The sequence below is a fragment of the Kitasatospora sp. NPDC094015 genome (assembly GCF_040304075.1).
GTDB lineage: Bacteria > Actinomycetota > Actinomycetes > Streptomycetales > Streptomycetaceae > Kitasatospora.
In genome coordinates this window covers 194858-251884 of sequence record NZ_JBEOUL010000001.1, presented here as the reverse complement: position 1 = coordinate 251884, position 57027 = coordinate 194858, and the positions used below count along the sequence as shown (strand labels likewise).

At 75.5% G+C, this 57027-nt stretch carries 48 protein-coding genes (2 of these 48 only partly in view); 31 read left to right on the top strand and 17 right to left on the bottom strand.

All coding sequences use genetic code 11. From position 1 onward, the window contains the following. Positions 1 to 77, bottom strand: the 5' portion of a protein-coding gene (gene modA / locus ABT014_RS01110) for a molybdate ABC transporter substrate-binding protein (protein ID WP_350635458.1). The gene continues 739 nt to the left of window position 1, outside the view; the window shows 77 of its 816 coding nt (coding positions 1–77); its start codon is at positions 75 to 77; its stop codon lies off the left edge, out of view. Positions 78 to 321: 244 nt separating this feature from the next. On the opposite strand from modA, the gene ABT014_RS01105 reads away from it, so the two are divergent. From ABT014_RS01105 to ABT014_RS01065, 9 genes are all read left to right on the top strand, one after another. Then, positions 322 to 1389 carry an RNA ligase (ATP) gene (locus tag ABT014_RS01105; protein ID WP_350635456.1) on the top strand — a complete coding sequence of 356 codons (1068 nt, stop codon included), beginning with the start codon at positions 322 to 324 and terminating at the stop codon, positions 1387 to 1389. A 107-nt stretch (positions 1390 to 1496) separates the two neighbouring features. Next, positions 1497 to 2846: a cytochrome P450 gene (locus ABT014_RS01100; RefSeq protein ID WP_350635454.1), complete on the top strand. Its 1350-nt coding sequence runs from the start codon at positions 1497 to 1499 to the stop codon at positions 2844 to 2846. Positions 2847 to 3098: 252 nt separating this feature from the next. After that, positions 3099 to 3896: an MHYT domain-containing protein gene (locus ABT014_RS01095; RefSeq protein WP_350635453.1), complete on the top strand. Its 798-nt coding sequence runs from the start codon at positions 3099 to 3101 to the stop codon at positions 3894 to 3896. A 39-nt stretch (positions 3897 to 3935) separates the two neighbouring features. Beyond that, on the top strand, positions 3936 to 6560 hold the full coding sequence (locus tag ABT014_RS01090; RefSeq protein WP_350635451.1) for a nitrate- and nitrite sensing domain-containing protein: 2625 nt from the start codon (positions 3936 to 3938) through the stop codon (positions 6558 to 6560). Continuing rightward, positions 6557 to 6967 (top strand): roadblock/LC7 domain-containing protein, encoded by a 411-nt coding sequence (locus ABT014_RS01085; protein WP_350635449.1) that lies wholly within the window; start codon positions 6557 to 6559, stop codon positions 6965 to 6967. Before ABT014_RS01090 ends, ABT014_RS01085 begins: the two co-directional genes overlap by 4 nt. A 101-nt stretch (positions 6968 to 7068) precedes the next feature. After that, complete coding sequence (locus ABT014_RS01080) at positions 7069 to 7398, top strand: DUF742 domain-containing protein (RefSeq protein WP_350635983.1); 330 nt, start codon at positions 7069 to 7071, stop codon at positions 7396 to 7398. After that, on the top strand, positions 7379 to 7987 hold the full coding sequence (locus tag ABT014_RS01075; RefSeq protein WP_350635447.1) for a GTP-binding protein: 609 nt from the start codon (positions 7379 to 7381) through the stop codon (positions 7985 to 7987). Before ABT014_RS01080 ends, ABT014_RS01075 begins: the two co-directional genes overlap by 20 nt. Before the next feature lie 192 nt (positions 7988 to 8179). Continuing rightward, the gene (locus tag ABT014_RS01070; protein WP_350635445.1) at positions 8180 to 9496 is read left to right on the top strand and encodes an ABC transporter substrate-binding protein; all 1317 of its coding nucleotides are present in this window, start codon (positions 8180 to 8182) and stop codon (positions 9494 to 9496) included. An 82-nt stretch (positions 9497 to 9578) separates the two neighbouring features. After that, the gene (locus ABT014_RS01065; protein ID WP_350635443.1) at positions 9579 to 10535 is read left to right on the top strand and encodes a hypothetical protein; all 957 of its coding nucleotides are present in this window, start codon (positions 9579 to 9581) and stop codon (positions 10533 to 10535) included. A gap of 258 nt (positions 10536 to 10793) precedes the next feature. Here ABT014_RS01065 and ABT014_RS01060 read toward each other — a convergent pair whose 3' ends face one another. Further along, complete coding sequence (locus ABT014_RS01060) at positions 10794 to 11393, bottom strand: class I SAM-dependent methyltransferase (protein WP_350635442.1); 600 nt, start codon at positions 11391 to 11393, stop codon at positions 10794 to 10796. 406 nt (positions 11394 to 11799) lie between these two features. Here ABT014_RS01060 and ABT014_RS01055 point away from each other — a divergent pair, with 406 nt between their 5' ends. The 4 genes from ABT014_RS01055 (at position 11800) to ABT014_RS01040 (ending at position 17219) form a co-directional block, all read left to right on the top strand. Further along, positions 11800 to 13158, top strand: a complete 1359-nt coding sequence (locus tag ABT014_RS01055) for a diaminobutyrate--2-oxoglutarate transaminase family protein (RefSeq protein WP_350635440.1) — start codon at positions 11800 to 11802, stop codon at positions 13156 to 13158. After that, the gene (locus ABT014_RS01050; RefSeq protein ID WP_350635438.1) at positions 13155 to 14636 is read left to right on the top strand and encodes a pyridoxal phosphate-dependent decarboxylase family protein; all 1482 of its coding nucleotides are present in this window, start codon (positions 13155 to 13157) and stop codon (positions 14634 to 14636) included. Before ABT014_RS01055 ends, ABT014_RS01050 begins: the two co-directional genes overlap by 4 nt. A gap of 561 nt (positions 14637 to 15197) precedes the next feature. After that, a complete protein-coding gene (locus ABT014_RS01045) occupies positions 15198 to 15917 on the top strand; it encodes a tRNA-dependent cyclodipeptide synthase (protein ID WP_350635436.1) in 720 nt (239 codons plus the stop codon). A gap of 99 nt (positions 15918 to 16016) precedes the next feature. Further along, entirely contained in the window at positions 16017 to 17219 is a 1203-nt protein-coding gene (locus ABT014_RS01040) for a cytochrome P450 (protein WP_350635434.1), read from the top strand. Positions 17220 to 17232: 13 nt separating this feature from the next. Here the strand turns inward: ABT014_RS01040 and ABT014_RS01035 are convergent, their stop codons facing one another. The 6 genes from ABT014_RS01035 to ABT014_RS01010 form a co-directional block, all read right to left on the bottom strand. Next, on the bottom strand, positions 17233 to 17979 hold the full coding sequence (locus tag ABT014_RS01035) for a hypothetical protein (protein ID WP_350635432.1): 747 nt from the start codon (positions 17977 to 17979) through the stop codon (positions 17233 to 17235). 187 nt (positions 17980 to 18166) lie between these two features. Further along, positions 18167 to 18970: an inositol monophosphatase family protein gene (locus ABT014_RS01030; RefSeq protein WP_350635980.1), complete on the bottom strand. Its 804-nt coding sequence runs from the start codon at positions 18968 to 18970 to the stop codon at positions 18167 to 18169. A gap of 128 nt (positions 18971 to 19098) precedes the next feature. Continuing rightward, entirely contained in the window at positions 19099 to 20289 is a 1191-nt protein-coding gene (locus tag ABT014_RS01025) for a type III PLP-dependent enzyme (RefSeq protein ID WP_350635430.1), read from the bottom strand. Next, positions 20286 to 22055, bottom strand: a complete 1770-nt coding sequence (locus ABT014_RS01020; RefSeq protein WP_350635977.1) for an IucA/IucC family protein — start codon at positions 22053 to 22055, stop codon at positions 20286 to 20288. Before ABT014_RS01020 ends, ABT014_RS01025 begins: the two co-directional genes overlap by 4 nt. A 56-nt stretch (positions 22056 to 22111) precedes the next feature. Further along, positions 22112 to 23788, bottom strand: a complete 1677-nt coding sequence (locus tag ABT014_RS01015; RefSeq protein ID WP_350635428.1) for an IucA/IucC family protein — start codon at positions 23786 to 23788, stop codon at positions 22112 to 22114. Further along, the gene (locus ABT014_RS01010) at positions 23785 to 24981 is read right to left on the bottom strand and encodes an ATP-grasp domain-containing protein (RefSeq protein WP_350635426.1); all 1197 of its coding nucleotides are present in this window, start codon (positions 24979 to 24981) and stop codon (positions 23785 to 23787) included. The genes ABT014_RS01015 and ABT014_RS01010 overlap by 4 nt, the downstream gene beginning before the upstream one ends. Before the next feature lie 312 nt (positions 24982 to 25293). On the opposite strand from ABT014_RS01010, the gene ABT014_RS01005 reads away from it, so the two are divergent. Further along, complete coding sequence (locus ABT014_RS01005; RefSeq protein WP_350635424.1) at positions 25294 to 26064, top strand: (2Fe-2S)-binding protein; 771 nt, start codon at positions 25294 to 25296, stop codon at positions 26062 to 26064. A 28-nt stretch (positions 26065 to 26092) separates the two neighbouring features. On the opposite strand, the gene ABT014_RS01000 is transcribed toward ABT014_RS01005, so the two are convergent. The 3 genes from ABT014_RS01000 to ABT014_RS00990 all read right to left on the bottom strand — a co-directional run bounded on the left by ABT014_RS01000 (position 26093) and on the right by ABT014_RS00990 (position 29560). Continuing rightward, positions 26093 to 26938, bottom strand: a complete 846-nt coding sequence (locus tag ABT014_RS01000; protein ID WP_350635974.1) for a DMT family transporter — start codon at positions 26936 to 26938, stop codon at positions 26093 to 26095. A gap of 173 nt (positions 26939 to 27111) precedes the next feature. Next, complete coding sequence (locus ABT014_RS00995; RefSeq protein WP_350635422.1) at positions 27112 to 28344, bottom strand: MFS transporter; 1233 nt, start codon at positions 28342 to 28344, stop codon at positions 27112 to 27114. 460 nt (positions 28345 to 28804) lie between these two features. Beyond that, positions 28805 to 29560, bottom strand: coding sequence for a MerR family transcriptional regulator (locus ABT014_RS00990; RefSeq protein ID WP_350635420.1), 756 nt, complete (start codon positions 29558 to 29560; stop codon positions 28805 to 28807). Positions 29561 to 29715: 155 nt separating this feature from the next. On the opposite strand from ABT014_RS00990, the gene ABT014_RS00985 reads away from it, so the two are divergent. The 6 genes from ABT014_RS00985 (at position 29716) to ABT014_RS00960 (ending at position 37130) form a co-directional block, all read left to right on the top strand. Continuing rightward, complete coding sequence (locus ABT014_RS00985) at positions 29716 to 31248, top strand: flavin-containing monooxygenase (protein WP_350635418.1); 1533 nt, start codon at positions 29716 to 29718, stop codon at positions 31246 to 31248. Then, positions 31245 to 32174: an alpha/beta fold hydrolase gene (locus ABT014_RS00980; protein ID WP_350635416.1), complete on the top strand. Its 930-nt coding sequence runs from the start codon at positions 31245 to 31247 to the stop codon at positions 32172 to 32174. Before ABT014_RS00985 ends, ABT014_RS00980 begins: the two co-directional genes overlap by 4 nt. Then, positions 32171 to 33055, top strand: a complete 885-nt coding sequence (locus ABT014_RS00975) for an SDR family oxidoreductase (protein ID WP_350635414.1) — start codon at positions 32171 to 32173, stop codon at positions 33053 to 33055. Before ABT014_RS00980 ends, ABT014_RS00975 begins: the two co-directional genes overlap by 4 nt. A gap of 275 nt (positions 33056 to 33330) precedes the next feature. Beyond that, positions 33331 to 34317: a zinc metalloprotease gene (locus tag ABT014_RS00970; protein WP_350635413.1), complete on the top strand. Its 987-nt coding sequence runs from the start codon at positions 33331 to 33333 to the stop codon at positions 34315 to 34317. A gap of 107 nt (positions 34318 to 34424) precedes the next feature. Further along, entirely contained in the window at positions 34425 to 35198 is a 774-nt protein-coding gene (locus ABT014_RS00965) for an SDR family NAD(P)-dependent oxidoreductase (protein ID WP_350635411.1), read from the top strand. 120 nt (positions 35199 to 35318) lie between these two features. Continuing rightward, entirely contained in the window at positions 35319 to 37130 is a 1812-nt protein-coding gene (locus tag ABT014_RS00960; protein WP_350635409.1) for an ABC transporter ATP-binding protein, read from the top strand. A gap of 64 nt (positions 37131 to 37194) precedes the next feature. Here ABT014_RS00960 and ABT014_RS00955 read toward each other — a convergent pair whose 3' ends face one another. Further along, positions 37195 to 37866 carry a lysophospholipid acyltransferase family protein gene (locus ABT014_RS00955; protein ID WP_350635407.1) on the bottom strand — a complete coding sequence of 224 codons (672 nt, stop codon included), beginning with the start codon at positions 37864 to 37866 and terminating at the stop codon, positions 37195 to 37197. A gap of 292 nt (positions 37867 to 38158) precedes the next feature. Between ABT014_RS00955 and ABT014_RS00950 the strand changes: the two genes are divergently transcribed. Further along, complete coding sequence (locus tag ABT014_RS00950; protein ID WP_350635405.1) at positions 38159 to 38545, top strand: VOC family protein; 387 nt, start codon at positions 38159 to 38161, stop codon at positions 38543 to 38545. A gap of 7 nt (positions 38546 to 38552) precedes the next feature. Here ABT014_RS00950 and ABT014_RS00945 read toward each other — a convergent pair whose 3' ends face one another. Then, on the bottom strand, positions 38553 to 40736 hold the full coding sequence (locus ABT014_RS00945) for a bifunctional glycosyltransferase/CDP-glycerol:glycerophosphate glycerophosphotransferase (protein WP_350635404.1): 2184 nt from the start codon (positions 40734 to 40736) through the stop codon (positions 38553 to 38555). Between the two features lie 505 nt (positions 40737 to 41241). On the opposite strand from ABT014_RS00945, the gene ABT014_RS00940 reads away from it, so the two are divergent. The 4 genes from ABT014_RS00940 to ABT014_RS00925 all read left to right on the top strand — a co-directional run bounded on the left by ABT014_RS00940 (position 41242) and on the right by ABT014_RS00925 (position 43507). After that, positions 41242 to 42150 (top strand): hypothetical protein, encoded by a 909-nt coding sequence (locus ABT014_RS00940; RefSeq protein WP_350635402.1) that lies wholly within the window; start codon positions 41242 to 41244, stop codon positions 42148 to 42150. Between the two features lie 188 nt (positions 42151 to 42338). Further along, positions 42339 to 42605, top strand: a complete 267-nt coding sequence (locus ABT014_RS00935) for a hypothetical protein (RefSeq protein WP_350635400.1) — start codon at positions 42339 to 42341, stop codon at positions 42603 to 42605. A 140-nt stretch (positions 42606 to 42745) separates the two neighbouring features. Then, entirely contained in the window at positions 42746 to 43168 is a 423-nt protein-coding gene (locus tag ABT014_RS00930; protein WP_350635398.1) for a YjbQ family protein, read from the top strand. A 120-nt stretch (positions 43169 to 43288) separates the two neighbouring features. Continuing rightward, positions 43289 to 43507: a hypothetical protein gene (locus ABT014_RS00925; protein WP_350635396.1), complete on the top strand. Its 219-nt coding sequence runs from the start codon at positions 43289 to 43291 to the stop codon at positions 43505 to 43507. Between the two features lie 42 nt (positions 43508 to 43549). Here ABT014_RS00925 and ABT014_RS00920 read toward each other — a convergent pair whose 3' ends face one another. Both ABT014_RS00920 and ABT014_RS00915 read right to left on the bottom strand, forming a co-directional pair. After that, positions 43550 to 46585 (bottom strand): AAA family ATPase, encoded by a 3036-nt coding sequence (locus ABT014_RS00920; RefSeq protein ID WP_350635394.1) that lies wholly within the window; start codon positions 46583 to 46585, stop codon positions 43550 to 43552. Beyond that, positions 46582 to 47751 carry an exonuclease SbcCD subunit D gene (locus ABT014_RS00915; protein ID WP_350635392.1) on the bottom strand — a complete coding sequence of 390 codons (1170 nt, stop codon included), beginning with the start codon at positions 47749 to 47751 and terminating at the stop codon, positions 46582 to 46584. Before ABT014_RS00915 ends, ABT014_RS00920 begins: the two co-directional genes overlap by 4 nt. A 325-nt stretch (positions 47752 to 48076) precedes the next feature. Between ABT014_RS00915 and ABT014_RS00910 the strand changes: the two genes are divergently transcribed. The 3 genes from ABT014_RS00910 (at position 48077) to ABT014_RS00900 (ending at position 50130) form a co-directional block, all read left to right on the top strand. Then, a complete protein-coding gene (locus ABT014_RS00910) occupies positions 48077 to 48688 on the top strand; it encodes a hypothetical protein (RefSeq protein ID WP_350635391.1) in 612 nt (203 codons plus the stop codon). Between the two features lie 95 nt (positions 48689 to 48783). Next, positions 48784 to 49152 carry a VOC family protein gene (locus tag ABT014_RS00905; RefSeq protein ID WP_350635389.1) on the top strand — a complete coding sequence of 123 codons (369 nt, stop codon included), beginning with the start codon at positions 48784 to 48786 and terminating at the stop codon, positions 49150 to 49152. A 174-nt stretch (positions 49153 to 49326) separates the two neighbouring features. After that, positions 49327 to 50130: an SGNH/GDSL hydrolase family protein gene (locus ABT014_RS00900; RefSeq protein WP_350635386.1), complete on the top strand. Its 804-nt coding sequence runs from the start codon at positions 49327 to 49329 to the stop codon at positions 50128 to 50130. A gap of 51 nt (positions 50131 to 50181) precedes the next feature. Here the strand turns inward: ABT014_RS00900 and ABT014_RS00895 are convergent, their stop codons facing one another. Next, positions 50182 to 51315 carry a polysaccharide deacetylase family protein gene (locus ABT014_RS00895; RefSeq protein WP_350635384.1) on the bottom strand — a complete coding sequence of 378 codons (1134 nt, stop codon included), beginning with the start codon at positions 51313 to 51315 and terminating at the stop codon, positions 50182 to 50184. A gap of 122 nt (positions 51316 to 51437) precedes the next feature. Continuing rightward, positions 51438 to 53258, bottom strand: coding sequence for an AMP-dependent synthetase/ligase (locus ABT014_RS00890; protein ID WP_350635382.1), 1821 nt, complete (start codon positions 53256 to 53258; stop codon positions 51438 to 51440). Between the two features lie 384 nt (positions 53259 to 53642). On the opposite strand from ABT014_RS00890, the gene ABT014_RS00885 reads away from it, so the two are divergent. The 3 genes in view from ABT014_RS00885 to ABT014_RS00875 are tightly spaced (at most 7 nt apart) and all read left to right on the top strand, a layout consistent with a single transcriptional unit that may run on beyond the window. Next, on the top strand, positions 53643 to 56279 hold the full coding sequence (locus ABT014_RS00885) for a sensor histidine kinase (protein ID WP_350635380.1): 2637 nt from the start codon (positions 53643 to 53645) through the stop codon (positions 56277 to 56279). Further along, positions 56276 to 56695 (top strand): roadblock/LC7 domain-containing protein, encoded by a 420-nt coding sequence (locus ABT014_RS00880; RefSeq protein WP_350635379.1) that lies wholly within the window; start codon positions 56276 to 56278, stop codon positions 56693 to 56695. Before ABT014_RS00885 ends, ABT014_RS00880 begins: the two co-directional genes overlap by 4 nt. Before the next feature lie 7 nt (positions 56696 to 56702). After that, positions 56703 to 57027 carry the 5' portion of a DUF742 domain-containing protein gene (locus ABT014_RS00875; protein ID WP_350635378.1) on the top strand. The gene runs 116 nt beyond the window's last position, so only the first 325 of its 441 coding nucleotides appear in the window; it begins with the start codon at positions 56703 to 56705; its stop codon lies off the right edge, out of view.

Here is a 57027-nt window from a genome sequence, read left to right as displayed (position 1 = left end):
CCGCAGGCGGTGAGCCCGGCGGCCAGGGCCAGCACGGAGGCGGCGGCGAGTGCGGTGCGACGTCTGATGGAGCTCATCGGATTTCCCCTTCTGCCGCGCCGACGGGTACGGCGCGGGGATGTGGCGGCAACGCTGATCATACTGTCGCAAATACGGCTGAAAAATCCGCTGTTTCATCGCACAGGCCAGCCACCGGCCGCCCGGACGATCGCATGTGCGATAGCTCAAGCGGAAAATCCCTGGCCGCGCCCGGCCGCCGGCGGCGAGAGTGTCCGCACGAAGCGGGCACCGGCCCGCGCGCACGGGGGAGGAGCACCCGAGATGTCGACCCTGCGGGTCACCGCCGAACGGCTGACCATCCATGAGCACCCGAACGCCGACGCCCTGGAGCTCGCCCAGATCGGGCTCTACCGCGCCGTCGTCGCCAAGGGCGCCTTCCGGACCGGCGACCTGGCCGTGTACATCCCGGAGCAGGCGGTGCTGCCCGCCGCGCTGATCGAGGAGCTCGGCCTGACCGGACGGCTGGCCGGCAGCGGGGCCGACCGGGTCAAGGCGGTACGGCTGCGCGGCGAGCTCTCCCAGGGCATCGTCTGCCGCCCGCGCGCGCTGGCCGGGACCGACCTGGCGCGGGCCGCCGAGGCGGGCCACGACTTCGCCGGGCAGCTCGGCGTGACCAAGTGGACGCCGCCGATCCCGACCGCGATGAGCGGCGAGGTCGAGCACGCGCCGGACCTGGTGCGCTGGGTGGACATCGAGAACCTCAAGCGCTTCCCCGGCATCTTCGAGCCGGGCGAGCAGGTGGTGGTCACCGAGAAGCTGCACGGCAGCTGCTGCCTGCTCACCTTCCACGCCGACACCGGCCGGGTGCAGGTGTCCTCCAAGGGCATCGGCGCCCAGGGCCTGGCGCTCAAGGAGGACGGGCGCAACCTCTACTGGCGGGCGGTGCGCGCGCACGGCGTGGAGCGGGTCGCGGCCCGGCTGGCCGAGCGGCTCGGCGCGAGCCGGGTGGGAGTCTTCGGCGAGGTGTACGGCTCGGGGGTGCAGGACCTCGGCTACGGCGCGGCCGGCGCGAGCGAACTGCCCGGCTACGCGGCCTTCGACGTCTGCGCGCTGGTCGACGGGCAGCCGGTCTGGCTGGACGCGGCCGAACTGCTGGCGGGCGAACTGCCGTTGGTGCCCCGGCTGTGGAGCGGCCCGTACGACGCCGAACGGGTGCTGGCGCTGGCCGAGGGACGGGAGACCGTCTCCGGGCGGGACCTGCACATCCGGGAGGGCGTGGTGGTGCGCCCGGCCGTCGAGCGGTACAGCCCGGTGCTGGGCGGCCGGGCGATCGCCAAGGTGGTCGGCGGGGCGTACCTGACCCGCAAGGGCGGGACCGAGTTCGAGTAGGCCCGCCGGGTCCGGGCGGGCCGTGCGGCCGCGCGCCCTTCTGTGGTGACGACCCGTCAGTTAGCGTGGTGCGGATACGTACGTCCTTTCCCACCACGGAGGTTGTCATGCCGGCCACCCGGACCCCGGGCCCCAGCGGCCTCCCGCTGCTCGGGTCGATGCTCGACCTGAAGCGGGACCCGCTGGGGACGTACCTGGACGCCCAGCGGGAGCACGGGGACGTGGTCCGCTTCTCGGCCGGCCCGCCGGGGCTGCGGACCCAGTTCTACATGGTCTTCTCCCCGGAGGGTGCCCAGCAGGTGCTGGCCACCCAGGCGGCCAACTTCCGCAAGGAGAACCTCTTCTACGAGGAGATCCGGCACACCTTCGGCAACGGCCTGCTGACCTCGCAGGACACCGACTACCAGCGCCAGCGCCGGCTGGTGCAGCCGCTGTTCACCCGGCGCCGGGTGGACGGCTACGCGGCGGCGATCGACCTGGAGGCGGCGTCCCTGGTCGAACGCTGGGCGGCGGTGCCCGGCGGGGTGGTGGACGCGGTCGACGAGATGTCCCGGTTCGCCCTGCGGGCGGTCGCCCGGATCCTGTTCGGCGCCGACGTGGAGGCCGCGATCGCGGTCGTCCGGGAGCAGTTCCCGGTGCTCGGCCGCTACGTCCGCAATCGGAGCTTCTCCCCGCTGCGCCCGCCCCGCAGCTGGCCGACGCCGGGCAACCGGGAGGCCGCCGCCGCCGAACGGGCGCTCTACGCCGTCTGTGACGAGATCATCGCCCGGCGCGCCGGGAGCAGCTCGGACGACCTGCTCGGGCTGCTCGCGGACGCCCGCGGCGAGGACGGCGAGGCGCTGGACGCCACCGAGCTGCGCGAGCAGGTGCTGATCTTCCTGCTGGCCGGCCACGAGACCACCGCCACCTCGCTCACCTTCGCCCTGCACCTGCTGGCGCTCCACCCCGAACTGCAGGCCGAGGCCCGCGCCGAGGTCCGCTCGGTGCTCGGCGACGGCCGCCCGGTCCGGGCCGAGGACCTGGCGGAGCTGCCCTACCTGACCCGGGTGCTCAAGGAGGCGATGCGGCTCTACCCGGCGGCCCCGGCGATCGGCCGGCGCTCGGTCGCGGCCTGCGTGGTGGACGGGGTGCCGATACCCGCGGGCGCCGACGTGCTGGTGGCGCCGTACGTGACCCAGCGGCACCCGAAGCACTGGGAGGACCCGGAGCGCTTCGACCCGGACCGCTTCACCCCGGAGCGGGAGGCGCAGCGGCACCGCTACGCCTGGTTCCCGTTCGGCGGCGGCCCGCGGGCCTGCATCGGGCAGCACTTCTCGATGCTGGAGTCGGTGCTCGGCCTGGCCGCCCTGCTGCGGGCCTTCGAGGTGGCGCCGGTGGACACCGAGGTCCGGCTGACCCACGGGATCACCATGGGCGTCGAGGGCACCCTGCGGATCGCGCTGACCGAGGCGCAGTAACACGGTGTCGGGGGAGTCGGGGCGTACGGGAGGCCGGCTGTGCGCCCCGATCGCCTCCGTGCGCCCTGGACATGACGGTGCATCAGGTGCTTGTGGCCGCACGGGTGCACCATTCGAGCACAGCGGGCCCGAGGCGTGGGCTGCTTTGCGCATCTTCGCGTGACCCTTCGCGGACCCTCGGTAGCGTCCAGCGCATCCGAGATCCCGAGCGCACATGCGGCAGGCATATGACCCGTCGCGCGGAGGCCACGAATGGGAACCATCGACCACCTGAGTTTCGGCTGGCTCACCCCGACCCTCTCCTACCTGATGGCCTGCACCGGCGCCGCGCTCGGCCTGCGCTGCACCCTGCGGGCGCTGGCCGCGACCGGCACCTCCCGGCGGAACTGGCTGCTCACCGCCGCCGCCGCGATCGGCACCGGCATCTGGACCATGCACTTCGTCGCCATGTTCGGCTTCACCGTCGACGGCACCGAACTGCGGTACCAGGTGCCGCTCACCCTGCTCAGCCTGCTGGTCGCGGTCCTGGTGGTCGGCGTCGGCGTCTTCATCGTCGGCCACGGCACCCACCGCGGCCGCAGCCTGCTGCTGGGAGGTACCGCCACCGGCCTCGGTGTCGCCGCCATGCACTACCTCGGGATGGCCGCCGTCCGGATGCACGGCACCCTCTCCTACCGCCCCGGCGCCGTCGCGCTCTCGGTGCTGATCGCCGTCGCGGCCGCCACCGCCGCGCTCTGGGCCACCGTCACCATCCGCACCCTGCCGGCGGCCGGCGGCGCCGCCCTGGTCATGGGCGTCGCGGTGAGCTGCATGCACTACACCGGCATGGCCGCCGTCCAGGTCCACCTGCACCCGGCCCGCACCGAACTCGGTGGCGCCACCCCGATGGAGTTCATCTTCCCGCTCGCGGTCGGCCTCGGCTCCTTCCTCTTCCTCACCTCGGCCTTCGTCGCGCTCTCCCCGACCGCCCGGGAGCGGGCCGCCTACCAGGAGGCCGGCGAGATCGCCGTCGAGGACCTGCGCGGCCCCGCCCTCGACCGGGCGGCCTGACCGCACCCGCCGCACCTTCGACCTGAAAGGCAGTCACCCATGCGCGGTAGCCGCGGCACCTCCCGCAGCGCGCCGACGGCCTCGCCGGGCGCCGCCCGCGGCCCCGTCCGGCCGGGCGCCGGCGGGCAGCGCCGGGGTGCCCACGCCGGGCCGCCCGCCCGCGAGGAGGCGCTTCCCGCCCCGCCGGCCCCCCGGCCGCCGCTGCGCGGCCGGCTGCGCCCCCGAACCGTCCGGGCCAAGATCCTCGCGCTGCTGATGGTGCCGGTGGTGTCGGTGATCGCGCTGTGGTCCTTCGCCACCGTCACCACCGCCCGCGACCTCGCCGACCTGCGCCGCACCCAGGCCGTCGACCGCGAGCTGCGCACCCCGGTGGAGGCCGTCGTCACCGCGCTGCAGGCCGAACGGGCAGCCGCCACCGACCTGTTGGCGCAGCCCGGCGCGGCCCGCGAGGCCGCGCTGCGGGAGGCCGGCACCGCCACCGACCGGGCGGTGGCCCCGCTCGCGCTCGCCCCCGGCTACAACCGGGCCGACGCGCTGGGGCTCGGCGCCGACGCGGCCGCCCGGATCGACGCGCTCACCCGGGCCGTCACGGGCCTGGCCGACCTGCGCACCGGGCTGCTCGCCCGCACCGTCACGTTCCCCGACGGGTACGCCGCGTACGGCGCCGCCGTCGACCGGGCGCTGGAGGTCACCGGTGCGGTGGCCGCCCAGCAGGACCACCGCACCGGTTCGGACGCCCGGGTGCTGCTGGAACTCGCCCGCTCCCGCGAACTGCTGGCCCGCGAGGACGTGGTGCTGCGCGCCGGGCAGGCCGCCGGCCGGCTCACCGACGACCAGGTCCGCGAGTTCGGCGCCGCCGCGTACGCCCGCCGGCTGCTGGAGCAGGGTGTCGCCCCCGACCTGCGGCCCACCGACCGGGCCGCGCTGCAGGCCGTCCTGGACGGTGTCGACCACCACGACCTGGTCCGCTCCGAGGACGCCGTCCGCACCGCCGCCGACGGCCGCGCGGGCGCCGCTGCGGTCGGCCCGGAACGGTGGGCGGTCGCCGCGGACGGCGTGGCCCGGGCGCTGCGCGTGGTGCAGAGCATGGCCGGCGCCGCCGCCGCCGAACGCTCCGACCCGTACGAGGACGGCCTGTTCACCCCCGCCGGGGCGGCCGTGCTGTTCGGCCTGCTGGCCGTGGTCGCCTCGCTGCTGATTTCGGTGCGGATCGGGCGCGACCTGGTGACCGAGCTGATCGGACTGCGCAACTCCGCCCTGGAGCTGGCCGGCCGGCAACTGCCCGCCACCATGCGGCGGTTGCGGGCGGGTGAGGAGATCGACGTGGCGGCCGAGGCGCCGCTGGGCCCGCACGCCGAGGACGAGATCGGCCAGGTGCACGGCGCCCTCGGCAGCGTCCGCCGGGCCGCGGTCACCGCCGCCGTCGAGCGGGCCGAGGTGCTCTCCGGGGTCTCCGGGGTCTTCGTCAACCTGGCCCGCCGCAGCCAGGTCCTGGTGCACCGCCAGCTCACCCTGCTGGACGCGATGGAGCGCCGCACCGAGGACCCGGCCGAGCTGGACGACCTGTTCCGGCTGGACCACCTGACCACCCGGATGCGCCGCCACGCCGAAGGCCTGATCATCCTCTCCGGGGCCGCCCCCGGCCGGGCCTGGCGCAAGCCCGTCCCGCTGATGGACGTGGTGCGGGCCGCGGTCGCCGAGGTCGAGGAGTACGTCCGGGTCGACGTCCACCGGCTGCCGTTCGCGGCCGTGGCCGGCCCCGCGGTCGCCGACCTCACCCACCTGGTGGCTGAACTGGTCGAGAACGCCACCGGCTTCTCGCCGCCGCACACCAAGGTGCACATCCGCGGCGAGCAGGTCGGCAACGGCTACGCGCTGGAGATCGAGGACCGCGGCCTGGGGATGGGGCCGGAGGCGCTCGCGGACGCCAACCGGCGGATCGCGGCCACCGAGCAGGTCGACCTGTTCGACAGCGACCGGCTCGGCCTGTTCGTGGTCAGCCGGCTCGCCAAGCGCCACGAGGTCCGGGTCGCCCTGCGGCCCTCCGCGTACGGCGGCACCACCGCCGTGGTGCTGCTGCCCACCGCGCTGCTGGCCGGGAGCGACACCGATCCCGACGCCGACCGCGGGCCCGGGCCGCAGCTCCGCGCGGACCGCGCCCCGCGCGCCCTGGCCGGCGGCCGGGCGGCCCCGGCGACCGCACCGCCCGTCCCGCCGCCGGTCCCGCCACCGCCGGTGCTGCCGCCCGCACCCGCCCGGCCGCCCGCCACCGTCGCGCCGTTCGGCGCCCGGGACGGCGAGCCGGGGCTGCTGCGGCCCACGCCGTTCCGGACCGCCGGCGCGGGCCCGGGATCCGCACCCCCGCAGCCGCGGCCCCCGGCGCCCGCGCCGGCCGGGGCGGACGGGGCGGACGAGGCTGACGAGGCGGCCCCCGAGGAGGTGGACGCCGAACTGCCCCGCCGGGTCCGCCAGGCCAGCCTCGCCCCGCAACTGCGCGAGGCGCCCCGACCCCGCGAGACCACCCGGATCCCCGCCCCCGCCCCCGCCGCGCGCGCACCGGAGGAGGCCCGCGCCGCACTCTCCGCCTACCAGCGCGGCTGGGCCCGCGGCTCCGCCCCGCACCGCCCGGACCCCGGGCCCGCCCAGCAAGGAGAGAGCCGATGACCGGCACCACCCACCACTCCGGCGAGCTCAACTGGCTGCTCGACGAGCTGGTCTCCCGGGTCGCCCGGGTCAGATTCGCCGTGATGCTCTCCTCCGACGGCCTGGCGATGGGCACCTCCGCCGGCATCGCCCGCGAGGACGGCGAGCACCTGGCCGCGGTCGCCTCCGGCTTCCACAGCCTCGCCAAGGGCGCGGGACGCCACTTCGACGCCGGTGAAGTCCGCCAGACCATGGTCGAGTTGGAGCACGGCCTGCTCCTGGTGGCCGCCGCCGGCGAGGGCAGCTGCCTGGCGGTCCTCGCCGGCGCGGACGCCGATCTCGGCCTGATCGCCTACGAGATGGCCCGGCTGGTCCGCCGGGTCGGCGAGCACCTGTACACGCCCGCCCGCGGCTCGGCGGGGGGCTGAGCCAGGTGCCGTACCCGCCGCGCTCCTACCCGCCCGGCTCCCCGTTCGGCCTGCCCACCAGCCGCACCCCCGAGCGCTGGTACGACGACGCGGCCGGCCCGATGGTGCGCCCGTACGCCGTGACCCGGGGGCGGACCAGACCCAGCGGCCAGGAGTTCGACCTGATCGCCCTGGTGGTGAGCAACCTGCCGCCCGGCGCCGACCCACCGGTCGGACCGGAACAGGCCGCGATCCTCGAGCGCTGCCAGGGCGACGCGCTCTCCGTCGCCGAGATCGCCGCCGAGGTCGACCTCCCGCTCGGCGTGGTCCGGGTGCTGCTGGGCGACCTGCTGGAGGCCCAGCACATCCGGGTCAGCCGCCCCGTCCCACCGGCCCTGCTCCCCGACGAGCACATCCTCCAGGAGATCATCGATGGCCTCCGCGCCCTCTGACCCGCTGTCACCGGACACCCCGGTGCTGGCCCTGAAGATCCTGGTCGCCGGCGGCTTCGGGGTCGGCAAGACCACCCTGGTCGGCGCGGTCAGCGAGATCCGCCCGCTGCGCACCGAGGAACAGCTCACCGCCGCCGGGCGCGGGGTGGACGACCTCGACGGCGTGGAACGCAAGACCACCACCACGGTCGCGATGGACTTCGGCCGGATCACCATCCGGCAGGGGCTGTCGGTCTACCTGTTCGGCACCCCCGGGCAGGACCGCTTCTGGTTCCTCTGGGACGAGTTGGCGCAGGGCGCGCTCGGCGCCGTGGTGCTGGCCGACACCCGCCGGCTGACCGACTGCTTCCCCGCCGTCGACTTCTTCGAGCACCGCGGCATCCCGTTCGTGGTCGCGGTCAACCAGTTCGCCGGCAGCCGGACGTTCCGGCCGCAGGAGGTCTCCCGCGCCCTCGACCTGGACGGCGCCACCCCGGTGGTGCTCTGCGACGCCCGCGAGCGCGGCTCCGGCAAGGACGTGCTGATCAACCTGGTCGAGCACGCCGGCCGGGTGCACGCCGCCCGGCTGCTCGCCGAGGTCAGCGGGTAGACCCGGGCGCCGAACTGAGGGCTCGTCGGGATCCGTTGCCAGGGTGGAAAGCTGTACGGACAACCCTGTTTGTTCCGGAGCCGTCCGCCCGGTGTTCGCGCGCCGTCCCCCTGCCCGTGCGGCGCTGCCGTTTGGCTGGCGGCCGAGCGAGCGCGGTCCCGCGCCGCGATGGGTCCGACGAGGGCGGGAAGCATGAGCGTGGGCACCGTTGCGCCCGGAGGCGACACCGCCGGGAGACCGCGGGCGGCGCACGGCCCGCGACGCCGGGCGGCGGCCGCGGCCGCGCTGCTCCCGCTGGTGCTGGCGACCACGGCCTGCGGCGGGTCGGCCGGCGCGTCGAGCGACGACGCCGGACCGCTGACCGTGATGACCTGGGCCCCGGACGGCACCGGGTCCGTGGACCGGCCCGGGGTGACGGCGCTGGCCGAACAGCTCGGCCGCGAGGTCAACGCCAAGGGCGGCCGGGCCGGCCGGCAGCTGAAGGTGCTCACCTGCAACGAGCACAACACCGCCGCGGGCGTCACCGACTGCGCCCATCAGGCGGTCGACGCGCACGCCATCGCGGTGGTCGGCTCCTACAGCCAGTTCGGCGACACCTTCATGCCGGTGCTGGAAGCCGCCGGCATCCCGTACCTGGGCGGATTCGGCGTCTCCGGCGCCGAGTTCAGCAGCCCGCTGTCCTACCCGGTGGCCGGTGGCACGCCCACCCTGATCGCCGGCAGCGGCCGCCAGCTGGTCGCCGCGGGCTGCAGGTCCATCGCGCTGATCCGCCCGGACAACGGCAACGGCGACACCCTCACCCGCTACCTGTCCGGCGCCGTCGCCCAGTCCGGGGTGAAGGTGACCGACGTCAAGGTGCCGGAGAAGGGCCTCGACGCCGCCGGGCTCGCCCCGCTGGCCCAGAAGGCCGTCGGCGACGACCGCACCGGCGGCTGCGTCACCATGGCACTCGGCCCAGAACAGACCATGCAGCTGCTGGACGCCTACCGCGGTCTGGCCCCCAAGCACACCCAGCTCGCCTCGGTGGTCGGCAGCGTCCAGCAGGCCGCGATCGACGCCACCGGCGGCGCCAAGAGCCCGCTCAACGGCTCCTACGCGACCGGCTGGTTCCCGCCCGCCTCGGCCAAGGTCTGGGACGACCTGCGCACCACCGCGGGCGACGCGGCCGGCAGCGGCAGCAAGCCGATCGACACCTCGGACCTGGCCGTGCAGACCACCTGGGTCGCCTACCAGACCTTCCTGCAGGCGATCGATCGGGTCTCCTCCGCCGGGCAGCCGCTCAACGCCAAGGGCCTGCGGGCCCAGCTCGACAGCGGCGACACCATCGACACCGGCGCCACGCCCCCGCTCAGCTGGGGCCAGAGCGACATGCTGCCGAGCGCCGAGTCCCCGCGGCTGACCAACACCTGGGTGACCTTCCAGCAGGTGAAGGCCGGCAAGCTGACCGAGCAGCAGAGCGGCTTCATCGACGTCCGGTGGGTGCTGACCGGCGGCAAGCCGCCGCAGTGAGACCGGCCGGGCGCTCCGTGGACGACGCACCGAACCGGCTCGCTGTCGACCGATGCGGTCGGCGGCGTCGTACGCTCAAAATGTGATCACCTATCAGCACCGCAGGCTGGCCGCGCTCGCCGACGAGGGCCGCTGGACGGAGCTGCTCGTCGCCTACCGGCGGACCCGGGCCGCCGCCGTGGCACTGCACGGGCCGGCGGTCGGGATCGCCGAGGCGGCGCCGTTCGGGCACCTGATCGCGTACGGGGCGCCGCCCGAGCTGGCCGCCCGGCTGTTCGACCCGGACGGCGGGCCCGACACCGCCGCCGGCCCGGGCGACCACGACGCCGGCCCGCTCTGGGAGGTGCTGGCGACCCGGCACTCCTGGCGGCGGCTGGCGCCGCTGCTCGACCCGGAACCGGTCCGCCGGCTGGTCGCGCACACCCGGGTGCTGCTCGGCGAGGACCTCACCGCCGAGGCCGCCCCCGACCCCGAGGGCGTCCCGCTCGTGCTGGCCGGCTGGGAGGCGGCCGGGCGCCAGGAAGGCGGACTGGTGCCGGAGTACCTGCGGGACGGCGGCGCGCTCCGGGTGCCGGTCGCGATGCCCGCCACCCGCGAGGGGCTCGGCCCGCTCGAACTCCCCGCCCCCGGCGAGCTGGTCCCCGGCCTGCTGGCCAGCCGCCTGCTGGCCGGGCTGGCGCCCTGGGCCACCGTCTCCTGCGTGCGCGGCACCGGGCCGGACGCGGCCGCTCGGACGGCGCCGCCGGGGCGGGTGGTGGGGGGTCACCTGCCGTTCGGCGCGGCCTATCCGGTGCTGGTGCGGGCCGGCTCCGAGCATCCGGCCCAGGGGGCGGCGCAGGGGCGGCTCGCGCTGTGGCGGGTGCTCGCCGCGATGGCCGGGGCCGACCGGCCGATCCTCACCGAGATCGAGGCCCTGGTCGCCCGCCTGCGCTGCTTCACCTGGCGCGAGCCCGCCGACGAACTCCGCTACCTCCACCTCACCCTCGAAGACCCCGCCACCGGCCTCGCCTGGTCCGTCAGCGGCCAGGCCGACCTCTGACCCACTTCATGGACGGGCCACCCCTCAGGGGCGCGGGGAACTGCGCGACCTAGCCAGGTACGGCGCCGCACCCGATTCCTGTCCTGAGCCACCCACCCACCCAGGGGCGCGGGGAACTGCGCGATTCGGGAGGTACCACGCCGTCACTTCCGTTTCGCGCAGTTCCCCGCGCCCCTGAGGGGTTGGCCGCGTGCCGGTTGTGCTTTCGCGCAGTTCCCCGCGCCCCTGAGGGTTGGCCGTGTGCCCTGGGGGTGGGCGTCAGGTGCGGGTGGCTGTGGCGAGGTAGCGGGTGTCGGTGTCGGTGTAGGACGTCAGGTGCCAGCCGGTGGTGGTGAGGAGGGGGCGGAGGTTGGGTTCGGCGCGGAGGTCGTCCGGGGTGATCGGGCGGCCGTGGCGGGCGGCGAGGGCGGTGCGGCCGATCGGGTGGTAGAGGGCGAGGCGGCCGCCGGGGCGGGTGACCCGGGCGAGTTCGCGCAGGCCCGCCGCGGGGCCGGGCAGGTGCGAGATCAGCCCCGCGCCGAAGACCAGGTCGACGGTGGCGTCGGGCAGCGGTAGTCGTCCGCAGTCGGCCACCAGCAGGGCGGCGTCGGCCGCGTGCGCCCGGGCCAGGTCGATCATCTCGGGGGTGAGGTCGACCCCGAGCACGGTGCCGTCCGGCCCGACGGCGGCCCGCAGCAGCGGCAGCGCCCGCCCGGTGCCGCACCCCGCATCGACCACGAACTCCCCTCCTCGCAGCCCGAGTTCGCCGATCGCCTCGGCGTACCGCGGCCCGTCGTCGGGGAACTTCGCGTCCCACCCCGCCGCGCGGGCGGCGAAGAACGCGCGGGTGCGGGCCTGCTCTGCTGCTGCGTCGGACATGGTGCTGCTCTCCCTCGGCCGGTCTCGGGGCAGCCTAGGGCTTGTCTGACAATTCGCGTCGGATGAGCGCGCGGCGGTGGGCGCCCGGCTGGGCGTGCCGGCGAAGCGTCCTCGTGCAGGACGTACTTGGCGTTTCGCCGGTGCGTCCAGGCGGAGGAGGATGCCTGGGGGTACCTCCCGGCCGAAGGCTGGGGGAGCGTCGCGCGCCCGGCGGGAATTGTCAGACAAGCCCTAGCGATCCGGCCGGGGAACCGGGCCGTGTCCGGGGCGGGGCTCGGTCGTTGTGCGGGTGGCGGGGCCCGAGGGCGTCGCCGTCACTCGGTCGGGTGGAGTTCGGGTGGCGGTGTGCGGAGCCGGATGGAGGCTCCGTTAAGTTAGGCTTACCTAACCTCAAGGAGTCCCCGCCGTGACCCTCACCGTCGACAGCGCCGCCCCCGCCGGCGAGTCGATCCTGCGCCGCCAGCGGATCCGCGAGTCGGCCGCCCGTACCTACGCGCGGTCGTTCCCGATCGTCCCGGTGCGCGCCAACGGGATGACCGTCGAGGGCGCGGACGGCCGCCGCTACCTGGACTGCCTGTCCGGGGCCGGCACGCTGGCGCTCGGCCACAACCACCCGGTGGTGCTGGAGGCGATCCGCCGCACCCTGGACAGCGGCGCGCCCCTGCACCTGCTGGACCTCGCCACGGCGGAGAAGGACGACTTCACCACGGCCCTGTTCGCCAGCCTGCCGCCGGCGTTCGCGGCCGGCGCCCGGGTGCACTTCTGCGGCCCGGCCGGCACCGACGCGGTGGAGGCGGCGCTCAAGCTGATGCAGACCGCGACCGGCCGCCGCGGCGCGCTCGCCTTCACCGGCGCGTACCACGGCATGACGGCCGGCGCGCTGGCGGTCACCGGCAGCGTCGCCGTCAAGTCGCCGCTGCCCGCGGGCGGTGAGGTCACCCGGCTGCCGTACCCGTACCCGTACCGGTGCCCGTTCGGGGTCGGGGAGCGCGGGGCGGAGCTGTCTGCCGCGTACATCGAACGGCTGCTGGACGACCCCTCGGGCGGGGTGGTGCCGCCGGCCGCGATGATCCTGGAGGCGGTCCAGGGCGAGGGCGGGGTGGTGCCGGCCCCGGACGGCTGGCTGCGCGAGATGCGCCGGATCACCGCCGAGCGCGGCATCCCGCTGATCGTCGACGAGGTGCAGACCGGGGTCGGCCGGACGGGCGCGATGTGGGCCGTCGAGCACAGCGGGGTGCTGCCGGACGCGATGGTGCTGTCGAAGGCGATCGGCGGCAGCCTGCCGCTGGCGGTGGTGGTCTACCGCGAGCAGTACGACGACTGGCGCCCCGGCGCGCACACCGGCACCTTCCGCGGCAACACGCTGGCGATGGCGGCGGGCGCGGCCACCCTGCGGTACGTGGCGGCGCACGGCCTGGTCGCCCGGGCCGAGCTGGTCGGCGCCCGGATGATCGCCCGGCTGGACGGACTGAAGAGCCGGGTGGCGTCCGTCGGTGACGTCCGCGGCCGTGGCCTGATGATCGGGGTCGAGCTGGTCGACCCGGCCGGGGCGCCGGACAGCTGCGGGGCGCTGCCGCCGGATCCGGCGCTGGCCGTCCGGGTCCGCCAGGCCTGCCTGGAGCGCGGCCTGATCGTCGAACTCGGCGGCCGGCACGACGCGGTGCTGCGGCTGCTGCCCCCGCTGACCATCAGCGACGAGCAGACCGAGGCGGTGCTCGACCGGCTCTGCGACGCGATCGAGACGGCCGCCGGGCCCGGCCGGTGACCCTGCCGCCGGGCGCCGAGCTCTCCGGCGGCGTCGCGGGCCCCGCGGCACTGCGCCCGCTGCTGGACCTGGTGCTCACCGCGCTGGAGTCCGGCGCCGAGCAGCGGTCGGGTCCGATCCCGGCCGGGCTGCCCGGCCTGCTGGCCGAGCAGTTCGCCGGGGTGCTCCGGTACGGGCGGGAGGAGCCGGAGGGGGACGCCCTGCTGCGGCTGGCGGTCCACCTGGCGCAGGGCAGCGCCGACCCGGCCGACCCGGCCTGCGCCGCCCACCTGCACTGCCCGCCGCTCGCGGTGGCGGTGGCCGCGGACCTCGCGGTCGCCGCGCTCAACCCCTCCCAGGACTCCTGGGACCAGGCGCCGGCGGCCACCGCGTTCGAGACCGGGCTGCTGGCCGAACTCGCCGCGCTGGTCGGGTTCCCGGCCGGCGCGGCCGGGGTGGTCACCTCCGGCGGCACCGAGTCCAACCTGCTGGGCCTGATGCTCGCCCGGGACCGTACGCTCGGCGGCGAGGTCGAAGTGAACGGCCTGCCGGCCGGCGTCCGCCCGGTGATCGTGGCCTCGCTGGCCGCCCACTTCTCGGTGCAGCGCGCCGCCGCCCTGCTCGGCCTGGGGGAGCGGGCGGTGCTGGCGGTGCCGGTCGACCGGGAGCTGCGGATGGACCCGGCCGCGCTGGCCGACACCCTCGCCGGGGCGGCTCGCGCCGGCCTGACCCCGGTCGCGGTGGTCGCCACCGCCGGCACCACCGACACCGGCGCGGTCGACCCGCTGCACCGGGCCGCCGACCTGGCCGCCCGGTACGGGGCCCGGCTGCACGTCGACGCCGCCTACGGGGGCGGCGCCCTGCTCTCCGACCGGCTCGCCCCGCTGCTCGACGGCATCGCCCGCGCCGACTCGGTGTCGCTGGACTGGCACAAGCTTGGCTGGCAGCCGGCCGCCGCCGGCGTGTTCCTGGCCCGGGACGCGGAGAGCTACGCCTCGCTGGCCCGGCGCGCGGTGTACCTCAATCCGGCCGACGACGAGCAGGCCGGCTACCCGAGCCTGCTCGGCCGCTCGCTGCGCACCACCCGCCGCCCGGACGGCTTCAAGATGGCGGTCACGCTGCGCACCCTGGGCCGGGAGGGCCTCGGCCGGCTGGTCGACGCCTGCCACGACCTGGCCCGGGCGACGGCCGCCGCGGTGCGTGCCGAGCCGGCGCTGGAACTGCACTGCGAGCCGATCCTGACCACCGTGGTCTTCCGCTTCCTGCCGGGCGGCGACGACCCCGCGGTGGCGGACCGGGTCAACGCCGAACTGCGCCGCACCCTGCTGCGCGAGGGTCGGGCGGTGATCGGCCGGACCGAGCTGCCGGGCACCGGCCCGGGCCGGGTGCGGCTGAAACTCACACTGCTCAATCCGCACGCCACGGTGGCCGACACCGCGCGCCTGCTGGCCGAAGTCCTCCGGGCCGGGCGGCTCGCGGAAACTGGCCGAGACTCCTAACCGGCGGTCCGGAACCGGCTCCGAGCTGGAGGAACACCCACTGGTACGGCTCGCGGCGGCCGTGTTCCGGGGCGATTCCCGGCCTGCTCATCAGAGCCTCTGTGGACATACTTTCCGGCAATCTGTCCAGCTGCTTTTGGCCGTACCAGGTCGGTTTCCCGCCAACCAGCGCCCGCCGCTTGCGGGGGAGCGGAACCACGGCGGTAACTTCGGGTAGCCGCCGCCACACCGGGAGCACACGGCTCCCAGGGACTAGCGGCGCAAGGGGGATCCACCGTCCGCCGCCGCCTCGTCGCGGCCGCGCCGGCCCGCCGCCCCGGTACGTCACCGGGGCCCGACGGCCGGACCGCCAGGCACGTCCCCGGCTGACCCGCCGGTCCTGGTCCCCCACCCCTCCCGCCCGGCCCGGCGCGGCACCCTGCCCCGGCCCGGCGGTCACCCCCACGCTGCACCGCCCCCACGCTGCACCGCCCCCCACCTTTGCACCGCCCAGACCCTCTCCCCACCGTGCCCGGCCACGCCCGGACGGTGGTTCCAGCCCTGCGACGCGGAGGCCGCGGTATGAGCGACACACTTCTGACCACCAGCTCCGACACCTTCGAGGCATTCCCGTTCTCCGACCGCTGCCGCGCGGTCTTCGACCGGGGCGAGCACCTGCTGATCGGCGTCAGCCCCGGGAACAGCTACTTCAGCCATCAGCGCCTCACCGAACTCATCCGCTGGGCCCGGGAGTTCTTCGAATCGGTGGACGTGGTCCACGCCGACCTGCACGTCGACGCGCAGTATCGGGCAGCGGGCGGCCCGGTCGACCAGGCCGAGCGGCGCGCCGCCAAGGAGGTCAAGGCCACCCGGCGGCGGATCCAGCGGGCGCTGGCCGAGGCCGGCGTGGACGGCGTCCGGGCCCACGCGCTCTCCGACTTCCGTGCCGAGCCCGTCTACCGGCGGCTGCACGGCCGCGTGCTGGACGCGCTCGCCACCGACCCGGTGCTGCGGTCCGCCACCGAGGGGATGGCCCGCGGCTTCCTGCGGGCCCGGCTGCCCGACGGCGTCGAGCCGGCACCCGCCCAACTGGCCGCCGGGGTCGAGTACATAGCCGCCGAGCTGCCGTTCTTCCTGGACACCCCAGCGCTGCTCCGGGTGGGCTCCTCGATCTCCTGCTACCACCTCGAACTCCCGCTCACCCCCGTGCTGTTCGGCGGCGGCGAGGGGCTGCGCGCGGTGCCCGCCCAGGGCTACGCCGTGGTCCGCCCGCTCACCGCGGCCCGGCCGGTCGCGGCCTGAGCCCGAGTCCGAGCCCGAGTCCGAGTCCGACGAGAACCCCCGATCCCGACGAGACCCCCGATCCCCGACCAGACCCCCCGATCCGAGGAGCGCATCCGCATGACCAGCACCACCGAGCCCCGCTTCACCTTCCCGCTCTCCCGGCGCGGCGACGTCCTGCCCGAGGAGGCGGGCCTGCTGCGGGACCAGCACCCCGTCACCAGGGTCTGCACCATGACGGGCGACCAGGCCTGGCTGGTGAGCAACCACGCCCTCGCCAAGCAGGTCCTCGAGGACGAGCGCTTCAGCCTCAAGGACACCGCCAACCCCGGCGTGCCCCGCCAGTACGCGCTGACCATCCCGCCCGAGGTGGTCAACAACATGGGCAACATCAACAGCGCCGGGCTGCGGAACGCCGTGATGAAGACCCTCAGCCCGCGCGCCGACCGCGAGCTGGCCGGCTGGCTCGAGGCCGAGGCGCACCGGCTGCTCGACGTCCTGGTCGAGCAGGGCCCGCCGGCCGATCTGCGGGACGGCTTCACCGAGCCCTACTCCGCGGCCCTGCACTGCCGGCTGCTCGGCCTGCCCGCGGTGGACTGGCGGCGGCTGATGGCCGGCATCGACCTGGCCTTCGTCACCAGCCCGGCGCCGTTCGAGGGCTCTGCGTTCAACTGGTACAAGGACCTCGGCTACGTGGTCGACCGGCTGAACGCCGACCCGGAGCCGACCGAGGGCCTGCTCGGCCGGTTCGCCGAGCTGCGGCGCTCGCCGGACGTGTCGGACCAGGTCGGCGACGAGCTGCTGGCCACCGTCGCGCTCTCGCTGTTCGGCGCCGGCGCCGTCTCCACCTCGGCCTTCCTGCTGCACGCGATCATCGCCCTGGCACAGCGCCCGGAACTGGCCGACCGGCTGCGCAAGGAGCCGGAGGTGATCGAGCGGGCGGTGGACGAGCTGCTGCGGTACAACCTGTCGATCGGCGACGCGCTGCCGCGCCTCGCCCTGGCGGACGTCGAGGTCGGCGGCGAGCTGGTGCGGGCGGGCGAGCTGGTGCTGGTGCTGATCGAGGGCGCCAACTACGACCCGGCGGTCTTCCCGGAGCCGGAGCGGATCGACTTCGACCGCCCGGCCAACCCGCACCTGGCCTTCGGCGCCGGCCGGCACTTCTGCCCGGCCTCCGCGCTCGGCCGCACCCACGCCGAGATCGCGCTCACCGCCCTGGTCGAGCGGCTGCCCGAGCTGCGGCTGGCGCTGCCGGCCGATCAGCTCGCCTGGCGCCCGGGGTTCATCAAGCGCCTCCCGGAGCGGCTCCCGGTGCTCTGGTGACCTGCGCCGGGGCTCAGCGGATGGGCAGGGCCTTGACGCCCGACAGCAGCGGGATGAGCTGGTACCGGCCGTCCCCGGGACCGCAGGAGGGCTTGGTGTCGGGGGTGTCGGAGATGTTCGTCCCGGCCTTGAACCGCCCGTCCCCGCTCGCGGCGACGGTCGTGAAGTGGTCCCGGCGGCCGTCGAACCAGTACATGCACTGGTGCAGGTTCAGGTAGCGGCCGGCGGTCAGGTCCAGGGGCGTGGCGCTCGACAGCAGCGGGAGGAGGTCGGCGGTGCCGGCCCCGTCGCTGCACCTGGGCGCGGTGTCGCGGGTGTCGGAGACATGGGTGCCGGCCGTGAACTTGAAGTCGGTGGTGGAGACCGTGGTGGTGAGGTGGCTCTGGTCGAAGTCGCTGTAGTACACGCACTGGTGCAGGTTCAGGTAGCGTCCGGCGGCCAGGTCGTAGCCCTCGGCGGCCCGGTAGACGTTGAGCTCGTACGTCCCGTCCCCGCTCCCGCACACGGGGGCGGGGTCGGGGCTGCCGGAGACGTTCGTCCCGGCCTTGAACCGCCCGTCGCCGCTCGGGACCACGGTGGTCATCAGGTCGAAGCTGTTCGGCAGGAACGGGCCGTTCCAGACGCACTGGTGCAGGTTGAGGTACCGGGCCGCCGGGGGCTGCGGTGCCGGGTCGGCGAGCGCGGCGGGGGCCGGGGCGACCAGGGCGGCGACGGACAGGGCGGCGCAGGCGAGCGCGGCGGAGCGGGACGAAGGGCGCATGGGGGACTCCGTGATCCGGTGCGGCCGCTCCCGACGAGCGGCCGTCACGCAGCAGGCTCCCCCGGCGCGTCGATCCCGCCGGGCCGCCGCGCGGGAACGTCACCCGAACGACCGGCCGCGCCGAGGCCTGGCGCCGCAAGGGTGCTTCGTGTCCGGATCGACGGCGCGCCCGCCTCCCGGAACAGTCCTAGCCGGCCTGGCCGAGCAGGATGTCGCGGGCCCGCTCCCACATCGCCGGGTCGGCGGCCACCAGCAGGCCGTCCTCGCAGCCCGGCGGCTCGGGCCGGTAGGGGGTGCCGTCGAGCCGGGCCGAGACGCCGCCGGCCTCGCTGACCAGCAGCGAGCCAGGGGCGTGGTCCCAGGGCAGGGTGCGCCAGTAGAGGATGAAGTCCAGCCCGCCGTCCGCCAGCAGCGGGTACTCCATGCCCGCCGAGCGCAGGCCCTCCTCCAGCCGGCCGAAGGCCCGCGCCCTGGCCTGCAGCTGGTGGTGGGTGGCCGGGTCGAGGAAGCGGCTCTTCAGCAGGCCGTGCCACTTCTCCGGGAGGTCGGCGGAGGCCTCCCGGTGCAGCCGCTGGCCGTCCCGCCAGGCGCCGGAGCCGAGTTCCGCCGCGTACGCGGTGCCGCTCACGGGCTGCCAGATCCACGCGGCGACCGTCCGGCCGTCCCGGACGAGCGCGGCCATCACGGCGAACTCGGGGCGCCCGGCCACGAAGTTCCCGGTGCCGTCGATCGGGTCGACCAGCCAGACGGCCGGCTCGGAGCCGAGCGCCCGGGCGAGGTCCGGGTCGGCCGAGACCGCCTCCTCGCCGACCACCGGTACGGGCAGCAGCTCGCGCAGCCGCCGGGTGATCAGCTGCTCGGCCTCGCGGTCGGCCACCGTGACCAGCTCGCCCGGCGCCTTCTCCATCACCTCGCCGGTCGCCAGCGCCCGGAACCGGGGCTCCACCGCCGCGGCTGACGCCTCGACGAGGATCTCCGCCACCTTCTCCATCAGCACCAGACCGCTCCTTTCGCCTGGTACCACTCTTGCACGCCCCCGTGGCGCGGACCTGCGGCGGGACCCGTCCGGCCGGGCGCCGGGCGGCCCCGGAGCGCCCGGCCGGACGGCCGGCGGCGCCCTCAGTCCCCGTCCGGGTCGAGGAAGTGGAAGCCGGGCCGAGGGTGCATCAGGAACTCGTGGTGCGAGATGTTCCAGGCGTACGCCCCGGCCATCGCGAAGACCACCCGGTCGGCCGCACGCAGCGCGCCCACCGGCGCCCGGTGCGCCAGGACGTCCTTCGGGGTGCAGAGCTGGCCGCACAGGGTGGCCCGGCCGGTGGTGGCCGCGGGGCGCGGCCACGGGTGCGGCCAGCCGGCGACCGGGCGCACGGTGAACGGCTGGTCGTGGCCGCGGGTGGCCGGGGTGCGCAGGTGGTGGGTGCCGCCGCGGAGCACCGCGAAGTCCTCGCCGTGACTGTGCTTCACGTCCAGCACCTCGGTCGCGTACCAGCCGCAGTAGGCGGTCAGCGACCGGCCGGGCTCGATCCGCAGGGTGAGGCCGGGATGCTCCGCCAGCAGGGCGGCGAGGCCGGCGCCGAAGGCCGGCCAGTCGAACCGGGCGGCCGGGTCGGCGTAGTCCACGGCCATCCCGCCGCCGAGGTTGACCTCCGCCAGGGGTACGCCGTGCCGGGCGGCCAGCGCGGCCGACCAGTCGACCACCCGGCGGGCCACCGCCAGCTGCTCGGCGGCCGGCAGCCCGCTGGCCAGGTGGGCGTGCACGCCGCGCAGCCGCAGCCGGGCGTACTCCGGGCGGGCGAGCAGCCGCAGGCAGGCCTCGACCCGCTCCGGGTCCAGGCCGAACGGGCTGGGCCGCCCGCCCATGGCCAGCGCGACCGAGTCCAGGGTGCCGGCGGGCACCGGCAGGTTGACCCGCAGCAGCAGGTCGACCGGGCCGGGCGCGGTCTCGGCCAGCAGATGCAGGTCGCGCTCGCTCTCCACGTGCCAGCGCTGCACCCCGGCCGCCAGCGCCGCCGCGATCTCGTCCTTGGTCCGGCCGGGGCCGCCGAAGGCCAGCACGGCGCCCGGTACGGCCGCCCGGACGTGCGCCGACTCACCCCCGGAGGAGACCTCGTAGCCGTCCACCAGCCCGTGCAGCGCGCGCAGCAGCTCGGCCGCGGGATTCGCCTTCGCCGCGTAGTACAGCTCGACCCGGGGCGGCAGCGCGGCCCGGACCGCCGCCGCGTGCGTGCGCAGGGCGGACAGGTCGTAGAGGTAGGCGGGCAGCTGCTCGGGGTCGAGCGAGTCGGCCAGCCGTAGGACGTCGGCGCTCACCGCAGCGCCTCCCGCCGGCCGTGGGCGGGCTGGGCGGGCAGCGGCAGGGCCGGCACGGAGCCGGCCAGCACCGATGGGGCCAGCGGCGAGGGCAGCCGGATGTACCCGGCCTCCCGGTCGGCCCGGCGTTCCCAGCGGGTCAGCAGGTTGGCCTTGGCGGGCAGCGGGACGCCGTCCAGCAGGGCCGCCAGCCGGGGCGGCGCGCCGAGCGCGGCCGAGCACTCGGCGAGCACCGCGCGGACCTCCGCCCAGAGCGCGGCCTCCGCCTCGGGGTGCCGGTCGGCGATCGCGGCCAGCAGCTCGGCGAGGTGGTTGACCAGCAGGCAGTAGACCACCCGGTCCCAGCCGCGCCCGGCGTCGTAGCGGATCGGCCCGGCGACCTCCGGCGGGAGCGCGGCCAGCAGCGCGGCGTTCCGGCCGGGCAGCAGCTTGGTGCCCTCCAGGTCGCGCAGGAGCACCTGGCCCGGGTGCCCGGAGCCGTCCACGCAGATCAGCACGTTCTGCAGGTGCGGCTCCAGCACCACCCCGTGGTCGAAGTAGGCGGCGAGCACCGGCGGCACCAGCAGGCGCAGGTACGCGGCCCACCACTGCCGCGCCTGCCGCGGTCCGGCGCCGTCCAGCAGCACCGAGATGTGCGCCGAGCTGGTCGGGTACTCGTCCGCCACGGCGGCGGCGAGCAGCGGGGTGAGTCCGGGGAGCAGCGGCCCGGCCGCCCCCTCGCGGACGATCACGCCGAGGCCCTCGAACAGCGCGGTGTCGGGGGAGCCGTCCGGGCCGGGCAGCGCGACGGTGCGGAAGGCGGGCTCGCGCAGCATCGCCGCGCCGGGGAAGCGCCGGCCCAGGTCGGCCAGCGGTCCGGCCAGCAGCCGGGTCAGCGCGACGGCGCCGCTGAGCTCGTACGCGGCGTTCTTGCGCAGGCAGTTGGTGATCCGCACGTTCAGGCTGAACTTGAGGAACCCCCCGGCGCCGGCCAGCGTGCGCACCGAGGCGGTCGGGGTGAACGGCTCGCCGCCGGGGCCGAGGTCGAGCAGCTCGCCGCGGGCGAGCGCGGCCCGCAGCCGCGGGTGCTCGCCGAGCAGTTGGTACTGCCAGGGGTGCGCCGGCAGCAGCCGGTAGCCGGCCGGTACCGGGCGCAGCCCGTCCAGCAGTGCGGTGGCGGCCGGGTCGCAGCTGTCCTCGGCGACCAGGTCGGTGCGGACGGCGAGGTGGTGCAGCGGGAAGGCGGCGCGGGTCTCGGGGGCGTAGTCCGTCCAGGTACCGCGTTCGGCCGACCGGGACTTGGGCGAGGGGTGGAAGCGGTGGCCGAACAGCAGGGCCTGCTCGGACTCCAGGTAGCGGTCCGCCCCGGGGGCCGGGCGCTCGGCCAGTGCGGTCGCCACCCCGGCGTGGCTGGACGCCAGTTGGGCGAGGAACTCGGGGTTTCCGGCGCCGCTGCGCAGGGTGAGCTCGGCGTGGATCCGTTCGGCCAGCTCCTGCCAGCCGAGTTCGCGCGGCCCGGTGCGGGTCTCCTCCTGGACGGGGCCGGTGAAGCGGTGCGCGCCGCTGAGCGCGGTGCGCCGCAGCGCGGCGCGGAGCACCACGCCGGTCCGGGGCAGCCGCAGCAGCAGCCGGCCGTCCGCCACCGCGGTCTGGTGCTCCGGTCCGGAGACCTCCCGCAGCAGGCAGTTGAGCAGGGTGTGCGCCACGGCGTGCTCGGCGGTGGGCAGCGTGGTGGGCGCCGCCGACGGGGCGAGGCCCGACTGCTGGCGGGCGGTCCGGGTGGGCATCGTGGTCTCCAGCGGGTCGGGGCGGCCGGGGGTGGGTTCACCCCGGACCGGGGCGGTCACCCGGCGACTCCGGGGCGGCGGAGGTAGTTGGGGCCGGTGGTGTAGTGCTTGTTGATGTCGGCGGCCCCGGAGCGCTCCTTGCTCTGCAGGGTGCCGGCGGTGACCATCGCCTTCACCGGGAGCCGGTCGGCGTCCAGCAGTCGGGTGCGCAGCGGCCCGCCCGCCGGGCCGAGCCGCTCGACCGCCTCGGTGAGGGCGGCGCGCAGTACGCGGAGGCTGCCGGTGAGCGGTGCCCGGCCGTGCCGGGCGAGGGCGAAGGCGAGCGCCGCGGTGCACAGGTGGCCGGTGATGGTGGTGAACAGGTCGGTCAGCGGCCGGTCGTCCTCGACCAGGATCCGCCGGTCGTCGAACCCGGCGGCGTACGGGGCGAGTTCGCCCAGGCGCCGGGTGTTGACCCGCAGGCCGTCGTTGTCCTTGAGCAGCAGCCGCAGCCGGGTGCGGCCGGCGGGCCGGTCGAGCACCAGCGAGGTGTTCTGCTGGTGCGATTCGAGGGCGATGCCGTGGCCGAAGAGCGTGGTCTGCCAGTCGACCAGCAGGGTCACCAGGTCGCGGTAGAGCTCGGGCACCGAACCGCCGTAGTACCGGTCGGCCAGCTGGTCGACGACCAGGGCGTCGCCCGGGGCGCGGGCCGTCAGTGCGGCCAGCGGCACGGTGACGGCGCCGGCGAGGGCGGCCGGCTGGCGGCGCAGCAGGACGGCCAGCAGTTCGTGGCCCGCGTGCGCCCAGCACTGCTCGTCGGCGTGCAGGATCCGCCCGGCGAACCGGGGTTCGCGGGCCAGTACGGCCTCCAGCAGCCGCTGTCCGGCGGCGCCGTCGGCCAGCGTGCCGGGCTTGATGGTGCGGCGGTTGCGCAGGCCCAGGGTGGCGGTGTCGAGCGGCAGCTTGAGGTGGTGGTCGGGGGCGTCGGCGACGGCGACGGTCCGCATCGACAGGGTCGGCACCACCGCCAGGTGGGGCCGGTCGGCGAGGACCGCGCCGGGCGGCAGCAGGCCGGCCGCCCGCCCGGCGGTCAGCGGGTGGACCGGCAGTGGCAGCAGGTCGGCCGGCAGGCCCAGCCGCTCCGCCCGGGGCCACCAGTCGGGCAGCCGGTCCGCGCACCGCAGGGTGACCGCCGAGGCCGGCAGTCCGAGCCAGCGCAGCTCGAACGAGGGGTGGAACTCGGGTGCGTATGCACGCAGTTGGGGCTCGTCCAGGCCGGTGCGGGCGCGGCCGGTCGGGTAGACCGGGTGGTCGAGGTAGGCGGCCAGGGTGTCGAAGGCGAGCGCGGGGCCCGGGCCCCGCCAGTCGGCGGTGTCGGCGCCGTAGCGCTGCGCCAGCGCGGCCCGGGTGCCGGCCTCGGCGCGGGCGTGCAGCCGGACGGCGGCGAGCGCCTCGCGGCACTCCTCGGCGAACGCCCGGTGCCCGTCCCGGTCCTCGGGGTCGGCCAGGGCGGCCACCTCGGCCAGGATCAGCGGGAGTTCGGTGACCGGGGTGTCGTCGGCCTCCAGCAGCGGCAGCCGGGCGGCGTACTCGCTCTGGAAGCCGTCCGCGGCGACCGGCAGGGCCAGCCGCCCGGCCCGCAGCCAGGTGCCGTCCGCGCGCTGCTCGGGGACGGCGGCGGTGCGCAGCCCCACCACGTCCTCGCGGAGCAGCGTGTCGAGCACCCGCAGGGTCAGCGCGCGGGCCTCGGTCACGGGGTGACCTCCCAGTGGTGGGCGGCGATGAACCGCTCGACCGCCAGGTCGGCGGCCCGCTGGTCGGGGCCGACGGCCCAGGCGACGCCCAGGTAGTCGCGGTTGGTGCGGTAGTGCTCGTGGTGCTCGCCGACCGCGCGGGTCGGCCGGTAGCCGAACCGGACGCCGTCGGCCTCCCAGGACGCCGGGCCGGGGGCGGCGGTCAGCGTGCCGGCCCGGTCGGCGCAGACCGGCCGGTTGCGGGCCCGGCGGTCGGTGCGCGGGCGCAGGCCGGCCGGCAGCGGCCGGCCGAGGTGGGCGCCGAGCACCAGCTCGAAGTACGGTACGCCGAGCAGGTGTTCCAGCATCAGGTCGCACTGGTCGCCGATGGCACGGTAGTTGACCTCGACCAGCCGGGCCCGGCCGTCCGGCTGGACGACGAACTCGGTGTGGCAGGCGCCGAGTCCGACTCCGACGGCGTCCAGCTGGGCGAGCACCTGGGCGGTCACCTCGGGCGGGTGCGCGGGCACGTACTCCAGGGCCTCCTCGACGAAGTGCGGTGGCGGCGAGAGGGTGGTGCGGAAGCCGCCGAGCACCAGCCGGGTGGCGCCGTCGCCGAGCGTCTCCAGGGTGTGCAGGCCGCCCGGGAGGAACTCCTCGACCAGCAGCGCCGCGCCGGGCCGGCGCTGCTGGATCTCCCGGCAGCGCAGGGCGAGTTCGGCGGCGTCACCGACCAGGGCGACGTCCTCGCTGGCGACCCCCTCGCGGGGCTTGAGCACGCAGGGGAAGGGCGGTGCGAGGGTGGCCGGATCCTGCCCGGGGGCGAGCTCGGCGGACCACACCGCGTCCAGGCCGGTCGCGGCCAGGTGGCGGCGCAGCTCGGCCTTGTTCTTGGCCCGCAGGGTGGCCCGCCAGTCCTTGGCCGGCAGGCCGAAGTAGGCCGCGGCCAGGGCGGTCTGGGTCTGCAGGTGGTCGCTGTTGCTGAACACCGCGTCCGGCGGGGCGTGCCGGGAGATCAGGCCGACCACCTCGCGGAAGTCCTGCACCGCGCACTCCACCACCTCGGGGGCCCGGTCCAGGTCGGCGTAGGCCGCCCGGTGGGGCTGGGCGCAGTCGGTCAGCACGGTGACGTCCAGGCCGAGCCGGGTGGCGGCGGGCAGGAAGCCGAGGGTGACCGAGTCGGTGGGGTTCAGGGCGAGCAGGTACAGCCGCATGGATCCTCGCAGTGGTCGTCGGGCCGGACGGCGGGCTGCGCCGACCGGGCCGGAGTGGGCTGCTTCGGCACGGGGAAGACACTCTGGTTTCTTCACCGGGCCGGCCCCCGTCACACCGGGGTCCACCGGGTCGTGCTCCGCCCTCGCCCGCCACCCCTCCGGTCCGGGCCGCGGCGACCGGCCGGAACGGGCTCAATCTAGGTGAGGGCGACCTAAATGTGTCAAATTCTCGGATTCACCCCTGTGCCGGCCCGACCCTCCGTCAGTTATGGACTAAGGTGAGCCTCACCTTAGTCCTTGTCGGGAGTCCAGATGCTCCAACTGACGGCCGATCAGCGCAGCCGGGCCGACGAACTCGCCGAGACCTATCGGCTGCTGTTCGCCGCCTGCGACGGCGCGCTCCGGGTCGAACTCGCCGTACGGCCGCCCGAGGGCGGGCGCTGGCGCAGAGCCGACACGCTGGCCTGCTCGGTCGAGGAGCTGGTGGCGGGCGAGAGCGCGCGGATCGCCGCCGAGCACGGCCGGGCCCCGCGCACCCACGTGGCCGCCTCCCGGATCCTGCACCACTACCTCTGGTCGGTGTGCCTGCTGGTCAGCGGCCCCTGGTACCTGGAGCGCCAGGTGCCGCAGCTGCGCGCCACCGACCTGTGGATCGACCCGGCCGACGGCCGCCTCGCGGTCCGCCCGGGCGACTGGGTGGTCGGCGACGAGTCCGAGCTGCGCACCGCGCTGGCCGAGCACCTCGGGCCGGTGCTGGCCGCCTTCCAGCCGTACGTGCGGCGCGGGCCGCGGGCGCTGTGGGGGATGGCCGCCGACGACCTGCTCTCCGGGATCTGGTACCTGGGCCGGGTGCTGGGCGAGGAGGACCACGCGGTGGAGGCCGCCGCCGCCGTGCTGCCCGGCGACACCCCGCCGTTCCCCGGCGCCGCCGAGTTCCGCCGGCTGCCCGGCACCGCGGGGCGCAGCCACTGGACCAGGACCAGGGCCGGCTGCTGCCTCTACTACGCCGTCGACCCGGCCCAGGCCTGCCTGACCTGCCCGCGCACCACCGACGAGGAGCGGGTGACCCGGCTGGAGGCCTGAGCCGCGCGGCCGGGGCTGCTGGCCGGGCTCAGCGCCGTCGCGAGACCGCCACGCCGGCCAGGCAGAGCGCCCCACCGGCCAGCGTCAGCCAGCCCGGCACCTCGCCCAGGACGGCCCAGGCCATCAGGACCACCAGCGCGGGCACCGCGTACGTGGTCGCGCCCATCCGTCCGGCGGTGGTGCGGGCCAGCGCGTACGCCCAGGTGGTGAACGCCAGCGCGGTCGGGAACAGGCCCAGGTAGAACACCCCGAGGGTGGCCGACAGCGGCGCCCGGCCCAGCTGGTCGACCAGCTGCGGGGCGAACGGCAGGCAGGCCGCCGTCCCGACCAGGCAGCCGAAGGTGGTGACCTGGAGCGGCGAGGCGTGCCGCAGCGCGGGCTTCTGGGACACCACCCCACCGGCGTAGGTGATCGCGGCGATCACGCACAGCACGATGCCCAGGGTCGAACTCCCGCCCCCGCCACCGCCCGAGACGGAGAGCCCGACCACCACGGCGCCGGCGAACGAGACCGCCATCCCGGCGAGCAGCTTCGGCGGGTAGCCCTCGCCGAGGAACCGGCCGCCGAGCAGGGCGATCAGCACCGGGCCGATGTTCACCACCATCGCGGCGGTGCCCGCGTCCACCTGCTGCTCGCCCCAGTTGAGCGCCACCATGTACGCGCCGAACCAGAGCAGCCCGCTGGCGGCGATCCCCGGCCACGCGGCCCGCGGCGGCACCCCCTCGCCCCGGACGGCCAGCAGCACCACCAGCGCGACCGAGCCGGCCAGCAGCCGCCCGAGCGCCAGCGCGCCGGGACCGAAGTGCTCGCCCGCACCCCGGATCGCGACGAAGGCCGAGGCCCAGAGCACCACCGTGGTGGTCGCGGCGGCCAGCGCCTTGCGGTCCGGGCCGGAGGGGGTCGGGCCGGAGGGGGTCGGGTCGGGCGGGGCCGCGTCGGACGGGGTCGGGTCGGACGGGGTCGGGTCGGAGAGCGCCATCCGGCCAACCTACGGGGCGCCGGGGCGGACCGGGAAGGCGATTTCCCTCGTGCCCCGGGGGCGCCGCGCTACCGTGCCGCCGCGGTGGCCGGTCGGGTGGCCGGGCGGTGCTCCCGGCGCCGGAAACGGGTCTCGGTGGCGCCGGCGAGTGCGAGCAGCGCGGCCAGCGCCGCGGCCGCGCAGGTGAGCAGGAACGGCGCCCTTGGCCCGTACCCGTCGGCCAGCCGGCCGGCCAGGACGGTGCCGACGGACTGGGCCAGCGTGATGCTGCTGACCAGGGCGGCCATCGCCTCGCCGAGGCGCTCGGCGGGGACGGTGCGCTCGGTGAGGCCGAACATCGTGATCATCTGCGGTGCGACCGCCACCCCGAGGAAGCCGACGCCGAGCGCGAGGCCGGTCAGGTCGGTGGTCCACGGCAGCGGCAGGGCGGCGACGAGCAGCAGCAGCGTCCCCGCCCGCAGCCGCAGCGCCAGCCCGTACCGGGCGGGCAGGGCGGCGGTGGCCACCCCGGCGAACGAGCTGGTGAGGCCGATCAGGCCGTAGAGCAGGCCGGCCGCGCCGGGGCGGCCGAGGTCCGCGGTGATGGCGGTGACCCCGACCTGCACGGAGCCGAAGCAGACCCCGAGCAGCGCCATCCCGGCCAGCAGGAGCGCGAACGGGGCGCTCCGCAGCCCGCCCGCCGAGCGCTTGCGGCGGTCGCGGCTGCCGGTGGGCGCGGTCGGGTGCAGGGCGAACAGCGTGCCGCAGACGCCGACCAGGGCGGCGCCGAGCAGCATCCCGGCGGCCGGGTCGGCCAGCGTCGCCAGCAGGCCGACCAGGGCCGGGCCGACGGTGAAGCTGATCTCGTCCATGATGCCGTCGAGCGAGATCGCGGCGGCGCCGGACTCCCGATTGCCGCCCGCGAGTTGGATCCAGCGGCTGCGCGAGAGCGGGCCGATCAGCGGCACCGAGAGCCCGATCAGTGCGGCCGGGGCGAGCTGCCAGGGCAGCGGCAGACCCTGTTCGGAGGCGAGGACCAGGGCGAGGATCGCGAGCGCGTTGACGGCCGCGGCCACCAGCCCGACCACGCGCTGGCCGCGCCGGTCCGCGAGCCGCCCGACCGGTGGGCCGGCCAGGGCCTGGGAGACCGCCAGGGTGCCGGAGACGATCGAACCCCGCCAGACCGAGCCGGAGTTGTGGCTGACCAGCAGCAGGCTGCCGATCGGGCCCATGGCGTTGGGCAGCCGGCCGAGCAGCGACCAGAGCAGGACCGGGCGGCCGGTCAGGCGTACGGCGGTGCGGAACGTCGTGACAGCGGCCATCGACCGCCACCCCCCGGAGGCGGGGCCGCGTCGGGGCGCCCGCCTCCCGTCCGTCGGCCCTGGCTGGTCCGGCAGCTCGCGGGTGAGCCTCGAACCTACGGGGGCGCCGGGGCGGCCGGGAAGCGTGGGATCGCCCAGCGGGGCGGGCGGCGGGCCGGGGGGTGTTGGAGGAGCCGCCAAGGCGGTTCGGGTGAATCACCGACGCCGGGGTGCTGGGGGCGGGGAACGCCGACGGCGGGGTGCTCAGGATGGGGACGCCGACGGCGGGTGCCGGGGGCGGAGGAACGCCGACGGCCCCGCCCGCCCGATGGACCATCACCGGGTGGACGGGGCCGTGGGATCGCCGGTGACCGCGAGACCCCTCGCGCGGGCACCGAAGCCGGACGGCGACCCTCGCGGGTGCCTGAGCTTAGGTAACCCTAACCTGGTGGAGTGGCGGGCGGCAAGCGTCCGGGCCTGCTCAGTGCCGGCCGAGCCGCTCGTGCTCGGCCCGCACCCGGCGGTCCATCGCCAGCGTGAACTGGGTGTCGGCGACCGCCCTGGCCAGCGGCCGGATCCGGAGGATCTGGTCGCGCAGCCGCGCCGCCTCGGCGGGGGAGAGCCGCTCCACCTGGTCGAGCGGGCCCAGCAGCTGGTCGGCGATGAGCGAGACGAAGGATTCGGCGATGGCGTCGGCGTGCTCCTGCGCGGTCCGGCTGGCCGCCAGCACCGCGGCCAGCGGGACGCCCTCGCCGACCAGGGCGGTGGTGGCCTCCATCAGACGCCGGCTGATGTGGGTGATGCCGTCCGGTTCGACGGTGATGTAGCCCTGGGCGATCGACTCGGCGGTGTTCTCCTCGGTCAGCTGCTCGCCGAAGGCGGCCTGCAGCTCGGACCAGTCGAGGTGCACCGGGGTCTCGTCCGACCAGGGCGCGGTGATCGCGTCCTGCAGGCCGATCAGCTCGGCGACCTCCCGGCCGCTCTCGCCGGCGCCGATCAGTTCGGCGATGCCACCCAACGCGTGCCCGCGCTCCAGCAGTTCGGCGATCACCCGGAGCCGGGTCAGGTGCTCCTCGCCGTACCAGGCGATCCGCCCCTCCTTGCGCGGCGGCTGGAGCAGCTTGCGCTCGCGGTAGAACCGCACCGTGCGCACGGTGATCCCGGCGGCCTCGGCCAGTTCCTCCACCCGGTACCGGCGCGGGCCGGCCGCCTGCTCGATCTCCTCGGTGTCCGCCACGCCGACAGCATAGGCCGGGCGGGTGCCGAACCGATGTGCTCCGCCTTCTTCCGGGAACCGCCCGCACGGGCTACTCTGCCAATCGTGCCAGTGATTACTGGCAAGGTTCTCGCCCGGTGCATCCCCCACCCCCCTCGCCGCAGGAGGTCCGCCGCATGGTTCCCCGCACCAAGCAGCCCCCCACCCCGCCGCCGGTCGCCACCCCGCACGTGCGGGTGGCCGTGGTCGGCTCGGGCTTCGGCGGCCTCGGCGCCGGGGTCCGGCTCCGCCGCGCCGGCATCACCGACTTCGTCATCCTGGAGCGCGCCTCCTCGGTCGGCGGCACCTGGCGCGACAACAGCTACCCCGGTTGCGCCTGCGACGTGCCCTCGCACCTGTACTCGTTCTCCTTCGCCCCCAACCCCGAGTGGCCGCGCAGCTTCTCCGGCCAGCCGGACATCCGGGCGTACCTGGAGCGGGTCGCCGACACCTTCGGCCTGCGCCCGCACCTGCGCTTCGACACCGAGGTGCTGGAGCTGCGCTGGGAGGAGGGCCCGGCCCGCTGGCGGATCCGCACCGGCCGCGGCGAGTGGACCGCCGACGCGGTGGTCTCCGCGGCCGGCCCGCTGGCCGACCCGCAGATCCCCGACCTGCCGGGCCTCGCGGAGTTCCCCGGCAAGGTCTTCCACTCCTCGCGCTGGGACCACGACTACGACCTGACCGGCAAGCGGGTCGCCGTGGTCGGCACCGGCGCCTCCGCCGCCCAGATCGTGCCCGCGATCCAGCCGCGGGTGGGCCGGCTCACCGTCTTCCAGCGCACCCCCGGCTGGGTGCTGCCGCGCGCCGACCGGGAGATCTCCGGGCTGGAGAAGTGGCTGCACAGCAGGATCCCGCCGACCGGCAAGCTCCGCCGGGGCACCCTGTTCGCCCTGCGGGAGCTCCAGGTGGACGCCTTCGTCCGGCGCCCCGGCGCGCTGCGGCTGGTGCAGCGGGTGGCCGAGCGGCACATCGCGAAGTCGATCGCCGACCCGGCGCTGCGCGCCAAGCTCACCCCGGACTACCGGATCGGCTGCAAGCGGATCCTGCTCAGCAACACCTACTACCCGGCGCTCGCCGCCCCCAACGCCGAGGTGGTCGCCGCCGGCCTGCGCGAGGTGCGCGGCTCCACCCTGGTCGCGGCCGACGGCAGCGAGCACGAGGTGGACGCGATCGTCTTCGGCACCGGCTTCCACGTCACCGACATGCCCATCGCCCAGCGGGTGTTCGGCGTCGGCGGCCGGGCGCTCGCGCAGGAGTGGAAGGACGGCATGGAGGCGCTGCGCGGCTCCACCGTCCGGGGCTTCCCCAACCTGTTCTTCGTGATCGGCCCCAACACCGGCCTCGGCAACAGCTCGATGATCCTGATGATCGAGTCCCAGCTGAACTACCTGGTCGACGCGCTCACCGCGCTCGACGCGGTCGGCGCCACCGCCCTCCAGCCCACCGAACGGGCGCAGCGGCACTGGAACCTCGAACTCCAGCACCGGATGGGCCGCACCGTCTGGACCACCGGCGGCTGCCGCAGCTGGTACCTGGACGGCGCCGGGCGCAACACCGTGCTGTGGCCCGGCTCCACCAGCTCCTTCCGCCGGGCCACCCGCCGGGTGGACCTGGGCGAGTACGAGCTGATCAAGCGCACCGCCCCGGTCACCGAGGAGGTCCCGGCATGACCACCGTCCCCGCCGACCCGCACCTGCTGCCCGCCTCCGCGGACACCCGCCGGGTCCGCTCCGCCGACGGCACCTGGCTGCACACCGCGACGTACGGCCCGCAGGGCGCCCCCACGGTGGTGCTGGCGCACGGCTGGACCTGCTCGGTGGCGTTCTGGGCCCCGGTGATCCACCGGCTGGCCGCCGACCACCGGGTGGTGGCCTACGACCAGCGCGGCCACGGCCGCAGCGACCGGCCGCACGGCGCGCCCGGCTACTCGACCGCCAAGCTGGCGGACGACCTGGAGGCCGTGCTGACCGCGCTCGTCCCGGCCGGCGAGCGGGCCGTGCTGGCGGGCCACAGCATGGGTGGCATGACCGTGATGGCCGCCGCCGACCGCCCGCAGGTGGTCGCCAGGACCAGTGGCGCGGTGCTGGTGAGCACCGGTGCGAGCGACCTGGTGGCCGAGCTGCGGGTGGTGCCGGACGCCGTCCGCCCGGTGCGCCTGCGCCGCCGGCTGCACCAGCTGATCCTGGAGTCCCGGCTGCCGCTCGGGCCCGCCAACGGCGTCAGCCGGGCGCTGCTCAAGTACGCCACCATGGGCCCCGCGACGCCGCCCGCGCAGGTCGCGGCCTGCGCGAAGGTGGTGCACGCCTGCCCGACCGGCACCCGGTACGGCTGGTCCAAGGTGCTCGGCACGGTGGAGCTGACCGCCGGGCTGGCCGCGCTGGCGGTGCCCACCGCCGTGGTGGTCGGCACCCACGACCGGCTGACCCCGCCGGTGCACGCCCGGCGGATGCACGCGGCCCTGGCGGACCCGCGGGGGCTGCTGGAACTGCCGGGGGTCGGCCACATGGCCCCGGTGGAGCGGCCGGCCGAGGTGGCCGGCGAGATCCGCCGCATCGTCGAACTGGTTTCCGCGGAGCAGAGGAGTGATGTCGGATGAGCCCGTCCCTCGCCGGCCAGGTGGTCGTGGTGACCGGCGCCGCCCGTGGCGTCGGTGCGCTGACGGCCCGCAAACTGGCGCAGCAGGGCGCCCGGGTCGCGCTGGTGGGCCTGGAGCCCGCCGAGCTGAAGGCGGCTGCCGACCGGTGCGGCCCCGAGGCCTCGTCCTGGGAGGCCGACGTCACCGACCTGGCGGCGCTGACCGCCGCCGCGGAGCGGATCAAGGAGCGGTACGGCCGGATCGACGCCGTGGTCGCCAACGCCGGGATCGCCATCGGCGGCCCGCTGCTGGACAGCGACCACCGGGCGTTCAGCCGGGTGATCGAGGTCAACCTGCTCGGCAGCGTGGCCACCGCCCGGGCCTTCCTGCCCGCGCTGGCCGAGAGCCGGGGCTACCTGCTGCAGATCGCCTCGCTGGCCGCGATCACCCCGGCGCCGCTGATGGCGGCGTACTGCGCGAGCAAGGCCGGGGTGGAGGCGTTCGCCCACTCGCTGCGCGCCGAGGTCGCCTACCAGGGGGTCAAGGTCGGTGTCGGGTACCTGAGTTGGACCGACACGGACATGGTTCGCGGCGCCGACCAGGACACCGTGCTGCGCCAGATGCGGGCCCGGCTGCCCTGGCCGGCCAGCAAGACCTACCCGCTGGAGCCGGCCGTGGACCGCCTGGTGGCCGGGATCGCCCGCCGCTCGGCGCACGTGTACGCGCAGCCGTGGCTGCGCGGGATGCAGCCGGTCCGCTGGCTGCTGCCGAGCCTGATCGCCGCCGTGGGTGCCCGGGACGTGGCCAGGCTGGCCCCGGAGTTGAAGGCCACCGCGGCCGACCGGCTGCGCCCGGTGGGAGCCGGCGGCGAGGCGGACTCGGCGGCGCACCGCCCCGCCTGACCGCGCCTCCGCACGGCGGGCCGCCCCCGGACACCGGGGGCGGCCCGCCGGCCGTGCGGGGGCGGTTTCCGGCCAGCGGGTCGGCGTTCCGGTGATGTTGCCCGGACGTAAAGCTTCCATCTGGCATGGCTCAACACCCGGTAAACATCCGGACTTTGGGGTGTTTGTCCGGAGGATTTCGCGGCCGGAACGCACCTGACGTGTACGCGGCGGCAGAACTTAACCTCTGCTCGGCGGCCCCAATCCGCCACCCCCCACATCCCCCGGGAGAGCAGATGTCTCGTCCTGCCCGCTCCGCCATGCGCGTCGCCAACCGGATCCTCAGCGTCACGGCCCTCGCCGCCGCCCTCGGCGCCGCCCAGTTCGCGGCACCCGCCGCGTTCTCCACGGCCGCCGCCGCGCCGGCCGCCGCGCAGTGCGTCGACGGCCAGGCGGCCGACCACACCGACGCCGCCGCCCGCCAGGCCGAGGGCTCCACCGCCCACGACCCCAACTCGCTGACGGCCGCGCAGGTCAAGGCGATGGACGCGGACCTGAAGTCCACCGTCGAGCAGCTGCGCCGCTCCTCGGACGGTCCGGGCCTGGCCGCCACCACCATCCCGGTGTACTTCCACGTGATCCACAGCGGCACCACCGGCAAGCTCTCGGCGAGCGCCATCAGCAACCAGATCGCGGTCCTCAACGCGGCCTACGGCGGCCAGGGTTCGGGCAACACCGCGAGCCCGTTCACGTTCCAGCTGGTCTCCACCGACTACACCGACAAGGCCGCCTGGTACAACGGCATCACCGACGGCACCTCGGCCGAGAAGGCCATGAAGACCGCCCTGCACAAGGGCGGTGCCAACACCCTCAACATCTACACCGCCAGCCTCGGCGACGGGCTGCTCGGCTGGGCCACCTTCCCCAGCTCCTACCGTTCGCAGCCGACCATGGACGGCGTGGTGATCCTGGACGCCTCGCTGCCCGGCGGCTCGGCGGCCAACTACAACCAGGGCGACACCGCGACCCACGAGATCGGCCACTGGCTCGGGCTCTACCACACCTTCCAGGGCGGGTGCAGCGGCAGCGGCGACTCGGTCAGCGACACCCCGGCCGAGGCCAGCGCGGCCTTCGAGTGCCCGACCGGCCGCAACACCTGCTCGGCCGCCGGCGCCGACCCGATCCACAACTTCATGGACTACACCTACGACTCCTGCATGACCCAGTTCACCCCGGGTCAGGTCACCCGGATGACCAACTCCTGGGCCTCCTACCGCGCCTGACCCCCGCGCGGCACCGCCCGGCCGGCACCGGACCGCTCCCCGCGGTCCGGTGCCGGCCCGCGCCGGGCCCCGGTGCGCACCGCGCTACCAGCCAGTACGGTCTGTCCATGACCACAGCTCTCATCACCGGCGCCACCGCCGGCATCGGCGCCGCCTACGCCCGCCGCCTGGCCAAGGACGGGCGGGACCTCGTCCTGGTCGCCCGCGACAGCGAGCGGCTGGCGGCCACCGCCGAGGAACTCGCCAAGAAGTACGGCGTGCAGGTCGAGACACTCCGCGCCGACCTGTCCACCGACGAGGGCATCACCGCCGTCGAGGATCGCGTGCGCGACGGCGCGCGGCCGGTCGACCTCCTGATCAACAACGCCGGCTTCGGCAACCGGGGCGCCTTCCTCACCGTCCCGGTGGAGCAGGAGCTCGAGATGCTCAAGGTGCACGTCGAGGCGATCCTGCGGACCACCAGCGCCGCGCTGCCGGGGATGCGCGAGCGCGGGCGCGGCGCGATCGTGAACGTGGCCTCGGTCGCCGCCTTCCTGCCGCGCGGGACGTACGGCGCGACCAAGGCCTGGGTGGTGAGCTTCACCCAGGGCGTGGCCCGCGACCTCGGCGGCAGCGGGGTGCGGCTGCAGGCGCTCTGCCCGGGTTTCACCCGCACCGAGTTCCACGAGCGGGCCGGGATGGGCACCTCCAACGTGCCGGCCTGGGGCTGGCTGTCCGCGGACCGGGTGGTGGACGAGTCGCTGCGCGACCTGGCCCGCAACCGCTCACTCTCGGTGCCGGGCAAGCGCTACAAGGTGGCGGTCGCGGTGGCCCGGCTGCTGCCCACCGGCAAGCTCGGCGGGCTCTCCTCCAAGGCCGCCCGCACCTACCGCACCGACTGAGCGGCCGCGGCGCGGGTGCCGAGGAGCAGGAATACGGCGAGGCTCATTATTAGTTTGTCTAACCATGAGCCTGGCTCGGTATGCTGGCTCCCCGCCCACCCGCGCCGATGGAGGCCGCCCTTGCGCCCCGACCGCAGCACCGACTGGACCCCGCCCGAACCCCGGCCCGGCGAGCCCGCACCACCCGCCCAGCTGCGCCGCATCACGGCGCTGTTCCGCCCGTACCGGGGCCGGCTGGCCGTGGTCGGCCTGCTGGTCGCCGCCTCCGCCGTGGTCTCGGTGACCACCCCGTTCCTGCTGCGCGCCGTGCTGGACACCGCGATCCCGCAGGGCCGCACCGGCCTGCTCACCCTGCTGGTGCTCGGCATGATCGCCGCCGCGGTGGTCAACAGCGTCTTCAACGTGCTCCAGACGCTGATCTCCACCACCGTCGGCCAGCGGGTCATGCACGACCTGCGCACCGCGGTCTACACCCACCTCCAGCGGATGTCGCTGGCCTTCTTCACCCGCACCCGCACCGGCGAGGTGCAGTCCCGGATCGCCAACGACATCGGCGGCATGCAGTCCACCGTCACCTCCACCGCCACCTCGCTGGTCTCCAACCTGACCAGCGTGGTGGCCAGCGTGGTCGCCATGGTCGCGCTCGACTGGCGGCTCACGGTGGTCTCGCTGCTGCTGCTCCCGGCGTTCGTCTGGATCAGCCGCCGGGTCGGCAACGAGCGCAAGAAGATCACCACCGAGCGGCAGAAGCAGCTGGCGGCGATGAGCTCCGCCGTCCAGGAGTCGCTGTCGGTCAGCGGGATCCTGCTCGGCCGGACCATGGGCCGCTCCGACTCGCTCTCCCGCGAGTTCACCCGGCAGTCCGACCAGCTCGCCGACCTGGAGGTGCGCTCCAGCATGGCCGGCCGCTGGCGGATGTCCACCATCGGCGTGGTGATGGCCGCGATGCCCGCGCTGATCTACTGGGCGGCCGGGCTCACCGCGGCCGGCGGCGCCCCGATCGTGTCGATCGGCACCCTGGTCGCCTTCGTCTCGCTCCAGCAGGGCCTGTTCCGGCCCACCGTCAGCCTGCTCTCCACCGGCGTCCAGGTGCAGACCTCGCTGGCCCTGTTCCAGCGCATCTTCGAGTACCTCGACCTGCCGGTCGAGATCGCCGAGCCCGCGCACCCGGCGCGCCCGGGGCAGCTTCGCGGCGACGTCACCTTCGAGGACGTCGAGTTCCGCTACCAGCCGGAGCAGGAGCGACCCACCCTGGCCGGCATCGACCTCAAGATCCCGGCCGGCGGCTCGCTCGCCGTGGTCGGCGAGACCGGCTCGGGCAAGACCACCCTCAGCTACCTGGTGCCCCGGCTGTACGACGTGACCGGGGGACGGGTCGCCATCGACGGCACCGACGTGCGCGAGCTGTCCTTCGCCACCCTGGCCGACACGGTGGGCGTGGTCTCCCAGGAGACCTACCTCTTCCACGCCTCGATCGCCGACAACCTGCGCTTCGCCAAGCCCGGCGCCACCGACGAGGAACTGGTCGCCGCCGCCCGCGCCGCCCAGGTGCACGAGCTGATCTCGGCGCTCCCGGACGGCTACGACACCATGGTCGGCGAGCGCGGCTACCGCTTCTCCGGCGGCGAGAAGCAGCGCCTGGCGATCGCCCGCACCATCCTGCGCAACCCGCCGGTGCTGATCCTGGACGAGGCCACCAGCGCGCTCGACAACCGGACCGAACTCGCCGTCCAGCAGGCCATCGACGCGCTGGCCGCCGGCCGGACCACGATCACCATCGCGCACCGGCTCTCCACCATCCGCGGCGCCGACCAGATCGCCGTCCTGGACCGCGGCCGGATCGCCGAACTCGGCACCCACGACGACCTGCTGGCGCTGGGCGGGCGCTACGCCGCGCTGCTGCGCCGCGAGGAGGCCCCGCTGCCGGCCTGAGGCTCGCAATCGCCGGGGGAGGTCGGCAGCGGGCCGGGGCGGCGACAGGCGGCGGTGTGCCGGGTCAGGCGGCCTTGGGCAGCTCGTTGTAGGTGTCGGCGTTCTCCTGGCCGGAGAGCTCCTGGATCGCGGCCATCACCTCGTCGGTGACCTGGCGCCGGGCCTTGGCCGAACGGGCCTGGCCGTGCAGCTCGGAGAAGTCCAGCGGCTTGCCGAAGCGGACCGTCACCTGCCGGACCCGGGGGATCCTGCGGCCGACCGGCAGGATGTCCTGCGGGCCCTCCAGCGCGACCGGCACCACCGGGACGCCGGCGGTCAGCGCCAGCCAGGCCACCCCGGTCTTGCCGCGGTAGAGCCGGCCGTCTAGCGAGCGGGTGCCCTCGGGGTAGATGCCGAAGGCCTTGCCGCTCTGCACGATCTCCAGCGCCTGCTCCAGCGAGGCGGCCGCCGAGCGGTAGGTGCCGCGCTCGACCGGCACCGCGTTGATCACGCTGGTGAAGAACGAGCGGACGATCGCGCCCTTGAGCCCGGTGCCGGTGAAGTACTCCGCCTTCGCGAGGAAGTACACCTGGCGCGGCGCGGTCAGCGGGATCACCACGCTGTCGATGAAGGACAGGTGGTTGCTGGCCAGGATCACCCCACCCTTGCGCGGCACGTTCTCCAGCCCCTCGATGACCGGCCGGTAGACCGTCCTCGCGAGCGGCTTGAGCACGAGCTTGGTGATGAGGTTGATCATGGGCCCTCCCCGGCCGACCTGCTCACGGGCTCGGCCCTGCGGGGGCCGAGGTCAGCTCGCAGGTTACGACATGGCCCCCGGGGCCCGTCCACTGTTTCCGGTCGGCGGACGGGTGCGATTCTCGTCACTCCCCGTGCGGGCTCGGCCACGCGGCGGGGTGCCGGGGGTGGCGCAGCGGCCCCGGACGGCCTCGCCCGCCGCGGATCTGCCGGGAAGCCCGGTCGGGCGCCCCGCCACCGGTTAGCGTGTGGACGGAGGATCACCGACCCGTGTCGACCCCTGGGGGGCGGTCATGCCGATCAACACTGCCCTGGTGCCGGTCTTCACCGAGGAGGCCCGGCACACCGACACCGTGCTCCTCTACCAGTCGCTCACCGGCGCCGTCGCCGGGCCGACCCTGCGGGTGGCGGCGAGCGGCCTGACCGGGACGGTGGTCGGGCCGGTCCTGGTGCTCAGCGGAGCCGAGGCGGCGCTCGCCCCGGCCCGCGAGGTCGGCATGGTCTTCACGGTCGACTCGCTGGCCGGAGCCACCGAGCAACTCCTCGCCCACGGCGCCGAACTGGTCCGCGAACTGCCCCCGATGCCGCACGGCCGGGCCCGCCGGCTGCGGCACCCGGACGGCCTGGTCGTCGAGTACCTGGAACTCAGCCGTGCCCCCCAGGGCAGACCGCTGCCCTAGACCCTCGCTAGCCCCGGACCGGGAAGACCCGGCGGACCACCCGCTCCGCCGCCCCGCCGTCGTCCCACGGGCAGAACCGCTTGCGGAAGGCCGCCCGGGCGGCCGGCTCCGGGTCGCCCGCCAGCAGTGCCTCGGCCAGCTGGTCCTGGTCGGTGGCGACGGCGCCGGGCGGCTCGGCCATCAGGTCGAAGTAGACGCCGCGCACCCGCCGGTACTCGTCCCAGTCCGGGGTGAACAGCGCGATCGGCCGGTCCAGCACCGCGTAGTCGAACATCATCGAGGAGTAGTCGGTCACCAGCACGTCGGAGGCCAGGAAGAGGTCCTCCACCATCGGGTGGTCGGACACGTCCAGCACCCGGGCGTCCTGCGGACCGGCCGTCAGGTCGCCCACCCCGCCGTCGTGGAAGTAGTGGGTGCGCACCAGCAGCGTGAAGCCGGGCCCGAGCCGCTGCGCCAGCTCCCGCAGGTCGGCCAGCGGGACGTAGCCGCCCTGGGCCTCGCGATGGGTGGGGGCGTACAGCACGGCGGTGCTGCCGGGCTCGATGCCCAGGCCCTCGCGCAGCGCCGCGCACTCCTCCGGGGTGGCCAGCGCCAGGCGGTCGTTGCGCGGGTAGCCGGTGTCGAGCATCTCGTAGCCGCCGGGGAAGGCCCGGGCGAACTGCTCGCTGGTGTGCGGGTTGGAGGAGACCAGGTAGTCCCAGCGCGACACCGCCTCCAGCAGCCGTTCGAAGTCCATCCCGTCGGCCGCGACCGGGAACTCCTTCAGGTCCATGCCCATCGTCTTGAGCGGCGTGCCGTGCTGGGTCTGCAGGTGCACGCTGCCGGGCCGCTTGACCATGGTGTGCGGGAAGTTGACGTTGTTGACGAAGTACTTGGCGGTGGCCATCGCGCGCAGGTACGCCGGGCTGTTGAGCAGCACGTAGGGCACGTCGGGCGGCAGTGTGGCGGCCCGGGCGCGGTCCTCGACCACCCACACCCCGCGGATCTGCGGCGCCAGTTCGCGCGCCTTGCGGTAGATCGCGGCCGGGTTGCAGGCGTAGCCGCGGTGCCAGTACGCGGCGTACACGGCCAGGTTCTCGTCCAGCGGCAGCCGCCGGAAGGTGTTGTACGCCGTGAAGCGCGCGCTGCCGCGGACCGCCTTGCGGACGGCGGGGGCGACCGCCCGGGTGCTGCGCCGCACCGTGCGCGGCAGCTGCCCGGTGCGCCGCAGCTCCGCGTACGAGCGCCGGGCGCCGCGGGCGACCAGCCGGTACTGCAGGCCGCGGACGCCGCCGGGGAAGCGGTAGCCCGCCGGCCGGTGGCGCCGGAAGTGGCCGGTGATCCGCTGGAAGAACTCGGCCCGCATCCCGACCGGGACCAGCCCCGGGGTGTCGTACACGGTGACGGCCTGCTTGACGGTGCGTTCGAAGACCAGCGTGCGCAGCGCCGGGCCGACCTCCGGGTGCCGGTCCAGGAAGGCGAAGATCGCGTCGTACTGGGCGAAGGCGTCGGCGTGCTTGGGCGAGGCGGTGTTGGTGATCGCGCCGGGGCGGCCGCGGCGGTAGGCGTAGCAGGGGCGGTCCAGGTAGCGCAGCCGTCCGGCGGCCAGCAGGGCCGGGTAGGTGACCGAGATGTCCTCGTAGTAGCCGCGGCCGAACGCGACGTCCAGGTCGAGCAGGTAGTCCCGGCGGAAGACCTTGTTCCAGACCGCCATCACGGCGGTCAGCAGGGCGGGGTGCTCGGCCAGCGTGCAGCCCTCGACGAGCGGGGAGCCGGTGAGCAGGTGCCGCCAGGGGTTCGGCTCGGTGCCGCCGTCCTGGTAGACGTGCAGGAAGTCGGTGAGCAGCACGTCGGCGGGGTGCTCGGCGTCCCGCTCGGTGCGCAGCTCGGCGAGGACGGCGTCCAGGGTGCCCGGCGGCAGCCAGTCGTCGCTGTCGACGAACCAGACGTAGCGGCCGGTCGCCTCGGCGAGGCCGGCGGTGCGCGCGCCGCCGAGGCCCTGGTTCTCGGTCAGGTGCAGCACCCGCAGGCGCTCGTCCTGGGCCGCGTGGGCGTCCAGGATCGCCCCGCAGCCGTCGGGGGAGAGGTCGTCGACGGCGATCAGCTCGACCTCGCCCGGGGCGGCACTCGCGGCCACCAGGGACTCGAGACACTGCGGCAGGTACCGCTCCACCCCGTGGACCGGCAGGACGATGCTGAGGAGGGGGCTCACGCTTGGGATCTCCGCGACGGGCTACTGGGCGGTTGGTCGGCGGGTGCGCCGGTGCCGCCCACTGTAGCGAGCCCGCTCGCGCGAATGATCGACCGGTGAGTCGGGGAAGGGGTGAGGGCACCCGCCGGGCAGCTGCTGCGCCCGAAAACGCGACCGCCGGTGCCGCGCCGTGCGAGCGGCGGCACCGGCAGTCCGGTGTGGCGGTCGGACCGACCCTCAACGGTCGACCGCCGGTCCCGTCCACCGCGGGGGAGTCGGACCGTCGCAGCGTCGAGACGGCCAAGCAGTGACTCACTGCAGTGTCGGAAGATCATTCATATGTCGAACACATCGGGCTGGAGTCTCGCGGGAGCTTCCCGGCGTTCCGGCCCTGGTAGAGATATTGCTTGGAGGTTTCGGCCCAGTCAATCCCTCTGATGTGTTCAGTTTCTGAATGATGTCCCAAGCATTGCCGCAGCTTGCCCCCGGGTTCTATATTGACGCAGAGTCTCATAAAGGAGCACCCATGGGCCGGCCGCCACTCCCCGCCAGGCCGGTGGGCGCCGCCCTGCGACTGCTGCTGCTCGGCCCGCTCGCGGTGGCCGCCGGCGCGGTCTTCCTGCTCCTCACCTTCGGCGCCGAGGCGACCGGAAACCTCTTCGCCTGGCGGATGTCCCCGGTCACCGCCACCCTGCTCGGCGCCGGCTACGGCGGCTCCGGGGTGATGCTGGCGCTCGCCCTGCGGGCCCGCCGCTGGGAGCAGGTCCGGGTGACCTGCGCGGCGAGTTCCCTGTTCATGCTGCTGATGCTCGGCGCCAGCCTGCTCGGCCACCGCACCCTGCACCTGACCCACGGCACGCCGCTCGCCCTCGCCGCCGCCTGGATCTGGCTCGGCGTGCACCTGGCCGCGCTCCCGCTCGGCCTGATCGCACTCGGCGCACAGGCGCGCGTCGGCGGCGCGAAGCCGCCCCGGGCGCCCCGTCTGCCCTGGTGGGTGGCGGCCCCGATCGTCTCCAGCGGCCTCACCGTCACCGCCACCGGCGTGCTGCTCTACGCCCTCCCGGACCAGGCCGCCCGGCACTGGCCGTGGACCGTCCGCCCGCTCGACGTCCGGGCGCTCGGGGCCTGGTGCGTCGCCTTCGGGGTCGCCCTGCTGCTCGGGTGGCGGGAGGCGGAGCTGCGCCGGGTCCGGCACGGGATGGCGGCGCTGGTGGTCTCCGGCCTGCTCGGCCTCACCGGCCTGCTCCGGTACGGCGGGCGGATCGACTGGGAGGGCCCCGGCCCCTGGCTGGTGGTCCTGGTGCTGGCCGCGTTCACCGGGCTCGGCCTGTCCGGCGCCGGCGCCTCGGTGGTCTTCGATCAGCCGGCGCCGCCGGCCGGCCCCGAGGTGCAGCTGCAGGAGGGCATGGGGGTGTGCCCGGCGCGGCCCGCCTGACCCGGGCGCGGCCGGCGCGCGATTCGTCCCGTTCGATGCCTACTCGTGACCCAGGCCACCCGCACCTGGTGATGTGTCAGTTCCGGTCGCACGATACGGTGGCAGAACACCAGGACGGTTGCGCAGACTCCGTCTCACACGGATAGTCTTCGCCTCACGGCCCTGGCGCCTCGTAGGGGTGGGAATCGATGGAACACATGCAAGCACGGACACGGGCACGAGTGCCGGCGATCCAGTGCGGAGTCGGTACGACCGGCCGCCGGATCGAGCGGCACCTCGCCGTGCTGGGCGCACCCGCGCTCCCGGCGGTGGACACCGCCGAGGCCCTCGGCCTGATAAGGGAGCTGACGCCGCGCGGCGTCGGTGCCCCTGCCACGCCGCGACGGGCCGCCCGGGTGTCGCTGCTGACGCCGCTGCGCCGGCTGCGGCGCAGCCTGTTCGGCAGCCGGGGCTAGCCCCCGGCCGCACGGCGAGAGGTATGGCCGCGGATCGACGGCCATGCCTCTCACAGCCATGTCCGGATCCCGGCCGCCCGGTGGCCGCCACGCCGGGGCCCTGGTGATCCACCACCGCGGCGAGCCGTCAGGATGGCAGCATGACGGACCACTTCCACTCCATCGTCTTCGAGATCACCACCGGCTCCGCCGAGGCCGCCGTCGACATCACCGAGCGCTGCAGCTCCTTCCTCGCCGGCGCGGCGGCCGGCCGCAGCGGCCTGCTGAACGTCTTCGTCCCGCACGCCACCGCCGGGATCGCGGTGATCGAGACCGGTGCCGGCAGCGACCGCGACCTGCTGGCCACCCTCCGCGACCTGCTGCCCTCCGACGACCGGTGGCAGCACCGGCACGGCAGCCCCGGCCACGGCCGGGACCACGTCCTGCCCGGCCTGGTCGCCCCGCACGCCACCCTGCCGGTGATCGACGGGCAGCTCGCCCTGGGCATCTGGCAGTCGGTGGTGCTGGTCGACACCAACGTGGACAACCCGCGCCGCTCGGTGCGGCTCTCCTTCCTCGGCTGACCGCACCCCGCCGCTGACCGCACCCCGCTGCCGACCGCACCCCGGCCGCCGGCGCGGGATCCCGGTACCGGCGCTCCGGGCCGCTTGCGGGCGGGCGGCCGGCGGAGGTAGGAAGGCGACATGACGGATCAGGACGGATCGGCCGGCGGCCCCGGCTGCGAACTCGCCCCCGACGGCGACCCGGTGCGCGGCCTGACGCCGGACCCGGCGCTCACCGGGCCGCGCGCCGACTGCGTGCTGTGCGGCGAGCCCACCGAGTACCCGGCCGGGCAGCCGGGCAGCACGCTCTGCCCGGTCTGCACCTGGCAGCAGGCCCAGCGGATCGCCTGCGCCGGCTGACCAGGGCCCGCCCGAAAACGGGACCGCCTGCCGGTCACCGGCTCAGGAGTCCTCCCGCCCGGCCAGCCGCAGCGTCGAACCGTGCCGCTGCTTGCGCACCAGCAGCTGCGACGGGATCCGGCTGCGCAGGTCGGCGACGTGGCTGACGATCCCGACCGCGCGATCGCGCTCGCGCAGACCGTCCAGCACGTCCATCACCTCCTCCAGGGTGTGCTCGTCCAGGCTGCCGAAGCCCTCGTCGATGAAGAGGGTGTCCAGCGGCATGCCGCCCGCCTCGTCCGTGACCACGTCGGCCAGGCCCAGTGCCAGCGCCAGCGAGGCGAAGAAGCTCTCGCCGCCGGAGAGCGTCGCGGTGTCCCGCTCGCTCCCCGTCCAGGCGTCCACCACCCTCAGCGACAGGCCCGAGCGCTTGTTCCCGGAGACCAGACCGTCACTGTGCACCAGCGTGTACCGGCCGCCGGACATCTTCACCAGCCGGTCGCTGGCCGCCGCGGCCACCTGCTCCAGCCTGGCCGCCAGGACGTACGACTCCAGCCGCATCCGCAGCGCGTTGTCCGCCGGGGCGCCCGCCACCAGACCGGCCAGCCGGCTGATCCGGCCGTACCGCTCCAGCGCCGGCGCCAGGCCGGCGGCCAGCTCGGCGAGCCGGGCGCCCAGCCGGGCCAGCGCCTGGCAGCGCTCCCGGGCGGCGCTCTCCTCGGCGGCGGCCCGGCGCAGCCGTTCGGTCGCCCGGCCGAGCGCCTGCTGCGCCAGCTCCTGGTCGGCCGGCGGCTCGGCGGCGGCCGCGATCAGCTCCGGGTCCGCGAGCCGCGACTCGGCGGCGGCCAACTCGGAGCGGAGCCGCTCCAACCGGTCGCGCAGCGCACCGCGGACGGCGGGCGGCAGCACCGCGGCCTGCGCCGCCCGCGCGCCGTCGAACCCGGCCGCCAGCGCCGCCGCGTGCACCTCCCGCTCGGCCTCGGCCAGCCGGTCCGCCGCCGCGGCGGCGCCGTGCGCGGCGGCCAGCGCGGCCGCCACCGCCTCGGCCCGCGCCCCGAGCGCGGCGGCCCGGGCGGCGACCGACGGCGCGTCGCCCCGGGCGGCGGCGATCCGGGCGGCCAGCTGCTCGCTCTCGGCGGTCAGCGCCCGCAATCCGGCGGCCAGCGCGGCCGTCCGCTCCCCGGCCTCCCGCAGCCGCTGCTGGCGGGTCTGCTGCTCCTGGGTCAGCTGGTCGATCCGCTGGCCGATCTGGCCCAGGCCGTCGGCGGCCCGCAGCGCGACCGCCCGGCCCCGTTCGACCTCGGCCAGCTCGGCGGCCAGCTCGCCGGCGTCCCGGCCGCCCGCCGAACCGGCGGCCGCGGCCTCGGCCACCCGCAGCGCGGTCAGCGCCGTCTCGGCGGCGCCCTGCTCGGCCTCGGCCCGCTGCTGGGCCTCCCGGGCCCCCCGCTCGTCCGCCGCCGTCACCGGCGTGCCGGCCGGGCGGGCCGGGGCCGGATGCTCGGCCGAGCCGCACACCCGGCAGGCCTCGCCCGTCCGCAGCTGCTCGGCCAGCTCGGCGGCCATCCCGGTGAGCCGCCGCTCCTGGAGGTCCAAGGTCCGGGCGCGGGCGTCCTGGGCCCGCCCGCGCAGGTCGAGCACCATGCTTTCGGCCCCGGCGAGTTCGGCCCGCAGGCCGTCCCGGCGCCCGGCCGCGGCGAGCCGGTCGGCCAGCTGGGCGCGGCGCAGGTCCAGCTGCTCGACCCGGGCCTCGGCCGCCCGGGCGGCGGCCTGCTCCTCCTGGAGCGCCTTGTGCCGGCCGGCGTAGTCGACCAGCCAGTCCTGCGCCTCCTCGGCCAGCTCCTCGGCCCGGGCCTGCTCGCGCGCCAGCTCCGCACGCTCCCCGGCCAGCCGCTGCTGCCGCTGCTCGTCCGCCCGGGCCGCCTCGAGCCGGCCCAGCTCGGCGCGCAGCCGGTGCTCGGTCTCGGCCAGCTCGGCGGCCGGGGCCCGCCGGAGCGCGGGGTCACCGGCGAGGGCGGCCCGCCGGTCGTGCTCCTGCGCAGCGGCGGCGTGGCCGGCCGTGGCCGCGCTCTCCCGCAGCCGCAGCAGCGATTCGACGCCGACCGCGGCCTGCGCGGCGGCCAGCCGCTCGTGCTCGCCCGCCAGCCCCGCGGCCTGCTCGGCCAGCGCGGCCGCACCGAGCGCGGCCTCCCGGTGCCGGCGCTGGCGGTCCGCCAGCCCGGCGGCGTGCTGGCGCCGGTGCTGCGCCGCGCCGTGCGCCTGCTCCGCGCCGGCCAGCGCGCTGCGCGCCACCGCGAGCTGCTCGGCGGCGCCGACCCGCAGGATCGCCGCCCAGCCGAGCACCGCGCCGGTGAGCTCCGCGGAGCCGGCCGCCGGGCCGTCCTCGGCGGGCAGCCAGTGCGTGGCGGGCTCGGCCAGCGGGCCGGCTGCTTCCTCGGCCCGGGCGGCCAGGTCGCGCAGCTGCTGGCGGCCGCCGCGCACCGCGGCCTCCTGCTGCTGGCGCTGCTCGGCCAGCCAGCGCTCCAGCAGCTCGAAGCGGCGGGTGTCGAAGAGCCGGCCGAGCAGCTCGGCCCGCTGCCGGGTGTCCGCCCGCAGGAACCGTGCGAAGTCGCCCTGCGGCAGCAGCACCACCTGGCAGAACTGGTCCCGGCTCATCCCGACCAGCTGCCGGATCTCCTCGCCGGCCTCCTGGTGGGACTTGCTCAGCGCCCGCCAGACCGGCGGGCCGCCGCCCGGGTCGGCGACCGCCTCGCGCAGCAGGGTGCTCGCCTTCTCCACCGTCCAGCCGGTGCCCCGGCGCTTGGGGCGGCGCTGCTCGGGGCTGCGGGTCACCTCCAGCCGGCGCCCGCCGAGGGTCAGTTCGAGTCGGACCTCGGTCAGCCGGTCGGCGGCGGCGTGGTCGCTGCGCAGCGGATTGCCCTTGCGGGCGCCCGGCACCTCGCCGTACAGCGCGAAGCAGACCGCGTCCAGCACGCTGCTCTTGCCGGCCCCGGTCGCCCCGCGGAGCAGGAACAGGCCGGTGTCGGCGAGCCGGTCGAAGTCCACCTGCTCGGTGCCGGCGAACGGGCCGAAGGCCGTGACGGTCAGCCGGTGCAGCCTCATCGGGCCTCCTCCTGGGCGCGCTCGGTGGCCCGCCGGACGGTCTCCAGCCCCTCGATCAGCCAGGCGTGCTCGACCGGGTCGACCGGCCGGCCGTGCCGGACGTGCCGGACGAACCCCTCGACCACCTCCAGGTCGCTGCGCCCGCTGACCCGCGCCGCGTACGAGGCCGCGCCGTCCCCGTCGCCGCCCTCCGGCTCGAAGAGCAGCTGGAGGGTGTGCGGGAAGCGCCGGCGCAGCTCCTCCATCGGGTTGGCCGGGCGGACCGGGTCGGTGAGCGTGGCCTGCACCCAGGACTCCTCGTGCCGGGCGAGGCCGGGCTCGGCCAGCAGCTCGGCGAGGCGACCGCGGAGCCGGGCCAGCGGGCGGGGCACCGGGCAGTCGATCCGCTCGGCGGCCACCGTGCCGTCCGCCGCCAGGTCGACCAGCCACATCGACTTGCGGTGGTGCTCCTCGGAGAAGGAGTACGCCAGCGGCGAGCCGCTGTAGCGCAGGTGGGGGGCGAGGGTCTGGCAACCGTGCAGGTGGCCGAGCGCGACGTAGTGCGCCCCGTCGAAGACCGCCGCCGGCACGCTCGCCACCCCGCCGACGGTGATGTCCCGCTCGCTGTCGCTGGGCTCGCCGCCGGTGACGAAGGCGTGCGCCAGCACCACCGCCCTGGTCCCGGCCGGACGGGTGGCCAGGTCGGCCCGGACGGCGTCCATCGCCGCCCCCAGCACCCGGTCGTGGCCGCCGCGGTCGAGGCCGAACCGCTCCCGCACCAGCGCGGGCTCCAGGTACGGCAGCCCGTACACCGCGACCGGGCCGTGGTCGTCGGCGAGCAGCACCGGGACGGCGCAGCCGTCCGGGTCGGTGCGCAGGTGGATGCCGGCCCGGTCGATCAGCCGGGAGCCGACGCCGAGCCGGCGGGCCGAGTCGTGGTTGCCGCTGATGAAGACCGTCGGCACGCCGAGCGCGGCCAGCCGGAACAGCACGTCGTCGAAGAGCGCCACCGCGTCCAGGCCGGGCAGCGCGCGGTCGTAGACGTCGCCGGCGACCAGCACCGCGTCGACCCGCTCGGTGCGGACCACCTCGACCAGGTGGTCGAGGAAGGCCCGCTGCGCCTCGTGCAGGCTCTCGCGGTGGAAGGAGCGCCCGAGGTGCCAGTCGGAGGTGTGCAGCAGCCTCACGCCGGTGCCTCCACCCGCTTGCTCGCCACGTCGGCTCCCTCCGTCTCACCCGCGGTCGGCAGGGCCCGGCCGACCAGCATCGAGTATCACAGGAACCACCGACAGCCCCGCCCGGTCCGGCGACGGGCCGGGCCCGGGAGGGCAGGGCGGCACCGGGCGCGTTCCCCGGGCGGCGGTCAGGACTGTTCATCGCCCGTCTGTTCGGGGAAGATCAACAGACGGAGTGCGCGGCGGCCCCACCGAGCCCGCTCCGTGGCCCGGTGCCGGTCACGGGCCCGCCGACGCAGGCCGCCGGGCCGGCGACCCGAGCCGAAGGGAGACCGCATTGGGCCGCATCGAGTACAGCGCGGAGATCTCCGACCTGCTCGGACGGGTACGGCGCCGGCCCAGCGCGGGCTGGCCATGGCGGCCGGGCGAGGCGGTGCCGGCGGGGCTGCCGGTGAAGCAGTCCTGGGGGTGGCTGTTCGCCCCGGACGGCCGGGTGCTCACCCTGGTCAACCCGAAGGACGGCATCGTCAGCCTGCCGGGCGGCTCGCTGGAGGCGGAGGACCGCGGCGACCCGCGGGCGGCGCTGGCCCGCGAGTCGGCCGAGGAGGCGCAGGCGGAGATCGGGCTGCCGTACTACCTGGGCTACCTCTACGACCGGGTCGGCTCGGCCAACGGCGGCCACGAGTGCGCCCGGGTGCGGATGGCGGCGGCGCTGCAGGCGGTCGGCCCGACGGCGCCCGACCCGGCCTCGGGTCGGCACTACCGCCGCCTTCTGGTGGCGCCGGGCCTGGCGGTCGAGCTGCTCGGCTGGGGCGCCCCGGGGGTGCGGCAGGCGCGGGCGGCGGTGGCCTGCGCGGTCGCCCGGCTGGGGGTGCCGGCGGTGGCGAACGAGGCGATCGAGGAACTGCCGCGGGCCGGCTGCCGTTTCCACCCCGGAGCACCGGGCTGACCGGCTCCCGACCTGACCGCCACCCGGACCGCTGACCGGCTCCCGACCTGACCGCCACCCGACCCCGATCGCCGCCCAGGCTGGAGCCAGCTGCCGTGACCACGCCCCCCGCCGGCCACCGCGGCCTGTTCCACCACGTCGAACTCTGGGTGGACGACCTGGCGGCGGCCGAGGCGCAGTGGGGCCCGGTGCTGCTGGCGCTCGGCTGCGAGCCGTTCCAGCACTGGGAGCACGGGCGCAGCTGGCGGCTCGGGTCGGCGTACCTGGTGCTGGAGCAGTCGCCGGCGCTGCTCCCCGGCGGCCATGAGCGGATGCGCGCCGGGCTCAACCACCTGGCGCTGCACGGTTCGCGGGCGGCGGTGGCGGCCGCGCTGGCGGCCGGCTGGGTGACCAGGGTGGACACCGGCGAAGCGGTGCACCTGATCGACGCCCAGGGCTTCGAGCTGGAGCTGGTGCTGGGCTGATACCGCCCCGGGCGGACCCGCCGTCAGGGCGGTGGGCCGTCAACTTCCTTACTCCCAGGTGTTCCCGGGGAAAATTCATCCTCCGCCGCGCGGCAACTTTGGCATGACCACTATCCGGGTGGGCTACTGGCTGGTATCCAGAATGTGACCCACATCACTCTCCCGGAGGTGCTCATGCGCCATGTCCGTAGCCGCGCCCTGCCCGCAGCCCTGGCGGCGGTGCTGCTCTCGCTCGCAACCCTGGTGGCCGCCACCGACGCCGGTGCGGCGACGGGCCGGTACGCCGCGCTCGGCGACTCCTACTCGTCCGGGGTCGGTGCCGGCAGCTACCTGAGCGACAGCGGCAGCTGCAAGCGGAGCACCAACGCATACCCGTACCTCTGGAAGAACGCCCACGCGCCGTCCGCCTTCTCCTTCGTGGCCTGTTCCGGCGCCCGCACCGGCGACGTGCTGAACAGCCAGCTCTCGGTGCTGGACTCCGCCACCACGCTGGTCAGCATCACCATCGGCGGCAACGACGCCGGCTTCGCGGACACCATGCAGACCTGCGTGCTGAACAGCGAGAGCGCCTGCCTGAGCGCGGTCGCGGCGGCCAAGAGCTACGCCACCACCACGCTGCCCGGCAAGCTCGACCAGGTGTACACGGCGATCCACAGCAAGGCGCCCAACGCGCACGTGGTGGTGCTCGGCTACCCGCACCTCTACAAGATCGGCGGCAGCTGCATCTTCGGGATCGGCGACACCAAGCGGGCCGCCATCAACGGCGCGGCCGACACCCTCGACGAGGTGATCGCCAAGCGCGCCGCCAACGCCGGCTTCACCTACGAGGACGTCAGAAGCCTGTTCACCGGTCACGAGATCTGCGCCAGCGGGACGGTCTGGCTGAACAGCACCACCCTGCCGGTGGACGAGAGCTACCACCCCAAGGCGGCCGGCCAGTCCGGCGGCTACCTGCCCGCCTTCACCGCCGGGGTCTGACCCGCGGGGCCGTGCGGGGGCGACCGTCCGGCCGCCCCCGCACGCCCGTGCTCAGCGCAGGTGGTCCACCAGTCCGGCCGGCCGCAGCCCGGCCGCGTCGGCGGCCGCCAGGGCGCGCCCGAGGTCGTCGGCCAGGGTGTCGGTGAAGTGCAGCAGCACCACGTCACCGGGTTGCAGCGGGCCGCCGTGGTAGACGTTCGCCTGGCCCCAGCTGAAGTCCGCGGTGGCGGTGAGCACGTACCGGATCCCGCAGTCGGCGGCGGCCTGCAGGGTGTCCGCGTTCCAGGTCAGGTACGGCGGGCGGAAGACGGTCGGCGTGGTGCCGAACTGCCGCACCTGGGCGTCCCGGGCGGCGCAGATCTCCGCCTGCTGCTCGGCGGCCGACAGGGTGGTCAGGTCGCGGTGCGAGACGCTGTGGTCCTGGATCGAGGAGCCCGGCACCGCCGTGACCCGGCGGAAGTACGCCGGTTGGGCGGCGGCCGCCATCGGCAGCGGGAACGCCGTGATCGGGAGCCGGCGGTCGGCGATCAGGGCGGCCGCCTCCGGGGTGGGCTGCCAGCCGTCGTCGACGGTGAGGAAGACCAGCCGCTCGGCGGTCGGGACGTTCCAGGTGGCCACGGCCGGCGTCGGCGCGGCGCCGGCCAGGTCCAGGTCGTCCGCGGCGAACGCCCCCTGGCCGTACCAGCCGTGCAGGTACAGCCGGACGCTGGTGGTGGCGGCCCCGGTGGTGAAGTCGGTGCTGAGCCGCTGCCAGCCGCCGCCGGTGCCCGGGGTCCAGGCGGGGGCGACGTCGTGGCCGGTGCCGGTGGCGCCGAGGAAGACGTAGGAGCCGCGCACCCAGGCGGAGAGCGTGTAGTGGGATCCGGGGCGTACGGAGACGGTCTGCCAGCACTCGCCGGTGGAGTCGGCGCCCGCCGGGGTGACGGCCAGTGCCGAACCCCCGCCGTGCGCGTCGGAGGTGAGGCCCGCCTCGCCGGCGCCGCCGCAGCTCCAGCCGGGGATCGACCCCGGGTCGCCGAGCGGCAGGGTGGGGATCTCGAACCCGGGGTTGGTGGTCAGCGGGAGGACGGACGGGGCGGACGGGGGCGGTGCCTGGTCGGCGCCGGCGGCCGGGACGGTGGACCCGAGGACGGCCAGGGCGGCGCTCGCCGCGCAGGCCGCGGCGCGCCGCAGAGGCGTGGACACGGAGCAACTCCTGTGTGGGGGAGGAGGAATGGTTGCTCCCGGAGGGGCGGGAGGGGGTCGGCAGGCCGCACCCGGACCGAGTCAGAACAATGGCCCGGACCGGACGCCCCGTCAAGGGCCCGTCACCCCGCGTACAGCTCCTCGATGTCCGCCGCGTAGTGCTGCACGATCGCGCCCCTGCGCAGCTTCAGCGAGGGCGTCAGCAGGCCGTCCTCGGGGCTGAACTCCCGGGGCAGCAGCCGGAAGGCGCGGATCGACTCGGCCCGCGAGACGGTGGTGTTGGCCGCCGCCACCGCGCGCTGCACCTCGGCGTGCAGCTCCGGGTCCACCAGGGCGGCCGTCGGGTCGAGCTGCTCGCGCCCGCGGGTGCGCAGCCAGTGCGCCAGCGCCTGCGGGTCCAGGGTGAGCAGCGCGGCCACGTACGGGCGGTCGTCCCCCACCACCAGGCACTGCGAGACCAGCGGGTGCGAGCGCACCCGCTCCTCCAGCGCGAACGGGGCCAGGTTCTTCCCGCTGCTGGTGACGATCAGCTCCTTCTTGCGCCCGGTGATGGTGAGGTAGCCGTCCTCGTCGAGCGAGCCCAGGTCGCCGGTGCCCAGCCAGCCGTCGTAGAGCGCCTGTTCGGTGCAGCGCGGGTGGTTGAGGTAGCCGGCGAAGACGGTGGCGCCGCGCACCCAGACCTCGCCGTCCTCGCCGATCGCCACCGAGGTCCCCGGGATCGGCGGCCCGACGGTGCCGAACTTCGCCTTCCCCGGCGGGTTGACCGTCGCCGCGGCGGTGCTCTCGGTCAGGCCGTACCCCTCGTACACGGTGATGCCGGCGCCCGCGAAGAACAGGCCGAGGTCGCGGCTGAGGCTGGAGCCGCCGGACATCGCGGCCCGGACCCGGCCGCCGAACACCGCCCGCAGCCGCTGGTACACCAGCCGGTCGTACGTGCGGTGGCGCACCCGCAGGCGGGCGCTCGGCCCCGGCCCGTGGCCGAGCGCGCGTCGCTCCCGGGCGGCCGCCCACTCGACCGCCACCTCGGCGGCCTGCTCGAAGACCTCCAGCCGGCCGGCGCTCTCGGCGGCCTCCCGGGCCCGCTGGTGGATCTTCTCGAAGATGTAGGGCACCGCGTGCAGGAAGCTGGGGCGGAACGAGGCCAGCGCCGGCAGCAGCGAGTCGGTGGTGAGCCGGCTGTGGTGGCCGATCCGGATCCCGCCGCGGACCGCGGCCACCTGCACCACCCGTCCGTACACGTGGGCCAGCGGGAGGAAGAGCAGCACGGCGGGCGGGGCCCCGCCGCCGTCCCGGAACACCTCCGCCCAGCCGGTCAGCAGGGTGTCCGCCTCGGCGGCGAAGTTGCCGTGGGTGAGCAGGCAGCCCTTGGGCCGGCCGGTGGTGCCGGAGGTGTAGATGACGGTGGCCAGGCTGTCCGGGCCGACCGCGAGCCGCTGGCGGTGCACCAGGGCGTCCGGCACGCTGCGGCCGTCCTCGACCAGGGCGGCCACGCAGCCGCGGTCCAGCTGCCAGATGCCGGTGAGGTCGGGCAGCGCGTCGCAGATCGCGCCGATGGTCATCGCGTGGTCCTCGTCCTCCACCACGCAGGCGACCGCCTGGGTCTCGGCCAGGATCCAGCGGACCTGCTCGGCGGCGGCGGTCGGGTAGACGGGCACCGGGATGGCGCCGATCGACCACAGCGCATAGTCGAAGAGGGTCCACTCGTAGCGGGTGGTGGACATCACCGCGACCCGGTCGCCGTAGCGGACCCCGCGGGTGAGCAGCCCCTTGGCCAGAGCCAGTACCTCGTCCCGGAAGGCCGGCGCCGTCACCGGCTGCCAGCCGCCCTGCTCCCACCGGGAGAGCTGGACCAGCTCGGGGGAGCGCTCGGCGGTGTCGTAGACCGAGTCGGCGAGCCCGCCGGTGGTGGCTCCGGCCAGGGCCGGGCTGCTGAACTCGCGCACGCTGCCCCCGATCCGAAGCTCCGAGACCGGCCGCCCCGGAGCCGGCCGAGGGCGGTCAGGGGGGTCGGACTGCTGCGAAGTTACCGGATCGCCGGATCGCTGCCCAGAGTTGCCGACCACCTGATCGGGATCGGCACGTGCCAGTCTCGCGGGCCGCCGGCGCACAGCGGGACGGATGGCGCATCGGTCGCAAAGAGGGAGGAACCGGGCAGGCTCGTCGGCAATGGGAATTCACCCTTCGAACAGGTGGTCAGGGAGTAGTAAGCTCACGCAGATCCAACGGCCCGGCCTGCACGGCGGACCGGTCCTGCCTGCCCCGCAGGGCGCCTCCGGCCGCCCCGCCCGCACCCTGTCCACGCCTGGCCCACCCCTCCCGAGGACTCCATGCGTCTGCGCAGCAGCTCGATCCGCGCGAGGATCATCGCACTGCTCATGGTGCCCATCGTGGCGCTGACCGGACTGTGGGTGTACGCAACGCTGATCACCACCTGGGACGTGTGGGGCCAGCTCGACGTCTCCACCACCTACAAGGCCTTCGGCAGCCCCTCCGACCAGTACGCCCGCGACCTCCAGGCCGAACGCTGGGCCGCCGTGATGCGGGTCGCCGACCACGGGTCCAAGGCCGCCGAGGAGTCCTACCAGCAGGCCCAGGCCGTCACCGACCGCGACCTCCAGCTGCTGCGCTACCAGTCGACCAGCGCCGACGCCGCCAAGCTCGACAGCGAGCAGCGCCGCAAGTTCCGCGAGGTGCTGCGGCTGGCCGAGCAGCTGGTCGGCATCCGCAGCCGGGCCGACCAGGCGAAGGACAGCTGGGAGACCGTGATCACGGACTACGGCGACCTGGTCCAGCCGGTCTTCACCTTCCGCGCCGCCTTCGGCTCCACCCAGACCGGCGAGCTGTCCCGCCAGGGCACCATCCTGATCGAGCTGGCCCGGGCCAGGGAGTACCTCTCCCGCGAGTCGGCCGCGATGGAGGCACTGCGGCTCAGCAGGTCCGCCGACGACCGCAAGATCCAGGCGGCGCTGGACAACCTGCACAGCCAGCAGGCGCTGTTCCGGATCTACCTGCCCGAGCTCGACCCGCAGGACCAGGACGACTACCAGGCGCTGCAGAGCAGCACCGACTGGTCCACGCTGACCCGGGCCGAGCGCGCCTTCGAGGAGGCCGACGACCGGGCCGCCGAGATCAAGGGCAACACCGACGACCCCTGGCACGAGACCGCCGACCGGGTGCTCGCCGACCTCGCCGCCCTGAACACCCGGCTGGACGCCGCCAGCGCCGACCGGGCCCGCTCGTACGCCATCAACTCGCTGGTCCGCGGCGGCATCGCCGGCGCGGTGGGCCTGGCCGCCGTGGTGCTCTCGATCATGATCTCGTTCCGGATCGGCCGCAAGCTCGCCCGCGAGCTGGTCTCGCTGCGCAACGCCGCGCTCGAGATGTCCGGCAGCCGGCTGCCCTCGGTGATGCTCCGGCTGCGCCGCGGCGAGGCCGTGGACACCGCCGCCGAGGTGCCCCAGCTCGACTTCGGCTCCGCCGAGATCGGCCAGGTCGGCCGGGCGTTCAACGAGGTGCAGCGGGTCGCCGTGGAGGCCGCGGTCGAGCAGGCCGAGCTCCGCCGCGGCGTCTCCGCGGTCTTCGTCAACCTGGCCCGGCGCAGCCAGGTGCTGCTGCACCGGCAGCTGACCCTGCTGGACACCATGGAGCGGCGCACCGAGGACCCGGCCGAGCTGGAGGACCTGTTCCGGCTCGACCACCTCACCACCCGGATGCGGCGCCACTCCGAGGGCCTGATCATCCTCTCCGGCGGCTCGCCCGGCCGGGCCTGGCGCAAGCCGGTGCGGATGGTGGACGTGGTGCGCGCCGCGGTCGGCGAGGTGGAGGACTACGCCCGGGTGATCGTCCGCCCGTTCCCGGGTACCGGCCTGCTCGGCAGCGCGGTCGCCGACGTCACCCACCTGGTCGCCGAACTGGTCGAGAACGCGGCGGTGTTCTCCCCGCCGCACACCCAGGTCACGGTGCAGGGCGAGGTGGTCGCGCACGGCTTCTGCCTGGAGATCGACGACCGCGGGCTCGGCCTGAGCGAGCACGCGCTGGTGGACATCAACGAGCGGCTCGCGGTGGAGCAGGAGTTCGACCTCGCCGACACCGACCGGCTGGGCCTCTTCGTGGTCAGCCGGCTGGCCCGCCGGCACGGCATCCGGGTGCACCTGCGGCCCTCGCCGTACGGCGGCACCTCGGCCGTGGTGCTGATCCCGCGCGAACTGCTGGCCGACGCCACCGAGGTGGGCGGCGACCCGGCCGCCGCGCAGGCCCGGGCGGCCGCCGCGGCCGGAGACGGCGGCCACGGGCGGCCCGCCGCCGCACCGATCGGTGCCGACGAGCCGGTCCGCTCCCGGCCCCGCCGGGCCGGCGGCCCGCGGCCCTCCACGGCCGAGCCGGCCGCCACCCCCGGTGGCCTGCCGCGCCGGCGCAGCGGCCCGGCGCTGGTCTCCGCGGACGGCGCCACCGGACGCCACCGGCGCGCCGACAGCCCGTCCGAGGAGCATCCCGTCCCCACCAGCCCCGCGCACGCGGCCCCGCCGGTGGCCGGCGGCCTGCTGCCGCGCCGGGTCCGGCAGGCCAACCTGGCGCCGCAGCTGAAGGAGCAGGCGGGCGGCGAGGCCGCCGAGCCGGCCCGCGAGCGCTCCCCCGAGGAGGCCCGGGCCACCTTCGCCTCCTTCCAGCGCGGCTTCCAGCGCGGCCGGGGCGACCGCCTCCAGCCCGCCTCGCTGACCGTCGTCCGGGAGCAGCCGGAGCCGGACGGCCGCCCGGCGGCACGCCCGCCGCTGGAGCCCACCGACCGCATCCCGCGGCCGCCCAGGCTCCGGATCGCCCTGCCCTCCGCCCCGGTGCCGTACGCGCTGCCCGCCGCCCCCACCCGGTCCGGACCGCCGCCCGACGGCCCGGCCGCACCCCCCACCGCTTCTGCACAGCCCGCAACACCCGCACAATCCGCACCGGCGGAAGGAACCGAATCATGACCGCGACAGCACAGCCGTCCGGAGACCTCGACTGGCTCCTGGACGAACTGGTGGGCCGGGTGGCGACCCTCAGGCATGCCGTGATCCTCTCCAGCGACGGCCTGGCCACCGGGGTCTCCACCGGCCTCGGCCGCGAGGACGCCGAGCACCTGGCGGCCGTCGCGGCGGGCTTCCACAGCCTGGCCAAGGGGGCCGGCCGGCACTTCCGGGTCGGCGGGGTCCGGCAGACCATGGTCGAGCTGGACGAGGCCTTCCTGTTCATCACCGCCGCCGGCGACGGCAGTTGCCTGGCCGTGCTGGCGGACGCCGAGTCCGACGTGGGCCAGATCGCCTACGAGATGGCCCTGCTGGTGAAGCGGGTCGGCGAGCACCTCTCGGCCGAACCGCGCACCGAGACCGCGCCGCCGGGGAGATGAGGGACCGATGACCACCGAGGACGCCGCCACCACCGGGCCCGAGGTCGACCTGTTCGCGCCCCGCACCCCCGTGGACGACCGCTGGTTCGACGACGAAGCGGGCCCGGTGGTGCGGCTGTTCTCGATGACCGGCGGCCGGGCCCGGCCCGCCGACGACGGCCTGTTCGACCTGATCTCGCTGGTCACCGCGGTGAGCGGGGCCGAACGGGCGGTCGCGGACCACCCGCTGGCCCCGGAGCACCACGCCCTCCTCGAGCTCTGCCGCGACGAGCCGCTGAGCGTCGCCGAGCTGGGCTCCTACACCGACCTCCCGGTGAGCGTCGTCCGGGTCC

Bases quoted from the DNA above. Each gene is read 5' to 3' on its own strand.
- ABT014_RS01105 (WP_350635456.1), top strand. From the start codon at position 322: ATGTCGACCCTGCGGGTCACCGCCGAACGGCTGACCATCCATGAGCAC.
- ABT014_RS01100 (WP_350635454.1), top strand. From the start codon at position 1,497: ATGCCGGCCACCCGGACCCCGGGCCCCAGCGGCCTCCCGCTGCTCGGG.
- ABT014_RS01095 (WP_350635453.1), top strand. From the start codon at position 3,099: ATGGGAACCATCGACCACCTGAGTTTCGGCTGGCTCACCCCGACCCTC.
- ABT014_RS01090 (WP_350635451.1), top strand. From the start codon at position 3,936: ATGCGCGGTAGCCGCGGCACCTCCCGCAGCGCGCCGACGGCCTCGCCG.
- ABT014_RS01085 (WP_350635449.1), top strand. From the start codon at position 6,557: ATGACCGGCACCACCCACCACTCCGGCGAGCTCAACTGGCTGCTCGAC.
- ABT014_RS01080 (WP_350635983.1), top strand. From the start codon at position 7,069: ATGGTGCGCCCGTACGCCGTGACCCGGGGGCGGACCAGACCCAGCGGC.
- ABT014_RS01075 (WP_350635447.1), top strand. From the start codon at position 7,379: ATGGCCTCCGCGCCCTCTGACCCGCTGTCACCGGACACCCCGGTGCTG.
- ABT014_RS01070 (WP_350635445.1), top strand. From the start codon at position 8,180: ATGAGCGTGGGCACCGTTGCGCCCGGAGGCGACACCGCCGGGAGACCG.
- ABT014_RS01060 (WP_350635442.1), bottom strand. From the start codon at position 11,393: ATGTCCGACGCAGCAGCAGAGCAGGCCCGCACCCGCGCGTTCTTCGCC.
- ABT014_RS01045 (WP_350635436.1), top strand. From the start codon at position 15,198: ATGAGCGACACACTTCTGACCACCAGCTCCGACACCTTCGAGGCATTC.
- ABT014_RS01040 (WP_350635434.1), top strand. From the start codon at position 16,017: ATGACCAGCACCACCGAGCCCCGCTTCACCTTCCCGCTCTCCCGGCGC.
- ABT014_RS01035 (WP_350635432.1), bottom strand. From the start codon at position 17,979: ATGCGCCCTTCGTCCCGCTCCGCCGCGCTCGCCTGCGCCGCCCTGTCC.
- ABT014_RS01030 (WP_350635980.1), bottom strand. From the start codon at position 18,970: ATGGAGAAGGTGGCGGAGATCCTCGTCGAGGCGTCAGCCGCGGCGGTG.
- ABT014_RS01020 (WP_350635977.1), bottom strand. From the start codon at position 22,055: ATGCCCACCCGGACCGCCCGCCAGCAGTCGGGCCTCGCCCCGTCGGCG.
- ABT014_RS01010 (WP_350635426.1), bottom strand. From the start codon at position 24,981: ATGCGGCTGTACCTGCTCGCCCTGAACCCCACCGACTCGGTCACCCTC.
- ABT014_RS01005 (WP_350635424.1), top strand. From the start codon at position 25,294: ATGCTCCAACTGACGGCCGATCAGCGCAGCCGGGCCGACGAACTCGCC.
- ABT014_RS00995 (WP_350635422.1), bottom strand. From the start codon at position 28,344: ATGGCCGCTGTCACGACGTTCCGCACCGCCGTACGCCTGACCGGCCGC.
- ABT014_RS00985 (WP_350635418.1), top strand. From the start codon at position 29,716: ATGGTTCCCCGCACCAAGCAGCCCCCCACCCCGCCGCCGGTCGCCACC.
- ABT014_RS00980 (WP_350635416.1), top strand. From the start codon at position 31,245: ATGACCACCGTCCCCGCCGACCCGCACCTGCTGCCCGCCTCCGCGGAC.
- ABT014_RS00975 (WP_350635414.1), top strand. From the start codon at position 32,171: ATGAGCCCGTCCCTCGCCGGCCAGGTGGTCGTGGTGACCGGCGCCGCC.
- ABT014_RS00970 (WP_350635413.1), top strand. From the start codon at position 33,331: ATGTCTCGTCCTGCCCGCTCCGCCATGCGCGTCGCCAACCGGATCCTC.
- ABT014_RS00965 (WP_350635411.1), top strand. From the start codon at position 34,425: ATGACCACAGCTCTCATCACCGGCGCCACCGCCGGCATCGGCGCCGCC.
- ABT014_RS00955 (WP_350635407.1), bottom strand. From the start codon at position 37,866: ATGATCAACCTCATCACCAAGCTCGTGCTCAAGCCGCTCGCGAGGACG.
- ABT014_RS00950 (WP_350635405.1), top strand. From the start codon at position 38,159: ATGCCGATCAACACTGCCCTGGTGCCGGTCTTCACCGAGGAGGCCCGG.
- ABT014_RS00940 (WP_350635402.1), top strand. From the start codon at position 41,242: ATGGGCCGGCCGCCACTCCCCGCCAGGCCGGTGGGCGCCGCCCTGCGA.
- ABT014_RS00935 (WP_350635400.1), top strand. From the start codon at position 42,339: ATGGAACACATGCAAGCACGGACACGGGCACGAGTGCCGGCGATCCAG.
- ABT014_RS00930 (WP_350635398.1), top strand. From the start codon at position 42,746: ATGACGGACCACTTCCACTCCATCGTCTTCGAGATCACCACCGGCTCC.
- ABT014_RS00925 (WP_350635396.1), top strand. From the start codon at position 43,289: ATGACGGATCAGGACGGATCGGCCGGCGGCCCCGGCTGCGAACTCGCC.
- ABT014_RS00920 (WP_350635394.1), bottom strand. From the start codon at position 46,585: ATGAGGCTGCACCGGCTGACCGTCACGGCCTTCGGCCCGTTCGCCGGC.
- ABT014_RS00900 (WP_350635386.1), top strand. From the start codon at position 49,327: ATGCGCCATGTCCGTAGCCGCGCCCTGCCCGCAGCCCTGGCGGCGGTG.
- ABT014_RS00885 (WP_350635380.1), top strand. From the start codon at position 53,643: ATGCGTCTGCGCAGCAGCTCGATCCGCGCGAGGATCATCGCACTGCTC.
- ABT014_RS00880 (WP_350635379.1), top strand. From the start codon at position 56,276: ATGACCGCGACAGCACAGCCGTCCGGAGACCTCGACTGGCTCCTGGAC.